Source organism: Mesorhizobium album (assembly GCF_033977205.1).
GTDB classification, from domain to species: Bacteria; Pseudomonadota; Alphaproteobacteria; order Rhizobiales; family Rhizobiaceae; genus Mesorhizobium; species Mesorhizobium album.
Genome location: NZ_JAVIIW010000018.1, coordinates 1 through 57671, shown reverse-complemented (window position 1 = coordinate 57671; position 57671 = coordinate 1). Strand labels below are relative to the sequence as shown.

Below are 57671 nucleotides of genomic sequence, written 5' to 3'. Positions count from 1 at the left end.
CCGGCAGGCCCCAGGCCGACGGGTGGGTAATGGGCAGCGAAAAGTCGCCGCGTTGGCGTAGACGCGCGAAGAGGTCCATGATCCGAACGGGGGCGCCTGATGACCTTAGATGCCGGTCGATATTGGCGTAGCACCGATCCAGCGCAAGTTCGGCACGGCGCACGTAGCCAACCACCGGCGCCTCGGCCGAGTGCCGCGACCGGGCTGCACCTAAGTCATGACACAGGTTCGGCGCGCCGCATTCCTCGCAGATGTTTCCGCCCGCGGAGCCGCCGCAATCGGGGCAGAGGCCGCTTACATCCGGTTCGTAAAGGTAGTCGCCCGAAACAGCATCGAAGAGCGCAGGGCTCTCGCGCAGATCTACCGCCGTGCTGCTCAGAAGACCACGGAAACACGCGGCTTGAAACTCTGCATAAGCGTCATCGCCGAACGTGGATAGGAAGCTGTGGACTTCACAGTCGAGAAGTGCAAGCGTGGCTCTGATCTCGGCGGCGTAGTGGCGCGCCACCTTTGCGGGCGTCGCTTGATCGGCATCGGCACGCCTCGCGACGTAGCTCTGGTAATCATCGCTCCCAGTCAAGTGGTAGGCTTCGGCCCCTTTCATGCGCAGGAAACGTGTGTACACGTCGGCGCCAAAATAAGGGCCTGAAAGATGCCCCAGATGCAGATCGCCATTGGGCGTCGGCGGCGTCGAGAAAATGAAGATCGGTCCGCGCGGAGTCGGGGTCTGTGTACCGGCATCAAGGGCGGCCTTGCCGTCACGCCAGTAGACATCGACGAAGTTTAGATCTTCGTGCCCATCGTTGCTCAGCACATGCGCTTCAAAAGGGTCGAACAGAACGACGTCGCCGGCCTTGACCGAGATTTCCCCAAGGTCGGTCCTGACCTTGCCCGCTCCAGACAGGACCACGAAGGCCTCGATTTCGTCGTGCCGATGGGGCTGGGATGTCACGCCCGGTCCGACCTTTCCGAATGAAAACCCCGTGCCAGCGCTCCCCGTTCCAATCGTGGCCATGTCGATGCCGAACGCCCACGACAGCTCCGTTCGAGAAAACGTGGATTTGCGCATGATGAACCTCAGCTGTTGGAGCAGTGGTATCTTCGGCCGTCTGCACAACAGCCTCTGCTGCCAAGTTACGGAGAGACGCGGTAGGCAAACCCGTTGGCGTCCCGCCTGAACAATCCGGCTCTTCAGGCAAGCGACGACGGGCGCACCAGTAATGCTGTAGGTGGCGTCACAGAGGGCCGCGCGGCGAGCACCTCCACAATCGAGGTGCCGAGGCGTTGCAACGGGAAGCCTGGCTATGCTCCAGTACCCGGCAAATCGGAACCCCATACCCTCCTTGCATTATTTGAGCGGTCGATCAGTTTCGTGTGCACGCCTCGCCTCGTTCCGAGAGCTTAATCGCGATAGAAAATGCCGTTTGGGGGCTTGAGGTTGTCGAGATCGGCAACTTTGCCCTCTGGCGCGTTAAGGGCGCGCTTAAGAACGTTATATTCAGCGCGGCTCGGTCCACCGGTTGAAGCCCGCTGGAACACCAAATAGAGCGTCCGCCGCGAACGATTGCTTTTGTTGGGCCTCGAGTAATGCGGTGCGTAATCGTCGAAAATGAAGACGTCGCCAGCCTTCCATGATATGGGTTCCCAGTAGAATGTTTCGGCGACCGCCGGATCGATTACCCCTCCGGCATCCATGGGAAAGACCCCCTTCTTGTGATTGCCGGGGCTGAAGAAAAGCCCGCCATTGTCTGGGTCAGAGTCGTCGATCCCTATGGCAACGACCGCATGGACCATCCGGTCGGACAGCTTGTGTGGAATGTGATAGATGTCCTGGTGCGGACGGTAGCCTCCGCTGTCGGGATAGTGGAAAATCAGCAGTTCCTTGAGCCTGCGAGACTCTTCGTCAAGCAGTTCCTCAACGCAGGACGTGATGCGCTGATCTTCCAGGAGCAAGTTCCGCAAGGGGTCATGGAAGTCGAGAAAATTCTCGGCTTTTGAGGTTATCTTTCGATTATCCGTCGTCTTCTCGAACCACAGCATCCATTTGTTATCGCTGACGTCCCAGCGTGAAACATTGTCGACAAAACTGGAGATACGCTCAACAGCCAAGGGATCGAAGAACCGTTCGAGCCTGACGTATCCGTCCTTGTGCCACTTGTCTTTTTGTGTGTCAGTCAACATGCGGAAAGCCTCCTTTTGAAAGACTGGTTTGGTCGAGCACCCCAGTAAGGCACTCGCGCCCTGGTCAGCTTGTGTCGCTGAGGGCCCTCCATGGCTTGCAGGCGGTGACGCTGTTTTGCGGTGCGTTGCGCTGGTGGTGTGCAAGGCTTTGCTGTCCCTCCTTAACGAAGAAAGCACTTGGCCTCGAAGGAGCTGTTGGTCCGGCAGGATCTGCACATTATTCAGCGCCGAGCATCCAATAGGCGGCGCTGCTCCTGCAGCCAACCCTTTGCCGCCGCCACACGCAACGTATGCGGTGCGCCGGACAAACTTTGCGACAAGTTCCCGTTCGCGTGCCCGATCAGCGGGGTCATCACAGACAAGAGCTGTACGACTGTTTCGAAACAGGTACTGTCGAAGCCTGGCGCAAGACTGCCCATGTGAGGCTGAGCCGCGTCCGAGAGTTCCGGAAACCCGGGACTGGCGCATCGGTTCACCCGGCCGCGCCACGAGACGCATCGCATAAGGCGGCACCCCGCCGATCTAACCTTGGCCGCCAAACCCACAGCGCTTTTGCGAGTGAGCGATCTGGTATGAAATTGACCATTGCAGGGATCATGCGATCGGCGGATGGATCGAAAGACTGGTCCCTCACGATCATTTCGGAGCTGACCGCGGCCTTCACCGCGACCGCCCCGGGCATCATTCCTTGCATACGACCGGCAACGAACAACAGTCGACATCATATCCCACGGCTCCTTTCTTCGCCTACAGTGTCGGACCAGCTCTCGAGGACGGTATGGCTGATGAATCCAGGATGCTGTGGGTTCGCGCATGGGGCGCGCCGTAGAAGGCTGCCGCGAATGCGGCGCGCACGCCACGCGAGCAGGCTAAGGTTCGGATCGGCCAGCGCACGGTGCCCGGGACTCGCGTTCTGTACGAAGATGCGTCGGTCGCGGGGTCCGTCCCAGCACACCGAAAAATCCTCGTCGATGACCAATTCATTGTCGGTCTGTTCCAGCCGGTCAACGATCGGTTCCAACAAGTCTGGCACGGCGCTCTCGTAACCGGTGGCCAGGAGGACGATATCGGCCGTGACTTCTTCGACATCGCCCGCTCGCTGCAGGGTCAACCTATGGCCCGCGCCGGCGTTGATGCAGTGCGAAACATTGCAACCCGGTCGCAGTGCGATTTGATACAGGTCTGGCTCAGGAAACTCGTGGCGATACAGCGCCTGATAGAGCGCGCGCAAAGTGCTTTCCGAAATGCCGTCCGAGGCAAGCACGAAACGCCGCAGGAAGAGCTTGCGCTTCGACTCGCTCTTTGCCGCGAAACGATCCGAAAAGCAGGGCATGAACAACTCGTTTGTGAATGGGCTGTTATCGATGGGGAGGTAGTTTTCGCGCTGCGAGACCCAGGTGATCGAGGCAGGCCGCTGTTCTCTTGGCACACTGAGAAGGTGCAGCAGCACCTCTGCTCCCGACTGGCCCCCACCAACGACGCAAACATGTTTTTGCCGCAGCTCGGGATGGATGTGCAGTAAATCGGATGAATGGAAAAGGTTGGGTCCGGTCCAGCCCTGAAATTGAGACGGAATCCGGGCTTGCTTGCCGATGCCGACCACCAGGTCTCTAGCAGTCAGAACTGCATCGTCCGTCCGCACGCGAAACTCGCCGTCATAGCGTATTTCGCGGACGGTCTCACCGCCGCGGACAAGTGGGTTCCTGCGGAACGCCCAGTTCAGGTATTGCTCGAACTCAGCCCGGAGCACAGCATCGAACTGTGCATTGAGGAAGTGGTACAGACGTCCGTTCTCGTGCAGGTAGTTTATGAAAGTGTAGGCTGATCGCGGATCCACCAGCGTGACCAGATCCTTGAAGTGGCTGACCTGGAGTTCTGAGGAATCGAATGCGCTGCCTGGATGCCAGCGGAAGTCAACTTGCCGATCCAAGAACAGTGCCCCGTGCCCGATTTGCTCGTGTATCTGACACGCAAGGCTCAAATTGGATGGCGCTGCACCGACCCCAACGCAAGAGAGCTCCATTGTCTTGCTCCTACAGGTGTTTCCCGATCTAGCGGCATGTTCGAAACCGCAATGAAAAGGCCTGGCGTCTCCGAGGACATCGGTCTCGAGATCAGCGACAATTAGCGTGCGCGCGGCGTCATCTGGTCGCCTCTTCATGGCGGCTATGGCAATCTTCGATGAGCGTAATCATGGGACGATATTCGGCAGGTTTGTTCGGAAGGTCCGCTGCATCGAACGTGCCAAAAGGAAAGTGTCATCAAAGCAACGGCAGCAGGTTTGTCATCATGTCGGGTGTCCGACATTCAGGGGGGAAAGCTTGCACCTGCCGCCGATTTGCACGTCATCGTCGTTGCCGCGCTGTGAATACGGGCTCACCAGGACACTGTTCAATGGCGAGGGGGCGACTAGCGGCGAAACCTTCGTCACGCGCAAGGTGACTGCGATCGCGGGCAGGACTGCTTCTACCCCGGTAACCTCAATGCAAAGCGCGACTGGGGCTCGGGCATCTCTACGTCGAGGGCATGTGGGGCATTCTACAGCATCACGACCTAACGATTTTGTGCTCGCGAATGGCGCGACACAGTCGGTCGCAGCTTTGTCGAGCTGCCTTCACGCGAATGCAGAAAGGAGATCGTCTGGAACAGCGAAGGCGTTGACGATGTGGGCCACGCAGCGAACTCTCTAGGTAGCAGCGGCTGGCGCTGGATTTCCCACATGGCATTGAGCCGCGCGATGATCCACCTCGCACCCGGGCGATGGAGACTCGGAAAACACATCGCATTCACCGACGCCCTAGCCAGCGCTCTTCTTGCCTTCATGATCTCATCGGCAAACCCGCTCTCGGCCGGCGGGGGGAATGCGCCGGCATTCCCCCCAGCAACCGCCCAGATCGCGGGACAACCGGTCCCGAAATTTTGGGCGCTGCCCGCCAGCGTCGCCAAGTGTTTGCGGTTCGTGGCGATTTCAATAGGCGGCTGCGCCGGCCGCTCCAGATGCACTAGCTCCGCACTCGGCAGCCGTCGCGGCGACTCCAGCCGGGCCGCTGCTGACGAGGCCCCTACGGGTCAGCCGTTTCGAAAGGTGTAACCGTAGCCGTTGATCGCCGGCGCACCGCCGAGATGCGTGAAAAGAACCCTCGATCCCTTGGCAAAAAAACCTTTCTGGACCAGGTCGATCATTCCTTGCATCGATTTGCCTTCGTAAACGGGATCGATGATCATACCTTCGAGGCGCGCGCACAGACGGATGGCATCCTTAGTTTCCGGGGACGGTATGCCATAACGTGGGTAAGCGTACTCCTCGAACAACACCACATCATCCTCGACCAGTTCCATTCCGAGATCGACGAGCTCCGCTGTATGTTGGGCAATATCCAGCACTTGCGCCTTGGTTTGCGAGGGAGTGGCAGAGGCATCGATACCGATGACGTTGCGATGTCGACCGTCATTGGCAAATCCGACGATCATGCCGGCATGCGTCGAGCCCGTGACCGTGCAAACGACGATGAAGTCAAATGCAAACCCAAGCTGTTTCTCCTGAGCGCGCAACTCCTCTGCGAACCCCACGTAGCCGAGACCACCATACGGGTGAACGGACGCGCCAGCTGGTATCGCATAGGGTCTGCCGCCCCTTGCCTTGACCTCGTAAAGCGCCTTTTCCCAACTGTGGCGGATGCCTATGTCAAAGCCCTCGTCAACCAGATGCACTTCTGCGCCCATGATGCGGCTTAAGAGAATGTTGCCGACCCGATCGTAGACGGCATCCTCATGTGGAACCCAGCTCTCCTGAACTAGGAGGCATTTCATGCCGATCCTGGCGGCGACCGCGGCGACCATTCGCGTGTGGTTGGACTGCACGCCGCCGATGGAGACAAGCGTATCGGCGTCTGAGGCGATGACGTCGGGGATGATATATTCGAGCTTGCGCAGCTTGTTTCCGCCAAACGCGAGTCCGGAGTTGCAGTCCTCGCGTTTGGCGTAGATTTCCACCTTTCCACCTAGATGCTTGCTGAGCCGGTCGAGCTTCTCGATGTGCGTCGGTCCAAAGGTAAGCGGATAGCGTTCGAACTTTTCCAGCATGTTCTCTCCGGCGATGCGTGAATGAACCGAGACTTGCCATGCACATCAGCTCAAGGGGCGTGTTTGGTCTGAGGTCAGCTGCATTGTCCGACGTCTTAAAAGAGCTTCGTCACTATTCCAGCGCCTCATTCGCCGTCCCGACACGCAACGGCCACGCCGGCCTCCCTACCCTGCCTGTAGCACCGAAAACTGCGTCGCCGGGATGGAACGACGGAATGCGGTCGCCGTCGACCGCACCAGGCATAGCATTCCTTGAAAGATCCACCGATGTTCACGGTTGATCCGAAGTGGCGTGAATCTGACTTTGATCTCGTCATCGCGCCTCAGTGGCGCAGCGATATGCCGCCCATCGGAAAGACCGGAGCCGCATCGGCAGATTTATTCCTCACCACCTCGTCATGGTCTGGCAGCTGATATTCCAACTGCGTCGCAACTCCGAAATGTTCGGCCCTTTGGCCAGATCTGCTAGCGCAGCCAGCCCGCCAGATCTGAAAGAGCACGCTTGCGAAATAGGCTATTTGGAGGAGCAGCGAACAAGCCAGCGTTGTGAGGACTACTGTGCGGATGGAATGAGAAGCAAAGTAGACAGCCAAAGCGTTGCTGCACAGGACCACCCAAAAAATTCGATAAAAGATTCTGAAGGGCAACGCCGTTCTCCTGGTTTTCTCGCCACATCATGCAGCGACCTTGTCGGCCGCAACATGGGTCTGGCAGTTCTTCGGGCAGACGCGGGCGCAGGCTCCGCAGCCGACGCAGCGGCCTGCATGGTCGACGACCATGATCATACGATTGAGCTCGCCATCGAAGTCGTCGTCTTCGTCGTTGCAGGGGCCGAGGATTTCGCCTGCGTCATCGACGCCGTAAAGGTGCATGACCTCGCGCGAGCAAACCTTAAAGCAGCGTCCGCAGCCTATGCAGGTCGTGCCGTCGATAGCGGTGAGATATTGCGGCATCCATTTGGAGCCGTCGCGGGTGACGAACGCGCTCGTCATCGCGCATTCTCCGATGCAGCGAGATCTCTCTTGGCAGCGTCCCACTCGGCAAAAACGGCGAACGTTCTCTCGGCAATCACCTTGATCTCGGTCCAGTTGACCGGGAGGTCTTCGGCAAGGTCGTGCAATTCCATCTTCGCGGTTCCAGCACGCGACTGCAGCTTGCGGACCTTCTTCTGCAGCTCTTCACGGTTTGACATTAATCCTTCCTCGAATACGGCTTCCATCACGCCAGCGCGACGTCGGGACTGACTTCGGTGTCTGCGGTTGCATCGTCCACCAGTTTCGTACCGGCCTCCGCCAGTTGTCGGAACGTCTCGAAGCCGAACCAGTGGATGTCCGGACAGAACGACCCAACGCCTGGCACCGAAAAGCCCGCGCCCAGAGGCCTCACGGGTTTGGCCTCCACAATTGGCGATGTCGCCGGGTGGAAACGCTCAGCGATCGCAAGCCCGACGGCGCTGTAGAACATGTCGAGCCTCCACAGCGCGTGGGGATCGGGATAGCCCATGCCAGGGATCGTGCGGCCCTTCTTTCTGGTGACGATGAAGCCGGCGAGCAGCGCTGCGTCCGATTTGCCTTCCCATAAGCAGTAGGACTCCTCAGCACGGATCAGCCGCACGAGGCAATTGACGAACGGGGTGGCAAGGGCCGCCTCGTCCTCGTTAATAGCAGCGCAGATCGCGGCTTCGGCCAATTTCATATTCTCCCCAGTTCAGGCCTCTTCGTCGAATTTCCTTTTTCGGCAGCGCCTAGCTCGGGCACACGTGCGCGGCCGATGCCCGGCTCGGAGCGGGCAATTCCAAGCAATTGACGTCCCGGTGAGCGTTCTTGGACGCGTCTTCGACCGCGAGGCCTTCCACCATGGCGAGAATTCGCGTCCAACATCACTTGCGCCGCTGCGCGGCCGCGGGTCATCGCAAAATTCGCGGTTTGAAACTGCCGCAAACGATCCACCCGGTGCTGCATAGGGCCTACTTGCTGCGGCCACGCCAGGCAAATGGACGAATTGGCCAGTAAACATTCAGATTGACGCCTCTTTTTATGTATTTTTTCGGCCGCTCGCGCTTTGGTGTCGGGGGGAAAATGTTTTGCGAACCCGCGAAGAGAGCGCTGCAACGGCCCTGCCAGCCTTGTAGCTGGCTAGGGTCTGCAGCAAATCCGGTAGAAGGTGCTGTTTCTGTGCGTCCGGAATAAGCTCCGGACCTTCAAGCGACTTCAGTGCCAACCTGAGCAACTCGATCGCGCGATCCTTGTTGCCGCTGTCGTAATAGTATCTAGCGACCGCCGGATAAGACCGGAACTTAGGGCCGTCGGCTTGCGGGGGATTGAGTGCCAAGATGTGTTCGGACAGCTTTTTGCCCATCGCGAAACGCTCAGCAGATGGAAAGTGCGAATGATCGTGCGCCGGACTGAAGAGCTGGCCTAGCGCTGCAAGCATCCAGTTCTCGGAGTTTCTGTCGATTGCGTCGCGAACCAATTGGCGCATGACGGGCATGCCTTTTTGCATGTCGTGCATTCTGTGAAGTAACAGATGCACATGAGCCAGGCGAAAACTGATATTGTCCGGCATCAAGGCGATGCCCTCTTCGATCGCCGAGAGCGCCGTCGTCCAATCCTCTATTTTTATCGCCGCCCAGAATCTGTCATTGATTGGCTTCTTCAAGCCCTGTTCGCGCGCTAGTGCGCCGCTTCTGGCGATCCGCGCCGTATCGGCGGTTTTCGCTTCATCGCTGGCGCGCCAGCTGCCGTTCAGCACCTTCGGCAAAACCTCGTCGAGTTGCCTCGGATGACCGATAAAGGCGATGTGGCCGTCCCGGTCGACCACGAACGAGGTCGGAATTCCGACCGAAAAGCTGGGCTCCCTCCAAAGCTTGTTCATTTCGCCTGTAGGGTCGAACGCGATCCGATAGTTCAGATCCGGGCACTTTTCGGCCAACCACGCGCCCAACTTGGCTCGGACCTCAACGGGCGAGGAAGCGTCTTCATCGGCCGCGACTCCGACGACCTCAAGTCCGACGTCCTTGTATTTCTCCTGCAGTTGCACCAGTTGGAGTGCCGCGGCCGCACATGGTCCGCACCAAGTCGCCCAAAACTCGACGACGTACACTTTGCCGGGCTGGAAACTCGCAAACGGCTCGCCACGCAGCCAGGTCTCGACCTTGATCGGAGGAGCCTGTGACTCCATCTGCAATGCCATGTTGCTCTCCAAGGCTATTGCCAAAGGTTGCGCGAGTTTACGCGCGAGCTTGTTTCCCACTAAGGGAGGGGCACACGGGTTCAAGGAAAGCGAGCATCACCCGTCTCGCGCGTCTGCGCGCAGTGAGCGTTTACTCAGTCTTGCCGGCATCCAGTGTTGCCGAATCTCCACTTGCAAAGGCTGTGCCAGTGCGCTCGGCGTGCAGTAAGGGGTGGTTCCGCTTGAAAACCCACCATGCGACGAAGATGGCCGGTTGTATTGAACCCGACATGTTTGCCGCCGTTGGCAGGTTTCGGACATGCATCACGCGCTGCGCCCCAAATCCTGGCACGGACCACTCAACATGTATGCCGACCATGGGATGAGCAGACGGACATCGTGACTGCGTCAGCTATCGCCAGGCTCGTCATCATCGTCCGCTTTGCGCCCATCGGGTTGAGCTGTGTGCCGTTGCGGTCCCTCAGGCGGTAGCGGAACTCGGCATTTGCGATTGCGAGGGGCCGCTCCATGCGCGTGTCGCTGTGCCCCCCGCCCGCCTTGCGATTGAATTTCCCGGCTGGGGAAATGGCGTCCTCCACGTCGACGCCGGTCCAGCTGCGGCCCGCCACTACCCCCATCGCCAATGCCGCCATTGTCATTACTATGACGATCGTGGCGGACTGGCCAGGAGTGCTGGTGCCGGCCGGTGAACTCTGCGGGATTCCTGCTTTGTGTCACCTTGTGTGTTTCCGGCGCCCGGGCGCTACAGCGCCCGCGCGGGTGCGAATGCGAGCATTGTCGGATTTGATCAGCCCAGGACCATTCGGCCGCCCACGCGGATCCGGCCGGACCGACTGAATACACTGAAGATGCGGCGGTCCTCGCCGCTCTACCATCTCAGCCAATGACATTATGATTGATGCCATCGCTTGCCGCCCAATCAGGCAAGGGCCCGACTGTCCAGACTCGAAGTCGAGGGTCTTGGCCGCGGCACTATGATTGCGTTGTTCAGCCCCAAGCCAGTAGTGAGGGCGATCCGTGATTTCGCCCATACGGATGCCGATACGGGTCCGAACGGCGTGCCGCATCGAAAGGATTCTCTTTTTCCACCTGACGCCGACCTGCGAACCCTTGAGTTGACTGCATTGAGAAGCCCAGTACGTCGGCGTAAGTTACGCTCACGGATCTTCTCGGGCGAGCAGAAGCCATCCTAAGGGCACACTGGAGACGTGCGGGATGCCTCGGGCCGAGGCGCTTGTAAATTGTCTCGAGGCGCTCCGCGAAAACCTGCGCGTTTGCCGCGACCTTGGCCGACTTGGCATGAGGATAGGCGACCAGGGAAGCAGAGCTTCGAACAGCATATGGGCGTCTTCGGAACCGTCACCGCGCCAAAAACAGCGGCAATGGCGGCTTTGCTTCTATCCATCTCCTCACGCCACCGAAGAGCCGCTCGCGCAGCCGCCGGCTTCCATAAGCGCCCATGACAATCATGTTGGCAGACGTGTCGATTGCGTGCTGCGCGAGCACCGTTGCCGCCGGCTTGCCGGCGCTCGGCAGACGGTCGACCGATACCCGAGCACCATGCCGGGTGAGATAGGCAGCGACGTCGGCTCCCGGCTCGGTGCCGTTTCCGGTGCAGGTCACCTCCGGATCGACCAAGGTGAGCCGAACTTCCTCGGCTCCGGACAGCAAATCCAGCGCTTCCCGAACCGCACGGGACGCCTCGACGCGCGAATCCCAGCCGACCAGCACGCGCCGTGGCGACAGAGTCGCCTCGGCACCCTTCGGTACGACGAGCACCGGCTTTCCGGTATCGAACAAGCTGCCGTTGATAACAAGAGGTCCGAGATCGATGTCGTTGAGAAGTGCGGGGCCGACGATGGTCAGGTCACTGCAGAGCGCCCGCTGTCGCACCGCGTCGCCGACGCTGGCCTGGTCGCAGTATTCGGTATCGACGTCATAGCAAATCCACAGGGCTCCCAGCAGTTTTTGAATATCCCTGGACGTCTTTTCCAGAATGGCCATGTCGTGTGAAAATTTCTCGATTTGCCTATACCGCTTTTCCAGTCTGGCAATGGCCGCTGCACGTCGTTTTGGCCACTCGGGGATGGAACCGCATAGCGGCGGAGACGCCATAATAAGTACCGAAAGGTTCGCACCGCCCTCAGCACACAAGCCGGCAGCTATTGTGACGTCCTTATCGGAGTGATGAGCTCCCGTCACACTGAGTACGCTTTTGAAGGCCATGGACTGCTTCTTTTCGAGTATGTTGTACCTGCAGGCGTTTCGAAGCCGCTAGACTTGCCCTCGCGAGGGAGATGGGAAATGGCAAACCGGCTTGCCATTCAGCCATCCGGCTTCTCCAGCGAGTAACCGGCCGATCTGACGGTACGAATGACGCTGTCGGGCGAGGCCGCCTTCAGCGCCTTTCTGATCCGACTGATATGGACGTCGACGGTGCGTGCACCGATATGGATATTGTCGGGCCAGGCCGCGTCGATCAGCTCGTCTCGGCTAAAGACCTTGCCGGGAGCTTCAAGCAAATGGCGCAGCAGGTTGAACTCGAGCGGTCCGAGATGGATGTCATGGCCATTACCGCGAACTCGGTAGGCATCGAGCTTCATCTCGAGGCCGCCGCAGCAGAGCCAGCTGCCGTTTTCGGCCCCGTTTGAACCCGGCTTCGGCAGCGCCAGCTTCGTGCGCAGACAGTCAAGCAGCGTGGCCGGCGCAATCGGCCGCACAAAACTCTCGTCGATGCCTGCCTTCAAGAGATCGAGGTGCTGGTTCTCGGCGCCGGGGGCAATCAGGGCAATAACGGGAAGGCCACCCGTCCGGGGCTCGCTCTTGAATGTTGCGCAGATTGTGGAGCCCGTTGCGCTTGCTGGCCCACAATCCAGTACCACCGCCTGGAGCTCTCGTTCATCGGCCGCTGCAATTGCTTCCTTCACGCCGCCGGCCGGCTCACTCGTGAAGCCGTCCACCCCGAGAATGTGACTGAGGAACAGATAGAACTCCGCATCTTGCGAACAGATCAGGACCAATGGCTTCATCGGCGCTACCCCAAGAAGCAAATCGGCCTCGACCGCCCCGGTTGGGTGGGCGGGCCATGGCATGTCTTCAACGCCTGGCATGATCCCCTTGCTCGAAAATCGCGTTCATCACGCCCGCGCCACATCGGGATAGGCTTCAATGGCCGCGATCGCGTCACCGGCCAGTTTCGTACCCGCCGCCGCAAGTTTCCAGAACGTCTCGAAGCCGAACCGGTGGACGTCGCGCAGGGTCTTCGACAGAACGACCAGCCGCCCGGCCGTGAAGAGCACGCGCCCGAAGCCCTCATGGCTCATCTCCATCATCGGCGATGCCATCAGGCCGGAACGCTCTTCGATCGCGAGCCCGACGGCGGTGTAAAACATGTCGAGCCTCCACAGGACGTCAGGATCGGGATCGCCGATAATCGGGATCGCACGGCGCTGTTCCTTTGTGATGATGAAGTCGCCCAGGAGCTCGACGTCCGATTTGCCTTCCCATGTTCCGTAGGAATCTTGAGCACGGATCAGCCGCACGAGGCATTTGACGAACGGGGTGGCAAGGGCCGCCTCGTCCTCGGCGACATCAGGGCTGACCACGGCGTCAAACATTTCGCCTATTCCTCATTTGAAGTCCTCGTCTTCGAAGCACGGCTTCTTTTCGGCAACGCCTGCCTCCGCCAGCACCTTGCGCAGCCAGGGCGGAGGAGCCTTCCTGAGCATCGTTTGCGTGCGCAACAGCACCTCTTGGAGGGTTTGGGGCTGCGGCACTTTGATCGGATGGATTTTCGCCGAAATAACCTTGGCTGCCGAAGGTCCGCCGATAGCCAGACAAAACAGGAGATGACAGCCCTTCAGCGCCTCCACCTTCGGAGTGATGCGATCATCGCCCTCGCTGCGATGCTTCCCGCTCTCGTCGGAAACGTCGTCGAAGGCCACGGCTTCCACAAGCTGCCACTCCTCGCGCGTCACGTCGTAGACAGCAAAGCGCTTGGCCGATCCGAAATGGGCATTGAGGTTCTTCATGTCTTGCGTAGCGATCGCCACGCGCAAAGCGCCGGCTTGCCGTAGCGGCATCGATGCGTGAACCTCGTCAGAGACGAGCGAGAGGCGACGAACTGAGCTCATCTGGCATTTCTCGGTGGCGGAATGGATCAAGCGCCTCAGGCGTCGGCGTATGTCGATTGGCCTGGAAGATGTTGGCAACCTCGAAGATCAGGTCGCGGGTCCCCTGATAGAGGACTGTGAGCTTGTGTTGGCTGCCGAGCCGGTCAAAGATTGGGAAGCCGACGCGCATGAGCGGGATGCCAAGCTGCGCCGCCTGGCGGCCGTGGGAATGGGTGACGAGGAGATCAGCGCCAGCGCCAAGAGCCTCCAAATCGCCAAGATCGCCGATCTGAACCGAGTCCGCCGGTACTTTCTCCAGAATTTTCGACATATTGGTCGTGGTGACCGCCGCCGCGATTTCGGAGCCCATGCCGACGAAGAAAGTCGCGAGTTGGTAGAGTTGGTCTGGTTCGGCAGCGATCGCAATTTTCTTGCCTCCGAAATGGAAATGTCCGTCGAGCAACGCGTCCTGCAACTGCGCCCGACGCCGGCGCACCCCGGCCGGCACTGGCGCGCCCGAAATCGCTGACAGCAGCGAGACGAACCGGTCTGCGGCCTTCAATCCAGCCAGTGACTGGAACATCGTGTATGGCACGCCGGTCAACCTGTGCAGCAGCTCGGCCGGGCGGCGCATATGCTCACCGATGACAATGCATTGCACGGCCGTGCCAAGCTCGCTGATGTCCTCGACGCTGGTACCGCCATAGGTGGTCGTGACCCAGCGGTCTGGCACTGTACCGTCGAGCGAGCCGGAGACGTCCGGCACAATCACCGGCTCGAGCCCAAAGCTTTCGACCATGTCACGCAAATGCTCGATATCGGCCACAGTGAGGTTCCAGCCGGGCAGGATCGCGATCTTCTTCGATTGCCGCGCCTGCTCGCCGGGCCGCGTGATCCTTCCGATCATCGCCGTGACCGCCTTGGCCCAACCCTCTTCGATCGCCCCCTCGAAATCCGGCGTGTTGGCCAGCACGACCTCCGTACCTGCGAGTTCGTCCGCGCGCTTCTGCCTGATATTGGCGAGATCCCCTAAAAAATCCTCGCCTCGGGTTTCCGTTAGCGCGGTCGTGCAGACCCCGATCAACTTTGGCTTTGTGCGAGTCTTGAGATTGAGGATCGCCTCTTCCAGATGATCCGCCCCGCCAAGGATCGTCGCCACTTCGTCCATCGCGGTAGTCTGCAGGGGGATGGCTTCCTTGAAATGCCGCACGAAAAGCACGAGCGCGAAGCTGGTGCACCCCTGGCTACCGTGGAACAACGGCATCGCACCACCGATCCCAAGAAAGGCCAAGGCTGCACCCAGCGGCTGCGACGACTTCAGTGGATTGACGGCCGTGGCTTTTGTCTGGGGAAGGATGCGGACCATCGGCTTTCCTCAACACTCGCCGAAATCGTCGGCCGTCGTGCCGGCGAATTTCTTGAAACCCTGGACGGTCGCGGTCTCACCCTTCGTGCTCGGCGGTTCGTCCCCTGCGGGGAGCTGGCACTCCCACGGTGGTGGCTCCCGCACCTGGCGCCAGATCGGGTTGTGGATGGCGAGGTCGATTTGGCGCACGAGTTCCACCATGCCGTCATAACCGGCATAGGGCTGGTGACGCTCCTGGTTGATATCGAGCCAGGGTACCTTGGCCTTCAGTGCGATAAACTGCGTGCGCCCCCCCGACAGCATGATGTCGGCCTCGTGTTTTGAGAGCATTGCGTAAAGCTCGCGCGGTGCCATGGTCTCAAACATGTGGTTCTCGTCCTTGAGTATCTTCTTGATGCGCTCCTTGTCTTCGACCGTTGATTTCTTGACCGAGGTGCCGACGATCTCGATGCCGATCTCCATGAGTGCGTGGACGACCGACCAGGACTTCACACCGCCAGTGTTGAGAAGCACGCGCTTGCCTTCGAGCCTCGGCCGGTAGGCCGCGAGCTTCTTCCAGGCAATCGCCTCCTCTTCAGCAATCAATGCCTCGGTGCGGCCGAGGATCTCCGGATCCGCACCCTTCTTCACGAGCAGTCTGGAGATCTGCCGGAGCGCTTCAGAGGTGTCGGTGATGCCGTAGAAGGAGCCTTCGAAAAACGGGATGTCCCAGCGCTGCTCCATCTTGCGGGCGAGATTGATGAGTGCGGTCGAGCACACGATCATGGTTGCCCGGGCGCGGTGCGATGATGCAACGTCGAGGTAGCGCGCGTCGCCCGGAATTGAGGCGCGCACCCGGATGCCGAGCCGATCAAAAAGCGGCTTCACTAGCCAAAATTCGCCCGAGAGGTTGAATTCGCCAAGGATATTGATGTCGTAAGGGCCGGCATCGTCGGGCTCCGCCGTGCCGATGACATGGTCGAGCAACGCCTCGCCGGCAAGCTTGTTGCCGAGATTCTTGGACCCGACGAAGCCCGGCGCATTGACCGGCACCACCGGCAGGTCGAACTTTTCGGCCGCGCGTTTGCACACGGCCTCGATGTCGTCGCCGATCAGCGCCGTCACACAGGTCGAATACACGAAGATCGCGGGCGGCGCGTAAGCTTCCTTGATCTCGCGGATCGCTTTGAAAAGCTTCCGCTCGCCCTGCCCCATCATGACGTCGAGTTCGGTGAGATCGGTCGTGAAGCTTGTGCGCCACAGCGTTGGCCCGGACGAAGCCGCGCCCCGGTTGTCCCAGGAATTGCCCTCGCAGGCGAGCGGTGCATGGACCAGATGCGCGACATCGGTGATCGGCTGCAGCACGATTTTTGCGCCGTCGAAGGCACAGCCGCCGGCTGCCGCCCCGGGGGTGAGCGGCTTGGAGCAGCCCTTTTTGCGCGCCTTGGCGTCCTTGCCGCGGTTGTTTTCGCAGGCAGGCTCGTTGAAGACATCTTGGATTTTGGCATTGAGCGAGGACATTGCGCCGGTCTCCAAAGTCAATCGAGAAGACGGACCGGCCCTAAAAGCCGGCCACCGCTCTTAGCGGGTGAGGTCATAAGAATAGTCCGTCACCCCCGTCTCGCTTGTCTCGCGATCGAGTTTGTCGAAGATCTTGTCGAGGATTGTCGTCAGTACGCGCAACCCACCTTGGTAGCCCATGAGCGCAAAGCGATGGTGGTGGTGCCGGTCGAAGATCGGAAACATCAGCCGGATCAGCGGCGTGCCGGTGTCGCGCTCCAGATACTTGCCATAGGAATTGCCGATCAACAGGTCCACGGGCTCGGTGAAGAGCAGCGATCGCATCGCCCACAGGTCCTTGCCCGCCCAGACTTGAGCCTCCTTGCCGAAGGGCGAGGATGCAAGCAGCTCCTTCATCTGGTCTTCCCACGCCTTCGTGCCGTTGGTGGCGAGGCAGTGAGTCGGCTCGCCGCCTGTCTCCATGATGAAGCGGGCCATGGCGTGGACAAAGTCCGGGTCGCCGTAGAGTGCGTATTTCTTGCCGTGCAACCAGGATTGGCTGTCCGCCATGGCGTCAACAAGTCGGCCACGCTCCAGTCGGATTGCCTCGGGGATTTCCTTGCCGGAGATCGCAGAGACCTCCACCAGGAATTCGTCGGTCGCCTGCACGCCAAGCGGGTAATGGAACGAGGCTGTGGCCTGGCCGACCTCCTCGCAATATTCCAGCGTCTTTCGGGTGTTGTAATGCTGTAGCGAGAGTGTCGCCTCGGCGTTGAGTGCGTTCCTCACGTCTTGGATTTTCGTGCCGCCGTCATACATGCGGTATTCGCCGTCCGATGGTGTGTCGAACTGGTCAGAGGCATCTTGGATGAACGTGTAGGACACGCCCATCAGATCGAGCAGGCGTTTGAGTTCCCGGTTGTTGCCAACGCAAAAGCCGTCGAAGCCCGGAATGATGTTGATCGTTCCTGGGGCTTCCGTTCGCTCCTGGCCTTTCCAGAAGTGCTCCAAAATGCCCTTGACCGTACCATCATAGCCGTCGATGTGGCTGCCGACGAAGGCCGGCGTGTGCGCGAAGGGCACGTCGAAGTCGCGCGGGACCGAGCCTTCTTCCTTGGCGTTCTCGATGAAGCTGTGCAGGTCGTCGCCAATGACCTCGGCCATACAAGTCGTCGATACGGCGATCATCTTCGGGTCATAAAGTTGATACGTGTTGGCGAGCCCGTCGACCATGTTCTTCAGGCCGCCGAACACTGCCGCGTCCTCGGTCATCGAGGAAGAAACCGCCGACGCAGGCTCCTTGAAGTGGCGCGACAGGTGCGAGCGGTAATAGGCCACGCAACCCTGACTACCGTGCACGAAGGGCATGGTTCGCTCGAAGCCCGTGGCCGCGAACACCGCGCCGAGCGGCTGGCAGGCCTTGGCGGGGTTGATGACAAGCGCTTCGCGAGCGAAGTTTCTTTCCCGGTATTCCCAGGTCTCGGTGAACTCGCGTTGATCGGTAACGACCTGATCCTGGTGCGGACATTCGAAATTCAGCTTCTTCTCGGCCAGCATTTGCCTGTATTCCGGCTCGCGGAAGAGGGGCGCATGGTCGAGAATTTTTTCGGCCGACTGCGGCATGGTGGTCACCTCTTTTTGTATCTGACCGCGCCATACGGCGCGACAGCAACATCAAACGTTTCTGGTCCGCGATCACGGGGTCGCGGGGTTTATCGTCTCCTTGGGGAGACAAGCTAGGGGTCCGGCATTTATTCGGCAGCCATCGCCCGCCCGCGGCTCGGACGTCTTTTCCAAGGCGCCTCGAATAGGCCCCAGACCGGGTTGTTGATGGCAAGATCCACATCACGGGCGAAAACGGCAAAGCCGTCATAGCCATGATAGGGCCCCGAATAATCCCAGGAGTGCATCTGACGGAACGGTATGCCCATCTTTTGCACGGGGTATTTTTCCTTGATCCCCGAGCCTACGAGATTAGGGCGAACCCCCTCGATGAACTTCTCCAACTCATAACCGGTCACGTCGTCATAGATCAGCGTGCCGTTCTTCACGTAGTGAGCAGTGCGTTGATAATCGTCGTTGTGGCCGAACTCGTAACCTGTGCCGACGATCACCATGCCGAGGTCCTCGTAGGCTGTGATGACGTGGCGGGGGCGCAGGCCGCCGACATAGAGCATCACCGTATTGCCTTCGAGGCGCGGTCGGTATTTGGCGATTACCTCTTCGACCAAGGGGCGGTACTTGGCGATCACCTTTTCGGTCTTCTCCTCGATTTTCGGCCCAAAATGCTTGGCAATCTTGCGCAGGGAGGCTTCGATCTGGGAGGGACCGAAGAAATTGTACTCCATCCAAGCGATGCCGTACTTTTCCTCCATGTGTCGACAGATGTAGTTCATAGACCTGTAGCAATGGATGAGATTGAGCTTGGCCTTCGGCGCGCGCTCTATCTCGGCGAGCGTGGCGTCGCCCGACCAGTTGCCGATCACGCGCAGGCCGATCTCCTCGAGCAGGATTCGCGAAGCCCAGGCGTCGCCGCCGATATTGTAGTCGCCGACCACGTTGACGTCGTACGGGCCACCCTCGAACTCGACGTCCCTCTTCTCGAACACCCAGTCGCGGATCGCATCATTGGCGATGTGGTGGCCGAGCGATTGCGAGACGCCGCGGAAGCCCTCGCAGCGCACCGGCACGATCGTCTTTTCGATCTCCTTGGCCTTCTTGCGCGAAACCGCTTCGGTGTCGTCGCCTATGAGGCCGATCGGGCACTCGGACTGCACGGTGATGCCCTTGTTCAACGGAAAAAGTTCTTCAATCTCGTCGATGATCTGTTCCAGCTTTTTGTCGCCGCCGAAAACAATGTCTTTCTCCTGGAAATCGGAGGTGAACTGCATTGTCCCGAACGTGTCGATGCCGGTGGTGCCGACATAGTAGTTGCGGCGCTGCGACCAGGAGTATTGCCCGCAGCCGACGGGGCCGTGCGAGATATGGACCATGTCCTTGACCGGACCCCACACCACGCCTTTTGAGCCGGCATAGGCGCAGCCGCGAATGGTCATCACGCCGGGAATGGACTTGATATTCGATTTGACGTCACATTCGGAAAGGACCTCCCCTTCCTCGCCGGCCTCGTCCCCGCTCTTTGCGACGTTGAGGTGCTTTTTGCGGCGCTTCGCCGTCTTGTCGGGATATTGCGACAACACCTCCTCGATAAGCTTCGCATGGAGAGCACCGTCATTTTCGTATTCCAGGCTCATGGGACCCCTTTCAAGGTTCGTGTGACGCCTCACCGGCGAGGCGCCGTTACAAAGGCGCGCTTGGTCAAGGCCGCACCTCAAGTCGACAACGCTCGTTACAGTGCGGCCGCCTTCGCCGTTTCCTTGGCTTGGAGTTCGGCAAGCATCTGCTCGTCTGTCTTCATGATGCCGAAGTCGAGCAACATGTCCTCGAGCTCCTCCATGGTGATTGGGGTCGGGATGGTGCCCTGGCGCGAATTGGCATGGATCTTCTCGGCCAGCGCACGGTATTCCCCGGCCTGCTTTGAGTCCGGCGCATACTGGATCACCGACATCTTCCTGAGCTCGGCGTGCTGGACGATATTGTCGCGTGGCACGAAATGGATGAGCTTGGAATTGAGCTTGGAAGCCAGTGCTTCGGCGAGGTCGAGCTCGCGGTCGGTTTGGCGCTCGTTGCAGATCAGGCCGCCGAGCCGCACGCCGCCCGAATGGGCGTATTTCAAAATGCCCTTGGCGATGTTGTTGGCGGCATAGAGCGCCATCATCTCGCCGGACATGACGATGTAGATTTCCTGGGCCTTGTTCTCGCGGATCGGCATTGCAAAACCGCCGCACACCACGTCCCCGAGCACGTCGTAGGAAACATAGTCGACATCATCGTAGGCGCCGTTCTCCTCGAGGAAGTTGATCGAGGTGATGACGCCGCGGCCGGCGCAGCCTACACCCGGCTCGGGGCCGCCCGACTCCACGCACTTGATGCCTCTGTAGCCGATCTTGAGCACGTCTTCGAGTTCGAGGTCTTCCACCGAACCTTCCTTTGCAGCAAGGTGCAGCACGGTATCCTGCGCCTTCGAGTTCAGGATCAGGCGGGTGGAGTCGGCCTTGGGATCGCAGCCGACGATGAGTATCCTCTGCCCGAGATCGACAAGGGCGGCGAGCGTATTTTGGGAGGTGGTGGACTTGCCGATGCCGCCCTTGCCGTAAAAGGCGATCTGACGCAGACCTGACATGTAGCTTTCCTTCCTTCGTTCCATTCATCGCGGCTGCCCGCGACATGAATGCCGGTCGGCAGCTTTTTCGCCGCCTCGTAATGCAAGGTTCAAAACTCGTGCCAATTTTATTGACCGATCGAAGAAAGTTTTTTGTTCTTCCTTTTCAGTTATTTGACCTGAGCAAAATAAGGGAATGGCTAACCGAGCCCGTGTCGCGAACCTGACAAGACCAACGAAACCTGTCGGAGAGCGTAAATATGACAGCCATACCTCACGCCGGGACCGAAAGGCAGAAACGCTGTCGTCCACTCCTCGTGAGTGGCACGCCTCCCCGGCCAATTTGCGCCGCCACAACTTCAATCCTGGATGACGCACCTGTCTTCTGGCAATAGTCGAGAACGCCACGGTTGCTGTCGTCGATCTGGCGGAAGTGAACCTTTAGTCAAGGTGCGCCCAGATATCTCCGTTGAACGCACCCTGATGGCGCAAGTCGAGTGATTTTGGGTCATTCGCGGATTATCGCTAACTATCGCTAACCCGCTCCACGTCACTGATTTCAAGAGAAGATATGTGTAACCCTCGCCCGCGCGAGAGAGTGGTGTCTCGATGCGCGTCGCATGGTCGGGGAGGGAATCTCGCCTGCGCAGGAGAAGCAGCGACAGAAGCGCCGCTTGAAGGAAGCCAAGAGTTTCGGTGAGTTCGGGGAGCGTTGGTTCAGGAAGCGCGTATGGCTGACAGTACACGCGCCATGCGCCGGGCGATCTTCGACCGCGACATTGTGCCGACCTGGAGAAACCGGCTCCTCAAGGAGATCTCGCCGGACGATCTCCGGGAGCTCTGCAAGAAAGTGAAGGATCGAGGAGCACCGGCAACGGCTATCCACGTCCGCGACATCGTCAAGCAGATCTTCGCGTTCGTGATCCTGCATGGCGCGACGATCCGCTTGGGCCTGCGACTCATACTGCTGACCATGGTTCGAAAAAGCGAATTGCAGGATGCGGTCTGGGATGAAGTCGATTTGCCGTGTGGAGCATTCCCAAAGAGCGCATGAAGCGCTCCAAGCCTCATAGTGTTTATCTGTCGCGCCAATCCGTCGATATCAGATCGCACTCAGGACATGCGCCGGGTAGACGAGGGCATCCTCCATCGCCCCTCACGTGGGCTCTACGAACGCGCGGATGCCGACGTCGACATTTCTCATTCCCTGGCCGAGATCGCAACCCGAGTTCCGAAAGGCGTGATCTGCCTCGTATCGGCGCTCCAGTTTCATGAGATCACGCTGCAGCTTCCGCGCAGCGTCTGGATCGCAATCGGCTCCAAGGACCGCAAGCCGACGATCGACTATCCGCCGATCCGGGTTGCTCGCTTCGGCGAAAAGGCGCTCACCATTGGCGTCAAGACCTACACCATCGATTCGGTGCCTGTCCGGATCTTTGATCCGGCCAAGTCGATCGTGGACTGCTTCCGCTTCCGCAATGCCGTCGGCCTCGACGTTGCAATGGAAGCGCTCCGCATGGGCTGGCGGTCCAGAAAGGCCAGGCCCGACGACATTGCCCGATATGCGCAGGCGCTGCGCATCTGGAGTGTCGTTCGTGCTTATCTTGAAAGCACAGTTGCTGATGAAGGATAAGCCGGCGAATCTTCCAGCATCGATTCTTGCTCGGCTCCGCAACATCGCGCGGGACAAGCAGACGGACAATCAGCTCATCCTGAGAAGATACGCCATCGAGAGGCTGCTTTATCGGCTGAGCATCTCCCCGCATCGAGATCAGTTCATCCTGAAGGGCGCGATGCTCTTCACAGCGTGGCTCAACGATCCGTTTCGCCCTACGCAGGACCTCGATCTTCTTGGATTCGGCAATCCAGCCGTAACGGCGATCCGATCCGTTTTCGAAACAATTTGCCGGATCGAGGCCGAAAGAGACGGACTGGTGTACGATGCGATCCGTGAAGGCCAGCAATATGGCGGCGTCAGGGTGCAGACGACAGCGTTTCTCGGGAGGACCCGGATCCCGGTACAAGTCGACATCGGCTTTGGTGACACTGTTACGCCGACGGCGCAGGAACTGGAGTTTCCTTCGCTTCTGTCGGCCGAGGGTCCTCGACTGAGAGCCTATCCCAGGGAAACCTGTGGTTGCCGAAAAACTCCAGGCAATCGTCGTGCTTGGCCAGGCGAACAGTCGCACGAAGGATTTTTACGACCTGCTGGCGCTGTCGCGGCGGTTCGCGTTCGAAGGTGGGATCGCTGGTCCAGGCAATCCGAGCGACATTTGAACGCCGTGACACGCTACTGCCAACGGAGACTCCGCTTGGACTCAGTACCGCTTTTGCCGAGGACAGCGAGAAGGCAAGGCAATGGACGGCGTTCGTCGGAAGGGAACCGCTTCTCTTGCAGCCACCGAATCTCCCGGCCGCGATTGGCGAGTTCGTTTTTCCGCCGCTCCAGGCTGCAGCCTTAGGCGACGGTTTCGAGCGTCATTGGCCGGCCGGCGGCCCTTGGACATAAAGCTCGGACTTGCTTTGCTCCACGGGCGGATCACGGCTCTCGAAATCGTTACGGATCGATCGGCTGCCACGGCAGCGGATCAGCTTGGGGCGCGGAGGTGTCGACCTGTCGACATAGCACTTCGAAGTGCTTTTTTCGCTAGGCCGATGCTTTTATTTGCATTGCGGGATGACATTTGTGCGTTGCAATATCTGACGCGGAAGCTACTATGAGGGTGTCGGCCATCAACTCTCTCGATGCGATGCCGACCTGAATGCGGCACACCCCCTCTAGTGCCGTTTTCGAATCGGGCCCGTTGCCACCTCCTCCCGGCAGCGGGCCTTTTCTCTCCAAGGCTGCCTTACTAAACTCACTCAAGTCAACGATTTTGCGCCGTTGGCACATTAGTAATGTAAGACGCGACGATGAAATCGATCTCGCCTTCTGGGTAGATGAGTTTGAGGTAGTTTGCCGCCTCATCATATGCCTGATGATCCCAGATGCCTTCGCCACCCAATCGGGGCGAAAGGATCGACAAATACTGGGGGTCATCGATGAAAGCGTCGATGTCCTTGCTCAGGCGATGACCAGTGTGGACCATCAGAGCGGTACCGCCCCCGAGCAGGAGGAAGCCTACACGACCTTCTGCCAGTTCCGCTGGCCAAAGACGAATGGCGAGCCCGTCTGCCCGCATTGCGGCCTTCTCGGCTGCTACGCGCTCCGCAGGCGCGCTTTCAAGTGCTCTGGCTGCCGCCGCGAGTTCTTACCGACGTGCCGAAAAGAGCGCAGAGTTCATTGACATGAACGAACTTATTTCGGCCCTTTCCCATTCGGCTACGCGCGGACGAAGCTGCGCTTCGGGTTCAGCATAAGTATCGTCTCCGTTCCACTACTTCTCCCTTCTCGCGGCCCAGCCCTGCCCTTGGTAGAGCTTCCGACATTTTCGTCCACCTTCCGACACAAGAAGGTCAGTCGAGTCGTCACGTGGAAACGCCTTGTATGTTTCCCGAGCATTAGCTGCCTGAGATGTTACAAGTTTAGCCCGATGAGATCGCCGTCTTAGACGGAAGCCTTTCCTCCATGGCGACCCCGAAAGCAGGTCCCTCTACTCAAGGTAAAAGTCGCTTCCATCCCTGCTGCAAGTCAGATGGCACGGCATTTGCGACAGCTCATTAGAACCATCGAACCACAAACAAAGCGACGAGTGAATCATTGGTGACTCCGTACAAGCGCTTGAGGCGACGGTGACTATCGCGGACAAACATCGGGAGGTCGTCCCCTCCAGGCGTCAGTGCTCGCTAGCTTTTCTGCGCAGGTGTGGTCGGAGGCCGACATCCAACAGCGCGGCATGCGCCCAATTGCCGCTTGCCGGTCCTCATCAGCATGTGAATGTCGAAGCACTGCATCGAGGGGTCACTCCAACCGACGTCGGCGCGCTACTGGCAACCATCTACAATACGCAGAACCACTTTCGTGAAGCGAGACTCTTGCGCGACCTCAACGTTGCGGCGCCACACGGCTATTTCGAGATTGACACTGTCGATCACCACCACTTTCTCCTCGACGGCAAGCAGCCAGTCATCCACATCCCTTCCGGCGCCACTTGCCGCAAAAGGGTTGCTCTATCCCGCCCAAATCACTCATATTGGCCAGGCCATTCGGATGACGAAGAGGGTGGGCCCAAGGCCTTCCCGTACCACCGGATGGAAGAGCGATTTGGAAGCCGCGAAGGCCTTCATCTCATGTCCGGCATGCCTGCCGAGTCGACGTTGCGTCGGCCCAAACCGAGAAGCCATGCCAGGTTTCTTCTAAAAGGAGCAACTTGATGACCATCACGAAGAAGGTCCCCTTCGTTACTTTTCGCACGCGTGTTCGCGATGAGTCCGTCGAGGGGCCAAATCCATACCGGTGGCAAGACAAGACATCCGACGACTATTTCGATGGCAAGCGCGTCATCCTGTTCTCGCTGCCTGGCGCCTTCACCCCGACCTGCTCGACCTACCAACTGCCCAATTTCGAAAAGCTCTATGACGAGTTCAGGAAGGAAGGAATTGACGCAATCTACTGCATCTCCGTCAACGATGCCTTCGTCATGAATGCGTGGGGCAAGTCCTTGGGGCTGCAGAAGGTCGAGCTTATCCCGGACGGCTCAGGCGAGTTCACGCGCAAAATGGGTATGCTGGTTGCGAAGGACAATCTCGGCTTCGGAATGCGCTCCTGGCGCTACGCCGCCCTGATCAACGACGGTGCGGTGGAGCAATGGTTCGAGGAAGAAGGTTTCTCCGACAACTGCGAGACCGATCCCTATGCCGTCTCGTCCCCGCAGAACGTTCTTGAAACACTGCAGGCCGCCGCATGATTAAGTGAGCGTCTGGCAATCCCATTAACGCACGGCCAAGAGCCTCCTCGATCGGAGTTTCGCGTTCAACATGCTGTCCTCGGCAAGGCTGCTTCAACGCCAGAAGCAATCTATGGTGGCATCGCCTCAGCTCATTGAGTCGATTCGCCTGTTGCAACTGGCTCGCGCCGAACTGCATCAATTCGTGGAGCAGGAACTCGAGAAAAATCCGCTTTTGGAGCCAGCTTCAAACGACGGTGAGGCTCTTGGCGACGTGCCGATTTCGGCAGACCAGTCCACCGGCGCACGCGAAAAAGACACGGATAGGCCGACGAACGCGGCGGCGGCCGAGCGACCGGGGGAATGGAAATCGCTGCGCAATACGACGAATACCCCTGCGGATAGTCGCCCTGCCCTGGACGAGTTTGCCGCCTGCACCGAAACCTTGCACGACCGCGTCGCTGGTCAGATCGCGCTCACTGCATTCACACCACAGGAGCGGCTGATTGCCGGCGAGCTCGCAGCCCATCTGGAAGATACGGGCTATCTTCGGGTGGACCTTGTGGAACTGGCCGGCAAACTGAACGCCCGCGAGGCGGATGTGGAACGGGTTCTCGCAACCTTGCAGCAGTTTGATCCACCTGGAATTTTTGCTCGTACTCTCAGCGAATGTCTCGAGATCCAGTTGCGTCAGCGAGACCGGTTCGACCCGGCGATGGCCGCGTTGGTTTCGAACCTTGAGATGGTTGCCAGACGCGATTTTCAGGCGTTGAAGCAGCACTGCTGCGTCGATGAAGAAGACCTTCTCGAGATGTTGCATGAAATCCGTGCGCTCGATCCCAAGCCTGGCAACCGATTCCAATCCGGAGCGCCCGAATCCATCATACCCGACGTCTGGGTCACGCCCTCGCCCGGAGGTGGATGGCAGATCGAGCTTGATCCGGACGCATTGCCCAAGGTTTTGATCAACCAAACCTATTTCGCCGAAATCTCGCGACACGCCGTCCAGAATCCGAAAGATCAAGCGTTTCTGAACGAATGCCTGCAGAACGCGAATTGGTTAATCCGCAGCCTGGATCAGCGTGCCAAGACGATTCTTAAGGTTGCGACTGAAATCGTGCGCCAACAGGATGCCTTTTTCCAACATGGCGTGGCCCATCTGCGGCCTCTCAATCTCAGGACTGTCGCTGAGGCGATCAACGTGCATGAATCGACGGTGAGCCGGGTGACCTCGAACAAGTATATGCTTACCCCGCGCGGGGTGTTCGAACTGAAGTATTTTTTCACCGTCGCGATTGCCTCCTGCCAAGGCGGCGACGCGCACTCCGCCGAAGCTGTCCGCCATCGGATAAAAGCGATAATTGCTCAAGAATCGCCCGGTGACGTGCTTTCCGACGACGAGATCGCCGTCCGGCTGAAGGAAACCGGTATCAATGTTGCGCGCCGCACCGTCACAAAATATCGCGAGGCGATGAACATCCCCTCCTCCGTGGGACGGCGCCGGGAAAAGCGGCTATGGCTCATTGGCGATCAAAGTTGAAGCAGGCGTCTGGCCCCTTCTCGGCGTCTATTAGCCGCCCTCGCAGGATTATGCGGTCACGGCGCCGGCCGAGGTGTCGTCGCGACGCTCGGCGGCAAGGTTGGATAGGTTACCTTCGGCTGGTCCCCGGTGAGCGCCTGTAGGAAAGCGGTGATCTTGTCGACTTCCTCAGGGCTCAGCTGCGTACCAAGCTGGGTCGTGCCCATCACCGCCACGGCTTGCTCTAGATCCCATGCATGGCCGCTGTGAAAATAGGGGGCGGTGAGTGCGACGTTCCTCAAGGTAGGGATCTTGAAGACATAGTCGTCATCCACCTTCCGTGTCACCTCGACGCGTCCCTTGTCGTCAGGCGGCAGGAAGTCCCAGCCGGGCTTTTCGACCACCCCAAAAGGAGCGTACATGCTCCCACCGAGGTTGATGCCGTTGTGGCAAGACGAGCATCCTTTGTCGGTGAAAAGCCTGAGCCCCTCCTTCTGTTCAGTGGTGAGTGCGTTTTCGTTACCTTCGAGATACCTGTCGAAGGGTGCGTTAGGCGTGATCAGCGTCGCCTCGAACACGGCGATGGCTCTCGCGATGTTGTCATATCTGAGGGGATCGACTTCATCAGGGAAGGCTTTGCCGAACGCCTCAACGTACCCAGGAATGCCCTTGAGCTCTTCGACGGCGTGCCCGGGAGTGGTCCCCATCTCCGTCGGATTGGAGATCGGGCCGCCGGCCTGCTCCGTCAGATCCGCTGCCCGTCCGTCCCAAAACTGAGCGATGTTGAACACAGCGTTGAATACAGTTGGCGCATTCCGGCCGCCGCGCTGCCAGTTATGGCCAATAGAGGTGGAACGGCCATCGCCGCCAGCACGGCCGATTTGATGGCAGGTGTTGCAGCTGATGTTGTGAGCTTGCGAGAGCCGCGGTTCGAAATAGAGCATCTTGCCCAACTCGAGCTTCTCTAAGGTCGCCGGATTGCCGTCCAGGTCTGCAGCACGCTCGGGAATGGGGCGAAACAGCGATCTCGCAACATCCAGCAGGTTGTCCTGCCCCATGGCTGTGGAGGCAAGCAGGCAGCCTGTGAGTGCAGCACATAGAAACGCCAATCCCGCCGCCAAGCGGAAGAAGGAGACAATAAATGTCTTCACGAAGCCCATCGACGTAAGTACCCACTATTGCTTTGATGAAGCTTTCTAGGGATTCAAGCGAACTACCGCAGCGCCCGGACCGCGTCTTCGCAACTAGAGTTGGAAGTCATTCCTGAATTGCATGAATGCCCAAGACGGGGACTCTCCGGGCGAAGCCCTCGCGCCCCTTAAGGCGAATCTGAGGCTGACCAAAGATTGAGTCTCTTCCGGTCGTATCATCCTTTTTCTCCATTTGGGTTTTGCGAGCGGACCCGTCGCGTTTCTTGCCCGCGGCGATCACATCGAATGGAAAACAACAAGGATCATGCCATTTCAGGCCAACCGAGATTTTTCTCAAACTTGCAGCGGTTACGCTCGAAGAGCCTGTCTCGGTCGAGCCACAGTTGTCGCCAATCCGACAAAATCGACAGCGGAAAAGTCGGGAGTTTGTGCGGCGACCGGCGCTCCTAATCACGGCGGGCGCGGGTGTCTATTCATCAGCCGCGTCGAACTCTAAGTCTGCCGCCTGGGGCTGCGGAGTTATCTGTACACTCGGTTACGACGTCGATGGCGGCGAGGACCGGAGCCGCTGCCGCAATACCGCCTCGGCTTCGTCTTGAAAGCCCTCCCCGGCAATTTTATCTGGACTTCGCCTGCGAAATCGAAGCGGTCTTCAAGGCCGCGCAGACCTTCCAAGGAACCCCTGCGAGAGAGTTCGCGTCTCAGCCGAGCCTAGCGATCTGGCCGCGCAGCTCAAGCAGCCAGGCAGGCAGCCGCTGTGACGCGATCGGCCGCGATTGCACAGGACCAGCCGGCGATCACTTAGCCGTAGCAGGACTTGCTACGAAAGGATTGCCGGCGTCCTTGTCGCCTCCGAGTTTGCTTCGGCTGTGCGCAGGGCTATGTCGGATTTGAAGGCCTTACAGGTTTGGCCGGTCAATTCCACCGTATGGCGCATCGACCTGGGGGAGGCATTGCGCCCACTACCTAGATTTGCGTGCCGCCGACTTCCTTTCGGGATTGCTGACAGCCTTGTGGCCGAGACCGCTCGACTTCGCCAGCGCCGACCGTTGGGCCGCATAGTTCGGCGCCACCATGGGGTAGTCGGACTTCAATCCCCATTTCTCGCGATATTCGTTGGGCGTCAGGCCGTAGTGGACGTTGAGATGACGCTTAAGCGATTTGAATTTCTTGCCGTCCTCTAGGCAGATGATGTGGTCGGGAAACACCGACCGCTTCGGATTAACCGCAGGCGCTTGGGCTGGCTTCTCTGGCTCGACCGCCTGCCCAAGATTCGACAATGACGAATTCACGCTTGCGATAAGCTCTGGCAGTGACGCGGGGGGAACGGCGTTTTTGCTGACATAGGCAGATACAATATCTGCCGTAAGTTCAATCAACAGGCCTCGGCTATTTGCGGTGTCCTCGTGCATTCAATTACTCCTATTGGGTGACAACACGGGGAACTCTTTTACCGGCTTTGTCGGGGAAGGCCAGCATGATCTGCTTATGTCGGCGTTAGTCCACCACTTCTGGCTATCGCAGCAGAAGATTCATTGAAGGCTTGAATGATCCGATAAAACTGCATTTGCAGCAGCCGACCAGTTTGGCAATTCCTGCTGGGCCGAGGCCGTCGGCAAGCAGTACCATGATAATCCCTGTCAAGCCGCTGTTGCCACCTTATAGGTGCTGTTATGTTGTTCGATTTCCGTCGCGCCCGCGTTCCGTGATAAACCGCAACCTCAATTTGAACGACCATGGCAACGACGGTGAGCACGAAGTGAACCATATCGGCCCTCGTTAAAAGATGAGGATCGAGCACCGCGACAAACGCGCCATTCTGATGTGCTTATGCGCAGTGAATGGCTCACCATCGCGCGTTCAACAAAAAGGGCTGGGCCGTCGTCAAGCAACTACACGAATGCTTTGCACCTCCAGACCTTTCTTGCCCTGCGCGCACTCGATAAAGACCTTTTGTCCCTCCACGAGCTCGCTCACTCCACAGCGGGCCAACGTTGAGGCGTGGACGAATACGTCCTTTCCGCCGGCTTCAGGAGCAATGAAGCCAAAGCCTTTCTCGGCGTTATACCATTTGACGGTGCCGGCGCTTTCCGGCGCGGATGTCGAAGTGTTGGCCGTCTCCCGTGCAATCTCCAGAACTTGCGCGACCTGATGGCCTTTTCGCGTCTCCTCCAAGGTGACCTTGAGCCGCGCTCCCTCTGGGACACTGCTCCTTCCAACCGCTTCCAATGCCCGAACATGCAGGTAGGCGTCCCTTCCGTCCGAGACTCTGACGAAGCCAAAACCTTTGCTTGCGTTGAACCACTTGACCTCTGCGTCTACCGGCTTTGCCGTCGCAGGTGACGTTTGATGAAAGAAGCTTGGGACGAGGTCCTCTTCTGGAAAAGGAAACGGGCCGTCGTCATCTCGACGCCGACGGGGCTTGCGGTAATCCTTGTATCTGCTCATGTCATCTCAGGGGAAGGAAATGGTGCTGGCCACCAAAAAGGTTGGCACGGATGGGCGGTCGCTTGGGGCTTCGGTCGCAAGTGTCAGCTCTTCAAAAGCGCCATCCATCTTTGATCAGCGACAAGCTAGAATTGTCAGCCGGACAGCAGGGCGCGGTTCAATCAACCAGACTCCGCAGAGGGCTCTCACTTGCTTTGGGCCTCGCTTTCTAACCACTGGATATCCTTCTTTGCAATATCGTCGCGAATGCGTCGCCACGGCGCTTCTATTCCGGGACCGATCCGCCATGGTTGAGACGCGTTCCGCTCGACTATTGGGAGTTGCCGCTCTTCGCCCGACCGCATCATTGCTACAGTCCTCCGTCACCCGGTCAACCCCCGTTGCCGGCCGGGCGCGTCATTGACCGCTCACCAGATCAGGGCGGTGCACATCCCCTCCTCCCGTGTGACGCCGGGAAAATCGCCTACGGCTCGATGGCGATCAAGATTGGCCGCCTCATACTGGTGACGAAGACGGATCTTAGTCCAACGCGATCCCGTTCTTGATCCTTGCGAGGCTGCATTTGCCTTCCTCCGAGCCGGTTGCGGCCAAAACGACGAGTCCATCACCGAATGACTATGGGCGTTTCTTCGCGTCTCCAAAGGACTTGTTGAAACTCGGTCAGTCACGGCGTTTTTCTCCGTGTGACGGCAACGAGACCCGCGGCGTGATCCCTATGCGACGAGCCGAGACCTCAGGCGAACCCTTCAAGAGCCTGGGCCGCAAAGCCGGCATTCCGAAGGAGACTCCCGACCGCTGGCAAAACAACTCGAAGCCGTCAGCACGAAACACGACGACCGCTGGAACGAATGGCAGAGAATCGTGGTGACAGCGGTGGGAAATTCCTCGTCCTCGACTCGTCGGGAATTCTTTGCCGTTGCGCGCGCCAAACGGCGCGCGACCCGCGAAATCACCTTAAACACCTGCCAGCGGGGACTTCCAGGCAGCGATTGAATGCCCCCTTCAATTCGCTAACGAGCTGCTCGACAAAAGCTCCCCAAGCAAAGTTATCGATCTCGCCCTGATCGAGCGTAGGCATTTTTCGGGATGCCCGCGCCCCCTAGCTCGTCTATGGACTTCGGTATCGAGAAACATACGTCTCGTGAGGAGGGCCAACCGGCCGCGGAGCATGTGTTCTCGACATCAACGCATGCCTAAGAAACGATGGTAATGCCTGCGCGCATGCCGAAAGCTCGGATCTCGAGCAACAGGTCCGCGTCGGCGCCGACCTCGATGCTGTCGTGAACCTCGAAATCTCCCTCGCTGACACGATCCTCGAATAGTATTACGCATCGGTCCGGGTCGCACTGTCGAGATGTCCAAAGCAGGCCGTCAACGTCCGCTCTGGCGCTGTGAATCGCTTGAGCCCAAAGAACAGTCTGACGGTAGGTCGATTTCGGCGTCTCGATGAGATCGCCGCGGCTTATGCCCCACACCTTGAGATCCGGCGCGAACAGGCCGGCCAGGAGCAGATCGCGCTTCGGTGCAATGCGGCTTACGCTGCGCGATTCGATGACGTCGAGGCGGACTGTCTTGAAGACGGCAGTAGGCTCGATGTCGTGAAAGATCGACTCGAAAGCCGCTGCCTCCCGCGATGTCGCCGCGTAGAGCGTCGGTACGCATGCGCCTGCGGCGTCTGGAAAAGGAGCGAATCGCGTCGGCTGACCCATGCATGGGTTGAACTGCGCCGGCCGGAAGCTGGAGCCGTGCGTGCGATGGAGGACAATGCCTTTCGTGACCTTTTGGGTGTTAATGCTCGGAAAGGAAGAAGGCGGCGGGCGTACGCTTGAAACGCTCACCCAACCACCTCTTGGCCCTCTCGTTCAGCGGCTGCGATGATTGACTGCGGACTGTCGAGCATATCGGCGGGTGCCTTGTCGGCCAGCCAGCCATTCGTCGACATGAACCAGAAGGCACGTTGCCACGCAGACAGCCGGGGAGGGAGTGCCCCGAGCGCCTTCTTGATCGTCGGGTGCGGCCGTCCCTCGCGGAACTGGAAAGCCGGGAAATACTCTTTGCCTCGGTGCTGGACCGAGAAGATGTTGCCAGCCTTTTTCCAGCGCGCTGCGGTCGCATAGGGGTTCTTGGTCTTCAGCCCCGCCTGCGCTCCGATCTCGGCGCTCGTGAGCTGAGGAACCTCCGAGACGAATCGATCACGGAGCTCGAGGTTGTCCGAGGCCAATGCTCCGCGCGCGTCGGCGAGCTCATCGGGCAGGAGGACCTCCGCGAGCTTGCTGATCGCCGACTCGAGGCGTGTTTCGTCAAGCGTGGCACTCACGCGGACGACTATTTCAAGGAAGGAGCGCACCGCGCTTCGGCGTCCTTGGTCTAGGTCGGGCTTGAGTTGAAGGACGACGGAGTGCCCCAGGGCGATGTCGGCGGCCGCGGCAGCGAGATCCACGAATCCTGTCGAGGTCGCAGTTGCTGGCGCCGCCAACGCGGGCGCTGTTTCTTGAAGCGCGCGACGGATCGCCCCGACAAGAAGCTCGCGATCGTCGGAGACGGTGCGGCTAGGGCGCTCCTGCGCCCTAGCGCCGCCCGACGTGCGCCGTCCGCCGATCGGCGCATGCGGTCGATCGACCATGAGGAAAGATGAGAAGAGAGCGTCGGACAAGACATCACGTGAGATTGCATATGAGCACACTCATATCACGTATGTCACGCGACGTCCAATGCAAGAGTGTGCCGCGACTGCTTCTTGTCAAACGCATGGGAGAGATTACCGAGGGGATTTCGGGGCCTACCCTGGTGGCACTCGCTATCCTACGGCCCCGTCGCATCCCGACATACAGATCGCAATCTGGACGACGTGCGGAGTGATCGGAACACGGCTTGCTGCGCGCCTCCGTTGTGCGGTATCCAGCTCTTTATCCTTGCAATCTTAAAACGCGCCTTTTAATTTGCATGATGATAGGCCGTCGTGTGCTACCTCAAGTTCGTCAGGCGCTTGCCCGTCAAGCTGCTGTGGCCCTCATCGGCCCACGCCAGGTCGGCAAGACAACGCTCGCCTTGCAGATTGGTGAAGACCTGGATGCACTCTATCTCGATCTGGAGTCCCGCGAGGACAGGAACAAGTTGTCGGATCCAGCACTGTTCCTGCGCGCCTACGAGGACCGTCTGGTCATCCTGGACGAGATCCATCGAATGCCAGAGTTGTTCCAGGAGCTTCGAGGGTTGATCGACGCCGGACGCCGGCGCGGACGCCGCACCGGTCGTTTCCTGCTTCTGGGATCAGCCTCGATGGATCTGCTGCGTCAAACGGGCGAAAGCCTGGCCGGCCGCATCGAATATGTCGAGATGACACCGCTGGACGCGCTCGAGATCGCTTCTGAAAAGCTGTCGGTTGAAAGTCTCTGGCTGCGTGGCGGGTTCCCGGACAGTTTTCTTGCACATTCGGAAGCCAACAGCTTCGCGTATCGACGCAATTTCATCCGCACTTATCTCGAGCGCGACGTGCCGCAATTCGGCCCGCGGATTCCGGCGCAAACCCTCGAACGGCTGTGGACCATGCTTGCCCACAATCAGGCGGGCCTGCTGAATGCGTCACGCCTGGCGGCCAACCTTTCGGTCAGCGCGCCGACCATTTCGTCCTATGTTGATCTGCTTGTGGACCTGCTGTTGATCCGTCGGCTGCCGCCGTTGCACGCCAATACGGGCAAACGCCTCGTCAAAACACCGAAAGTGTACGTCCGCGACAGCGGGCTCGTACATGCCCTGCTTGGCATAGAGACGGCCGACAGCCTCGCCGGCCACCCGGTCGTCGGCGCGAGTTGGGAAGGCTTCGTTCTGGAGAATCTTGTATCGGTGGCGCCCGAAGGGACCCTCGCAAGCTTCTTCCGCACCGCGGCCGGAGCCGAGATCGATCTTGTCCTCCAGCTTCCAGCCAATCGCGGCGTCTGGGCAATCGAAATAAAACGCAGCCTGTCTCCTTCGCTGGGAAAGGGTCTGCATATGGCCTTGGAAGATGTTCAGCCCGACCGCACTTTCGTCGTGTACGCCGGAACCGAGTCCTATCCGATGGCCCCGAAAATAGAAGCTGTCGGGCTCACACAACTGGCATCGCTGCTAGGCGAACAGTCATAGTCGTATATCAGCAAGGCCTCAGACGAACCGGCTGAAAGGTCGAACAGGCCGGCCGAGCGGCCATTCTGGGTCAAGGACCTGATCGACCGCACGCTCTCCGTTCCGAGCTCATTGCCAATGGCGGCATCGGCGATCCAGCCCGGGACATCATCACCAGCCCTTTTTCTTCATGCTGTCGCGCAGCGCGTCGCTGATATCCAGCGAGCTGCCCCACGGCACCCGCCGCGCTCCTGCGCTGCTGAGGATTCCTCCGCACCTTTTCCGGCAGCAGCCTTCTCCAGCGCCCCGACTCTGGCGTTGAGCAACGCGGTGACCATGGGCCACACAGAGAATTTCTGCGCCCGCGCTTTTTCCGTGAGATCCCGCAGATAGCCGCCACAACTGCGGATGCGTTCGGCCCGTTGCAGGATCGCAGCCAGGGTAATCGACGCATTCTGTGAACCCATGACCTCCGCCGCCTCCGGCCAGGCGCCTGGGCTGACCCCAATAGTCGGCCGCGCCCTGTCCGCAACGGCTGCAAGTCCCGCCAAGTCCGGATTTGCGCCCCCTTCGTGTAATTTGCGATGGGCAGGCGCCCAGCACCAACGGCACGTCCCGTTGTGGCAGGCTGCGCACGTTGTCGTCATGCTCGGCGTCGCGGCCGGCTCCTTGTGGAGACAGGCCGTCCTTAGGTCTGTGATTCTATGGGGTGCTAATGTCTCTAAGAGACTAGATGTGACCCGATAGTGCTAGGAACAGGTCATGCGCCCGTTCGTTTGGTTAGTCAAATATGATCGCCCCTGCTTCCGAAACAAGAAGATCTCGACCCGAGTCGAATCGACCATCGCTCACCGCGATCATGCGATGAAGGTCCCCTCCTCCCGTGTAACGTCGCCGGGAAAAGTGCCTACGGCTCGATGGCGATCAAGGTTGGCTGCCTCATAACACTGACGAAAGCGGCTCTTAATCCAATGCAAATCCATTTTTGATTCGTGCAAGGCGATTTTCGCCTTCCTCCGGACCGAAGCAGCCTGCGAAATCATTGCATTCCCGGCAACTGGGCGCGGTGCATAGCGAAAACCCTTCGGCCTCACAGAGCTTGCGGTAAAAGTACTTCTTCCATTTCATGTTTTGGGTGTTGCCGGCCGCCAGCGTCGGAAAATGCATGGCAAGCAGGCGGCTGAGCTCGGTGCGATTGAAAAGGCCAAGGTCCTGCCAGAGATGGTCATTGCGCATGGCGCGCCGGGCGATGATCTTGGCAAACCGGGCGCTTGCCGGGTCGCCCGGCAGGGCATGGGCCAGGAGCAGCTCGCGCAAAAGTTCTTCCTCCGGGTCCGGCTCGGGCTCGCCCATCTCTTCCAGGGCGAAGGCCTTGAAGGGGAAAGTGGGGAAGCTGCTGGCCAGGACATCGCGCAGCTCGGCGCGCGAAAGACCGGTTGCCTCCGTCGCCGTCGCCTCGCCGGCCTCGACTTCCTCGAGTGCACACGAAAGCACGCAGGCAAGCACATGCTGATCAAACTCCAGCTTGAACCGCGGCGATTGGCCGGCGCAGAGGCAGCCACATTGGTGGGCGAGCATGGGTGCCATTCTCTTGGTTTTGTCCCATCAACCGCCCTGATGAGCGAGCGACTTGTTCACCGCCGGGATGATCTTGTCTCCCCAGAGCTCGATCTGGCGCAGCATCGTCTTTTGGTCGAAATCCCCCAACTGGGTCTGAATTGCGATCTGGTTGGGTTTTAAGATATCGATCTCTTCCAACAGGCGATCGACCACTCGATTCACGCTGCCGATCGGCAGGTTCCGGCGCATCGTCGCGAATGACAAATCTTGCTGCGTTGGCGTTTCTTTCAGCAGATAGCCGTCCAGGCTCTGCTGGCGACGCTGATGCAGTGCTTCAGACAGCCGGCGCTGGAAGCGGGCGTTGTCGAGATAGCTATTGATCTCTGCCTCGTCGTCGCTGGCATAGCAGCAACGTAGCAAAGATATCTTGGCGTCCGTGACATTCTTGCCTTCGGCAGCCGCGGCCTTCTCGATGGCTTCGCGCAGGACGCGCAAAGTTTCTAATCCGTTATGGAATGCCGTCACAAAAAGATTGTGTCCCTCACGATAGGCCCGGCCCAGGCGGGCCGTCCCGGCGGCGATCCAGATCGGCGGGGTCGGCTTCTGGACGGTGCGCACCGAAATCGCCGTGGGGGGTATGTTCCCATACTGACCGTCGTGCTCGAAGATGTTCTGGTTGAGGCCCTTTTGAAGGATGTCCAAGTATTCCGAAAAGACCGCCGGCGCCTCATCGATATTGACGCCGAAGCGCTCGAACTCGAATTGCTGGTATCCCGAGCCGACGCCAAGCTCGAGGCGGCCATTCGCAACAATGTCGGCGAAGCCGATCTCGGAAAGCAGGCGCTGCGGTTGATAGAGCGGCAGCACGCACACGGCAGTGCCAAGGCGAATGGTACTCGTCACGCCGGCGCAGTGCGCCACCATCATCAAGGGCGAGGGAATGAGGCTATAATTGTTGAAGTGGTGCTCCGCGAACCACGCGGTATCGAAGCCGGCCTGCTCCGAAACGACGGCCTGTTCGATGGAGTTGCGGATAACGCTCTCGCACGATTGGTGATATCCGCGCTGGGCGGCCAGGATAAAGGTTGCGAATTCCATGGTGTTTCCCTGTTTACAGAACGGAGCTAGCCGACAGGGAGATGCGCAGGGTGCGCACAAGGCGCCTTGGCCGCGGTCTCGATCTCGCCCTTGGCGGCGGCGTGGTCAGGCCGCAAGCCGTTCGGCGGTTGAAGGCGCACCGAGCGGTTGCAACGGCTTCGACAGCGATGAGGACGGACGTTTCGTCTCGCCGAGGATAACATCTTCGGTCACGGTAGTGCGGGCGCGGCGCCCGACCGGACCATGAACCCTTGGACGAACTCGGCTTCGCTGAGCAGCGGCCTGTGGCGAATAGTCGACGATCAACACGCGGCCTCCGCAAAATACTCGTTATCGAGTTCACTGGCGTTTCCCGCATCACCGAAAGAGGTCCAGCCGCCGTCCACGTACAGGATGGAGCCGTTGACGTACGAGGCGGCGGATGAAGCCAGGAAGAACGCTGCGTCAGCCACGTCTTTCGGCTGTCCCAGCCTGCCCATAGGGATGCGTCGTGCGATCGTTTTCATATCGATGCGGCCGACCTTCGCCAACTGAGCAACGCCAGGCGTGCAAATGAAGCCAGGAGCGACGGTGGCCGTCCGTATGCCGACCGGCCCGAGTTCGGCCGCCAGGCATCGGGTCAGAATGTCCAGCCCCGCCTGGGAGGCACCGTAGGCATGGCGCGGCGCGAACGGCAGAAAGCTGTTGATCGATCCGATGTTGAGGATCACGCCGCCAGCGCGCATCGCCTTGATCGCTTCGCGAGCGCAGGTGAAGGCCCCGGTAAGATTGACATCCAGGACGTGTTGGATGTGTTCCGGTATTTGTTCGATTCCCAACGACAAAGTGTCGGCACCAGCAGCACCGTTGACGAGCACATCGATGCGCCCGAAGCTCGCCCGCATCTCTTCGAATAGCGCAACCACCTCGCTCTCGACGGCCACATCCACGCATCTGGCCGGGTTCTTGCCGCGGAGCCACGCAGCGAGTTCTGCCGCTGCAGCGCCATCTCTATCAGCAATCACAACGGTATCGCCGTTTGCTGCAAAGCGGCGAACCACGGCCGCGCCGATGCCGTTCGCGCCGCCGGTGACGAGCACGATACGCGCGTCGGTGCGTTCGGCCGGACAGCACAGTTCGGCTTGGGGTATCCCATCCACCTGCGGGTGTGCATCCCCCGGCTGGTTGAATGACATCCAGCCTCCGTCGACCGCCAGCACTGAACCGGTGATGTAGCGCGCCTGCGAGCTGGTCAGAAAACGCACGGCGAGAGCGATCTCGTCCGGATGCGCCAAACGCCCCAGCGGCACGCGGCGGCGCACGGCCGCTAGGTCCACTTTGCCCGCGCGTTCCAGTTCTGCCACCATCGGCGTGCGCACGTAGCCGGGCGCTACCGCCGTCACGCGAATGCCGCGAGAAGCCCACTCACATGCAAGCGACTTCGTCAACGAGATCAGGCCCGCCTTCGAGGCCGCGTAGGCGTTGCGTTTGGGATTGCCTACGACGCCCGCCATCGAAGCGACGTTGACGATCGCACCGCCCCGCCTCATGCGCCTCGCCGCTTCGCGGGCCATGACGAACGGTCCAATCAAGTTTACTGCCAGGGCGAGGCGGAAGGCGTCGACACCAGTGTCGACGCTCGCAGCCATGGTGGGTCCCATCGCGGCGTTGTTGATGAGGACGCTGATCTGGGCGAACTGTGCTTCGACCCGACCGTAAAGCGCGAGCACATCCTCCTCCCGCGAGACGTCGCACTCAAGGCCAAGATGCGGGTGGCCGAGACCACGGGCCAGTTCAACGACGCCACTGCCAGGAAGGTCTACCGCAACGACAGTGTCTCCATCCCTGGCAAGAACTTCGACCAGCGCACGGCCGATCCCACCCGCGGCGCCCGTAATGATGACGATGCGTCCTGTCTGCATGTTGAGGACTTCCTTCGGCGATTTCATCCAATCAATTTTGAGCGGCAAAAGATGCGTCGCGCTAAAGCAGCGCGTCCTGGCGATGGCCAGTTGCGGACCCGGAAAGACGACGCAGCGATCCGGCAGCGATCCAACTTCCGATTTGGTAGCCGAGGCTGCTGAGGGACCGGCCAAGGACAAGGAGCTTGCCGTGATGATCGGCGCTGCCAAGGACCCGTACATTTGGGCACAACCAGTGTCGTCGGCGGGCTCGTGGGACAGAGCCGATCGCTCACGCCGTCGCGGGCAGAAAGGCAATCCAATTTGGCGCACCTTCACCGGGCTGTCTTTCGCCGGGATCGCTGTAGCATCGCAAAGTTGTCATGGCCTTGATTCTCCTCGGCCGATGCGGCTGTGTCGTTCGAAGCCTCCGAAGAGTCATGGCGAGAAGGAATGCGACGCTTTCCGAGCTTGTAGACCGGATCGTCCGGATGCGGTGCTCCGATCGGCCGGCGCGGGCCGAACCGTTCTGCCTCAACGATCGCTGGTGGGATCTGCTCCTCTATCCAATCGTAGACAACTGTCCGTTCGGCAATCCGCCACTCCCCTTCCCTCTTGTGAAACAGATCGCAGTAACGGCCGCACAGGAGCGTCTGGCGTACGTCTCCGTCTTTGTCCGGTGCGCGTTGCAGCGCGGTGAAATAGCTCTCGACCGCAGCCTCTGCCGAGCTGATGAACTCGATCAGGATGTTGGTGATCTGGTGGATGTTACGGGGTCCGGTCTTGAAGACACCGAGTGCAAACTCGATGAACCCCTCTGCAGGGCCGCAATAGGCGCCGTGATTGTCATGCGCATCGGGCCAGTATGCGCTGCGTAGCGCCGCTTCATCGGCGCGGTCGATCCCGCGGCAGTACCGATAGAGGCAGTCCCGGATCGCCTCACGGTCGATTAGTTGGGCAATTTTCGTCTGTTCCATCGGCTCTGCCACAAATTCTGTGATCGGAAGAGGTGTTTTGCGAACCGCACCTTGGCGTTTGTGCATCAGGGGGGCCTCTCGATGCCGCAGGTGCCCCTGCGCAGTTGGACGAGGACGGTGGTGGAACAGAAGGCGCGTGCCTCAGTTCCCGTATGGGCCACTTGGTCGATCCCTTTCATGCCCGCCGGACTCTCGGTGAATGACGTCCGGTTCAACTCGTGCTGCAGGGTTCACGGTCGAGTTTAAGTGCACGTTCGGGACAGGATCGCGCGCCTCGCGATGCAGTCAGTTCCTCCCCTTCCGCAACTTCGATGTTACCGGCCAGGATGTAACCGGCGTCATCGAGCTTGAAGATGTGTGGCGCATGCGCCGCGCATCGCGCGTGACCCTGGCATTTGGCATTTTGGACGATGATGCGCATGGCGCTGCCTCCATTGTCTTTGCACCTCGGCTCGGGGGCGGGGCTTGGTCAGGACCAGTCTAGAATCAGATTTTCGATCCCGAACACATGGCCGCCACAGGTGATGGGTGCCGTACCCTTCTTGATCCGGAAGGCGGGGATGCGCGCCAACCACTCCTCCAGGCCAATGACGATCTCGCGCCGGGCAAGGTGTGAGCCAACGCAACGGTGGGGACCATAGCCAAAGGTGGCATGGCGGTTGTCCTCTCGCGCCAGATCGACCGTGTTGGGGCATTCGAATTCCGCCGGGTCGCGGTTGGCGATCATCGTGGCGCAGGAAACATAATCTCCCTTGCGGATCGGCGCGCCTTCGAAGTCGATATCTTTCGTTGCCACGCGGATCAACTGAACGGTCGGATAGGCGCGCAGCAATTCTTCGGCCGCGGCAACGATACGGCCTGGTTCGCCGCGCAGCAATTCCTGATCCTTGAGGTTGCGTGCGAGATAGGCCAGGTCAAAGCCTATGGCTGCTGCAACGGTGTCGAGCCCGGCAACAAAGACAAGCACGCCGACGCCGCGTACTTCCTGTTTCGTCAGGCGGCGGCCCTCGACCTGTGCCTGCACGACGAAAGTCATGAAATCATCAACCAGGTCCTTGCGGCGGACGGCTGCAAGTTCATCAATGAACGATACGATCGTCCGGGCCGCGGCCGGCCGTTTCACATCGTCGCCGTGGAGCAGATCTCTCCCCCATCCAACAAATGTGTCGATTCGGTCATCCGGTAGCCCTAGGAGATGAAGGAAGGTGTTTACCGTGAACGGAAATGCGAAATCCTTCATAACGTCGCAGCTTGTGCCCGATCCGGCGATCCCGTCGATGAGCCTGATTGCCCGCTCGCGGACAGCCGGCTCCAATGCCGCCACCCGCTTTGGCGAAAACAGGGGATTGAGCAATGAGCGAAAGGCGCCATGGGCAGGGGGATCAAGTTCAAGTGGGATCATCGGCCAGCTTTCGCCCAACGCGGAGGCAAAGATGCTGCGATGGCTGGAAAAAGTTTCGCTGTCCTGCAGCACCCGGCGCTGGTCGCTGGCGCGGGTGATCACCCAGGTACCCCTGCCGTCGCGCGTGTTGAGGGGTGAATAAAAGATAGGCGGGCCGGAGTGGACGCAAGCGACTGCTGCGTGGGGATCCCCGTTGGGAGTCGGTGACATGCCGGGCGAAGTAAACAGGCTGAAGTCCCTCACCATTTCGGGCGGGACATGATCTGGAACCGAATTTGTCGCCATTGGCCTCTTCTCCTGAACGCCAGGCGTTCATGCGCTCGATTGAGATTGCCGGCCGATCTCAAGGTCGATTGGCCAGCACCTGGTAAGTCCCAGCTCTAGGGTGTTGTGATTGTGTTGCGCGATGCAGCCAAACTGCGCACCAGCGCAAGAGATCGGTCGCGCATTCAAGCAGCAGATGCTTCTGCTTCGTGCTGCGGTTCTAAAGCGTAACCCACTGGTTATTCCCATTGAAGTTGTGAGACTGGTCAATCATCGCTGAGCTCCGTGACGCACTGCTGCTGGCGCCCCGAAATCTTCTAAGCAAGTTGCGTGCCGGATCGGCCGTATCGATGGTGCTGAACCGATCTATGCTCAGCCACCACCGGGACCGCCGCTCATTGGATGACCACATGTCCTCCCGGTAAAACGTCCGACAACCGACACCTGCGGTCAGCTTTGTCGCGTCCGCGACACGGGGACTGTTCGGCTTGGCTCCTGCCAAACAGACCAATTTAACAGTATGCAGAGGACACTCCTTCTGAGGCTCTTCTGCCAACTTGGCATAATGTTGAGACTCTTTGGTCGCCGATGCGCCAAGCATTGCGGTCGTCGCCGAGTACCGCAGCCATTCGGGTTCCTCCGCAATCGACAGGAAGCTAGAGGCCTTGATTGAGTGGCTGTCTCGGTCGCGGTGATTATCGCCGTCGGCGTCGACAACGACCATTGCCATGAGGTGCTTGGCATGAGCGTCGGCACTCCCGTGGCCAAGCCGACCTGGACGGAGCTCCTGCGCAAACTGACGCGCCGCGGCCTCAGAGACGTCAAGCTTGTCGTCTCCAACGCCCATGACGGCATCAAGGCGGCGGTCTCGAAGGTGTTCCAGCTACTTGGTAGCGCTGCCGAGCAGGTACATTTCATGAGGAACTTACCGGCGCATCGGCAAGAGCGGCCGTCGCGTGGTCTCGGCCTTCATCGCCACCGGTTTTGCCAGGAGACCGATCGTTGCCGAACAGATCCGGCCAAGGACCCTCAAGCTCGCCATCATCATGGAACGACACTGAACATGACGTGCTCGCCTAGATGAGCTTCGTCAAAGAGCACCGCACCGAGCTACGTTAGATACCGGTCGCGCGGCTCAACGGCGAGATCAAACGCGCACCGAGGTCGTCGGCGTCTTCCCCAATGAAGCAATCATGCGCCTCGTGGCGCCGCTGCAGGTCGAGCAGAACCGTGAATGGACCGTGCAAAGGGCTCGCTACATGAACCTGCCACCTCAGCCAGTTCCGCACATCAGTCTGCGGGCAGTGGCACGCTGATCTTCCGGCCTTTGCCAGGGGAAGCGCGACAGCCGCGCCGTCATCCACACCACAGAGGCGATCCGTGCGAACCTCTGAAAGGGGCGGTTTATCTACGCCGTAGCGCATCTCGTCCTATCCGATCCAGCGGTTCCCGCCGATCAGACGAAGGTAAAGTCCCACGCGCTCAACCCAAGCCCAGCCAGATCCGCGACGCTGTGGACATTACCGAGATGAGCAAAATCGTCGGCATGGTTATCGGAGGTGACATAGGCCAGATTCCCTGACTGGGTTAACGGATTATAGTAAGCGATAATGTCGCCGATATGCTCATTGGAGATCGCATCCGCAGCCTGGGAGCCGTTGCTGAACGAGTTGGTGAGCACGACGACATGCTCGCCGTTCGCGCCCGCGGCGTCGCCGCTGTAGAAGGTGTCAACTGGATGGCCAGACCGTGAGCTGGCGTGGTTGACGAAGTTGGCGCCAAAGCCGTCGCTACCGAGGCCAACCGCATCGAAGGCCAAAGTGTCATCCGCCGGGTTGAAATCCAAGATCGAGGTATTATCCGGGTCCGGCCCGAAACGCGGGTCATATCCAGGGATCGGGTTGTGGAATTGGAACACGAACGTGTCGTTGCCTGTCCCCCCGGTCAGATAATCCCTGCCGTCACCAACAAAGAGGGTGTCGTTACCCGGACCCCCATAGAGCTTGTCATTATCCTCAGCAGTGATGCGCGGTCCGTCTCGCCCGCTGTCGCCGTAGAGGTAGTCATTGCCCTCCTCGCCAAAGACATGATCATTACCTGTGCCACCGAAGACTCGGTCATTGCCGGGCCCCGCCGAAATGGAATCGTTACCGGCAAGAGCGTCAATCCAGTCATTACCGTCGGGATCTGTGATCACATTCTCATCGTTGGTGCCGAAGAGGGCGTTGTCGCGCGGACTACCATGGATAGCCATCAGAGACACTCCTTATCCTGCGTCCCCACGCCACCTGAACCTTTTCATATCTCTCTTCAGATTATTGGCAAAATTGATTGTTCCGATTCAACATATTTACGCGATGGATGTGTGTCATCCTCGGGTGCGCCATGAGCGCCTCCGGGTCGTGCGCGCAATGACGGGAGGCGCGGATGCCGGAAGAACACGCGCGGCCTGCGGGCGTCCTGCTCTCCCGGTCGCGAGTGGATGTCTAACGCTTTGATATCGGAGAAACGTGATTGGAAAATTGCTTTCCAGGAATACGGTCATTGAGTAGGACCATATTGAAGCCGGAGCCTCCCGCGGTGGAAGCAGGGGCAGAATGATCGTTGGTCCTTGCTTGCCGTTTGTTTGACGCAAGGTGGTTGAATGCCTGAGCAAAGCAATCCGGCGCGGCACTCCTGAGCGCGCGGCAAGCGGCCGGGGCATTTCGATTCGCGGCAGAGGTCACCTCCATCTGCCCACGGGTGCTGTCGCCAGATTAAGAGTTGTTCCGCCTGCGGATCAGATCACAAGCAAGCAATGCCCAACGAAGGATCTTAGTACTTTGAGGACGGCTACTTGAAGGAAGCATGGGCCTCGTTTTGGAGCACGGCCGCAAAGTTGGACTGACTGACCGACAAAACAACCTTCGCCGACAGCTGACGCATGTGGCCGACATCGGTCAACCTTCAGCGGAATTCGGGTAGTAGCTCGTCGAATTTCGAGCGGTGAGATGTCTTTCCTCGCCAAGCGCGCAGGCGATTGCGACGATCGAGCGATCCGTGACAGCACGGGAAGCAATAGCTAGGCGCTCACTCGCTCCGCAGGCAAAGCGATGGCCAGCAGAATGCCGAGCCCCGGCGACGGGTGCCGAGCGAAACCGGAAAACAACATGCAATTGGTCTCGCCTCATGCAGCGGTCGGACCGGGAATGCGTGGCAGGGTCTCGGCCAGAAACCGCCAGTCCTCGCGCTCGCCCTCGCCTTCGCGGCGCTTGCCAAAGAACTGGATGATCATTTTGCCATCGGCGCCGTAGGCTTCAAGCGAGGTGACGTGACCGTCCTTGGTCGGCTTGCGAACGGCCCAGACCTCTATGATGTGGTGGGTCCCGAGATGCAGGTGGAAGGTCTTGTCGAGCACATTGATCCACGGCCCGATTGTTTTGACCCACTTGATCGGACCGGAATGGATTTGGATGCAGCCACGATTGCCTACAAAGCACATGATCGGCATTTCGTCTTCGGCCGCCTGTTGAAACATGGCGCCAATGGCGTCCTTTTCGAGCGCCCAAGCGTAAACCTCGCCGACCATACGCACCGCCTCGCGGCGGCTGAGCTTCAGTCTCTTCAACATGTCGAAGAACTGATGCACGTCCGTCAGCTGGCTCCAGCACTCGCGTAGATCCTCCACCGTGGCGGCTTGTCCAGGAACCTCTGCGTCGTCGTTGGCTCCGCTCGCCTTGAATACTACGATCGGCTCCTGGTTCGAGGATTCCAGCTCAGCCACCAGCTTCTGATAAGCATCGAGATTTGAGGCGGGCCCGAGTTGCACCTTGTGCATCGCCTTGCCGGCGGCATCAAAGAATTGCAGGCTATGGCTAATGTCCTTGCCATCGCGCTTCTCGACAGCAAAGCCATGCGCCCAAACTTTCGGGAAGATGCGCAAGTCGATCTCGTCGCCAAGTACCAGAGCATGCTTGTTGCCGGTGACCACCTTGTCGTAGACGCCGATCTTTTCGTGCACAGCACTTTCATTGCGGGTATGCGCCACCACCTCGCCGACCGCTTCGAGGCCGGTCAGCAGATCATTGACGCGCGGCTCGACGCGAATCGCGCCCAGACCGCAATGCGCGGCGACCAGTTCCGCTTCCGAAATGCCCAGTCGGGCGGCGAGATCGTGCTCACGGATCTTTGGATTGTCTTGCTGCGCCCGCCGGATTTCGTGGGGCGATGGTCTCTCGCGCTGGTCCATGTGTTAACGACCTTCATCTGCTTGTTGAGGATCAGCTGCCCTGCCGGGTGGTCGGTCGACTGAGCGCAGCGTGGTGCTCGATGCCGACCTCCTGCTCGTCCAGGAACAGGGTGCTGCTGGCGAAAGTGCGTGATCGCCATCGAACCGGGCGTGTCGTCTGAGTGGCGAGGAGCCGTTTCCACCCGCGCACAGCGGTTCTGACCCAGCCCTGACATGTTGCCCAGCCCTGACATGTGGCTTGCTCCATTCCATCGATCGCGAGGGCACTCACAGCATGATTTTTGTCTCGGCGGTTTTTGCCGCATCGCCAATAGGCGTTTCAAAAGTCGTGCCAATTCGCCTGAACAAGCGCAAAAAAATGTTCCGCACACTCATCAATGATTTATGTGAGAGTTCAGCGGGAACGGAGGCCGGACACTTTGTGTCACGTACTCGACAAACCCGACAGTGCGTGTCGGTTGCCCGACGTCTTTTCAGCAATGGCCAACAAGATTGATAGCGCCTCTAGAGGGATCGCGCCGTGTTGAAACGGTTTTTTCCTCTTTTGGCACGGTCCCTGCAGCGTGATCCGCAAAGACGTCACGGATTGAGGAGAAATCTTGCCATGATCACGCTCACCGACAATGCTGTTGCCGCTGTCAAGACCGCTCTTTCCCGCGCCAGCGAGCAAGCGGAGGGCTTTCGCATTATGGTCCAGACCGGCGGCTGCGCCGGGTTCAAATACATAATGGGCCTGGAAAGCGTCTCGCGCCAGGGCGATGTGATTACGGAGACAGATGGGATCAAGCTGTTTGTGGACGCAGACTCCCAACCCCATGTCGCCGGCATGACCGTCGACTTCGTCACCGGGCTCGACTCTTCCGGCTTTGTCTTCGACAACCCCAACGCGCGGGACAAGTGCGGCTGCGGCAAGTCCTTCAGTTAACTGAGGACTGTTCGCATGAGGCCTGTCTACCTCGACAACAACGCAACGACACGGGTCGATCCTGACGTTGTGCGAGCGATGTTGCCGTACTTCACGGATCAATTCGGCAACCCTTCGTCAACGCACGCTTTTGGCGCATCAGTTGGTGCGGCGATAAAAAAGGCGCGGCGGCAGTTGCAGGCGCTGATCGGCGCGCAGTTCGACGATGAGATCACCTTCACCTCGGGTGGAACAGAAAGCGACAATGCAGCGATCCTTTCGGCGCTCGAGCTCACGATCGACCGAACCGAGATCGTGACGTCCGCGGTCGAGCATCCCGCCGTATTAACGCTGTGCGCGCATCTTGAGCAGCTTCGCCGCGTCAAGGTCCACACGATCCCCGTGGATCGTCGTGGCCGGCTTGACCTCGACGCCTACAAGGCAGCCCTCTCGCCCCGTGTGGCAATCGTCTCGGTAATGTGGGCGAACAACGAGACCGGTACGATCTTTCCCGTGGCCAAGCTCGCCGAGTTGGCCAAGGAAATTGGCGCCCTTTTTCATACCGATGCAGTGCAGGCGGTTGGCAAGCTTCCGATGGACCTGAAATCGACCGCTATCGACATGCTGTCGCTCTCCGGCCACAAGCTTCATGGCCCCAAAGGGATCGGTGCACTTTGGATAAAGCGTGGCGTGCACTTCCGCTCGATGATCAAGGGAGGGCACCAACAGCACGGCCGGCGTGCCGGTACCGAGAACACGCCCGGCATAGTCGGGCTCGGCACGGCGGCCGAACTCGCCTTGAAATTCATGGACGACGCGACCACACGGGTAAAGTCGCTGCGCGACCGCCTGGAGGATGGGATCCTGCAGCGCATCCCAAACACCTGTGTCACTGGCGATCCGATGGAGCGGTTGCCAAACACCGCAAACATCTCCTTTGAACATACCGAAAGTGATGGAATCCCACATCTGCTGAGCCGCGTAGGCATCGCCTGTTCCTCCGGCTCCGCCTGCACCTCCGGCTCAATGGAACCCAGCCATGTCCTGAGCGCGATGAAGATGCCACACGGGGCAGTCCGCTTCTCGTTTGCGCGCGACAACAACGAAGAAGACGTCGATCGGGTGCTTGAGGTCATGCCGGCAATCGTTGAGAAGCTGCGTGACTCTCCCGGTTCTGGGCCGCGTGGGCGAAGTCCCGAAGACGTTCGATCCGGTCTATACCTGAGCGGAAGCAGAACAGGCTGCCGTTCATGAGCCGTGATGTCTTCCTCAACGACACGACCTTGCGCGACGGCGAGCAGGCGCCCGGTGTCGCCTTTACGACGGCGGAGAAGCTGGAGCTCGCCGAGTCTCTTGTCGCCGCCGGCGTCCCAGAGATCGAGATCGGCACGCCGATCATGGGCGCCGACGAGATCGAAACAATTCGCGCCGCGGTCGCGCGGCGTCTCCCGGTTCGGCTCATGGCCTGGTGCCGGATGAAGGCGCGGGATCTCGACGCAGCGATCGAGAGCGGCGTCGGCGCCGTCAATCTGTCGCTGCCTGCATCCGACATCCAACTTGCCGCCAAGCTCGGCCTCGATCAGGCGGGAGCGCTCCAGGTCATCGAGGATATGGTCAGGCGCGCAGCCGCTGCCGGCTTCTTCGTCGCTGTGGGCTGCGAGGATGCCTCGCGGGCTGATGGGGATTATCTTGCCCGCGTCATCGAAACGGCTGCGCGCGCCGGCGCAAGCCGCGTCAGGCTGGCCGACACGGTCGGCATTCTCGACCCCTTTTCGACTTTCGAACTTGTCGCCCAGCTCATGGCGAAGTCTGAAATCGACCTCGAATTTCACGCGCACAACGATCTCGGCCTTGCGGCCGCCAACACGCTGGCCGCGATCCGTGCAGGCGCGCGCCATGCGTCCGTCACCGTCCTCGGGCTCGGCGAGCGTGCGGGTAATGCCGCGCTGGAAGAAGTGGCGGCCGCGATGGCCGTCATCGACGGCGCGGATACCGGCATCGAGCTGACCGCATTGCCCGACCTCGCCGCCCAGGTGGCTTGCGCCGCCCGCCGGCAGACGGCGACTATTAAGCCGGTCGTCGGCGCCGATGTTTTCACCCACGAATCCGGCACTCACGTCGCAGGGCTGCTGAAGGACTCGCGCGCCTACCAGGGGCTTGACCCGGCACTCGTGGGCCGCTGCCGGCGTATCGTCATCGGTAAGCATTCCGGCGCCACCTCGATTGCCCGTGTGCTGAGCGAAAGCGGTCGCGATCTCGACCCGGATTTGGCAGCCGCAATCGTGGCTCGCGTCCGCCGCAAGGCGGCCGAGACCAAATCGATCGTGACAGCAACTCAACTGGTCGAGCTCTACGATGGAATGTGCAGCGAGGCACACCTCGCGGATGTCGCCGGTCCAGGCCGGCTGGGCAACGAACTCAGCGCCCGACCAGGGAGAATGCGATGAATTGTTCCGCTGACGGCCGCCCCATCGATGTTACCGACATCCTCGCGCGACTGAAGGGCCTGTCGGCAGCGGAGGAGTTCTTCGCGGTCCTTGGGGTCTCCTATGATCCCAAGGTGCTGAATGTCTCACGGCTTCATATCATGAAGCGCGTGGGCCAATACCTTGCCGAAGAAGATCTATCCGATCTGCCCGACCAGGTGGTCGCCGCGCGGGTGCGCGCAACGCTGCAACGCGCTTACGAGGACTTCACGACTTCCTCGCCGCTTAAGCACCGGATCTTCAAGGTGCTCAAAGACCACGATCCGAACAAGCCTGCCACGCCCGGCCGCACCTTCGTCCCGTTCGAGTCCGTACTGAAGCGGTTCGCAAAAGAATGAGCGCGACATGGTTGCGACGCGACAATGTCGGGAAGCCGACAAATCGTGTCATCACGAACGCGCCCCTGGAAGGAACCAACGGAGTCTCGAGGAATATGAGCACTCAAAACAGTTGGCACGAATGATGCTGCCAAAGATCTACTGCCAAGCCCGCATCCGGATAGAAGCCCAAAGAGACCGCCAATGCACATCGTAGTCTGCATCAAGCAGGTGCCGGACTCGGCACAGATACGGGTCCATCCCGTTACGAACACGATCATGCGTCAGGGTGTGCCTACCATCATCAATCCTTACGACCTATTCGCCCTCGAAGAGGCTCTTAGACTGCGCGACACTTACGGCGGCGAGGTCACCGTGCTCACTATGGGTCCGCCCATGGCGGAGGACGCGTTGCGCAAGACGCTCGGTTACGGCGCCGACCGCGCGGTGCTGTTGACCGATCGCTATTTTGCGGGCTCCGACACGCTGGCGACCTCCTTCGCTCTTTCCCAGGCAATCGCGAAGGTTGGCGAGACGTTCGGCACGCCAGACATCGTCTTCACCGGCAAGCAGACGATCGATGGCGACACCGCCCAGGTCGGGCCCGGCATCGCCAAGCGCCTCGATCTCATGCAACTCACCTATGTCGCGAAGATCCCCTCCGTTGACCTCGCTGCGCGCGAGATCAAGGTCGAGCGCCGCTGTGAAGGCGGCACGCAGATGCTGAAGAGCAGGCTCCCTTGTCTCATCACCATGCTGGAAGGCACAAATGAGATCCGTCGGGGCTCGCTCGAGGACGCCCTGTACGCCGCGCGTAGCCAGGTCCTGAAGTGGAGTGCGGCCGACGCCGGCATTGATGACCTCACCAGATGCGGCCTACGCGGCTCGCCGACGGTCGTCAAGCGCGTTTTCGCCCCTACAGCACGGGCGGAAAAGGCGGCACTTATCGACACCCCCGAGAGGAATTTGCGTGATCTCGCTGACGAACTTATCGCCGCAATCTTAACCCGCGGGCCAGCGCTGGAACAGGAACTCGCCTTCAACGGCGGCCAATGACGGCAAGGAGAGACAATGTCGAGCGCGAATCGAGAAGCCCCTCGCCCTGCCTCCGGCCGTGCCGGCACAAAGAAGGAGCTGCCCGACCATTTCAAGGACTATCGCCACGTCTGGGTGTTTATCGAGCTCGAGCGCGGCCAGGTCCACCCGGTATCGTTCGAACTGCTCGGTGAAGGCCGCAAGCTCGCTGACAAGCTTGGCGTCGAGCTCGCGGGAATCGTGCTCGGACCGCCAGGAGAGACCACCCAGTCTGCGGTAGCCGAGGCCTTCGCTTATGGCGCCGATCTTGTCTACAACGTCGAGGCGCCGCTGCTTGCCGACTATCGCAATGAGCCTTTCACCAAGGCGATGACGGATCTGGTCGATGCCCATAAACCCGAGATCCTGCTTCTCGGGGCGACCACACTCGGCAGGGATCTTGCTGGTTCGGTCGCAACCACCTTGAAGACAGGGCTCACGGCCGACTGCACCGAACTCGACGTCGATACGGACGGTTCGCTCGCTGCGACCCGTCCAACTTTCGGCGGTTCCTTGTTGTGCACGATCTACACGCTCAATTACCGGCCGCAGATGGCGACAGTGCGACCAAGGGTCATGCCCATGCCGCGGCGGATGGATAAGCCGGTCGGGCGTGTCATCCGGCACCAGCTATCGGTAGCCGAGGATGACATCGTCACCAAAGTCCTCGGCTTCCTGCCGGATAGCCAGTCTGGAAAGGCCAATCTTGCCTATGCCGACGTTGTGGTTGCGGGAGGCCTCGGTCTAGGCGCGGCGGAGAACCTGCAGCTTGTGAAGGATCTCGCACGAGCAATCGGCGCCGAGCATGGCTGTTCGCGCCCGTTGGTCCAAAAGGGCTGGCTGTCGGCTGATCGGCAGATCGGCCAAACAGGCAAGACCATCCGGCCGAAGCTTTACATAGCGGCTGGAATTTCCGGCGCCATCCAGCACCGGGTTGGCGTCGAAGGAGCGGATCTCATCGTGGCTATCAACACCGACCCGAAGGCGCCGATTTTCGATTTCGCCCACCTCGGGATCGTCACCGATGCGATCCGCTTCCTGCCCGCACTGACGGAGGCCTTCACCCGGCGGCTGTCGCCCCACAGTCGCGATAAGCTTGCGAGCTAGGGAGATGGACATGATCGAGGAAAAATTCGACGCCATTGTTGTTGGGGCCGGCATGTCCGGAAACGCTGCTGCTTACACCATGGCAAGCCACGGCCTGAAGGTGCTGCAGTTGGAGCGAGGTGAATATCCGGGCTCCAAGAACGTTCAGGGTGCAATCATGTACGCCAACATGCTGGAGAAGATCATCCCGGATTTCCGGGATGATGCGCCTCTCGAGCGCCATTTGGTTGAACAGCGGCTTTGGGTCATGGACGACACTTCCCACACCGGGATTCACTATCGGTCGGACGACTTCAACGAGGCGAAGCCCAACCGCTATACGATCATCCGCGCCCAGTTCGACAAATGGTTTTCGCGTAAGGTGCGCGAGGCCGGCGCGACGGTTCTGTGCGAGACGACCGTGACGGAACTCGTCCGCGATGCCAAGGACAAGGTGGTCGGCGTCCGCACCGACCGGGTCGGCGGAGAGATTTTCGCGGACGTTGTCGTTCTCGCAGAAGGTGTCTCCGGACTACTTGGCACCCGCGCCGGGCTTCGCGAGATGCCGAGGCCAAAATCCGTGGCGCTCGCCGTCAAGGAAATGCATTTCCTGCCTGAAGAGGTCATAGAGCAGCGGTTCGGCCTCAAGGCCGGTGAAGGCTGCGTGATCGAGGCAGTGGGTACAATCTCCCGCAGCATGGCCGGGCTCGGCTTCCTTTACACCAACAAGGAATCGATCTCACTGGGCATCGGCTGCCTCGTTTCGGATTTCGCTTCGATGATGGAGAGCCCATACATCATACTCGATGCGTTAAAAAACCATCCTTCGATCCGGCCGCTGATCGCCGGCTCGGAGGTGAAAGAATATGCCGCGCATCTCATTCCCGAGGGTGGCTACAATGCGATTCCGCAGCTGTTTGGCAACGGCTGGGTGGTGGTCGGCGATGCTGCGCAGTTGAATAACGCCGTCCACCGGGAGGGTTCGAACCTCGCCATGACCTCCGGTCGGATCGCGGCTGAGGCAATCATGCAGGTCAAGAGCCGCAAGAGGCCGATGACCAAACAGAACCTTGCGCTCTACAAGACCTTGTTAGACAAGTCTTTCGTAATCAAAGACCTGAAGAAATACAAGGACATGCCGGCCCTGCTCCACACCAATTCCCAAAACTTCTTCACGACCTACCCGCAGTTGATGTCTCAGGCGGCTCAGAACTTTATGCGGGTCGACGGCACCCCGAAAATCGACAAGGAAAAGGCGACCACAGCTGCCTTCATCAAGGCGCGTTCGCGCTGGGGGCTGGTGAGCGACGTGGTCCGCCTGGCATTCGCCTGGCGCTAGGAGGACGAGATGACAATCGCAGTGCCACGCATTGAAGAGAAGCTTTACCAGAACCGGTATCTGGTCGATTCGGGGCGCCCACATATAAAAGTGCGACCGCACCAAAAGCCAAGCGCCAACCTGCTCGCGTTGACCCGCGTCTGCCCGGCCCAATGTTATGAATTGAACGACAAGGGCCAAGTGGAGATCACCGCCGACGGCTGCATGGAGTGCGGCACCTGTCGGGTACTGTGCGAGGCCAGTGGTGAGATCGAGTGGAATTATCCGCGCGGCGGCTTCGGTGTCCTCTTCAAGTTCGGATGACCCGCGCACGCGCGCGCCGTTGCCAGAGCCGATACCTGGAATTGTCGCGATTGCAACATGACAATTTGCAATTGAACAGGGGCTCGTGAATACTAGGATGTAGCGAGTCGAAAGAAAGGCGCTTTGGGAGGGGCACCTTACAACCCCTGAGGTGTTTCCATGGGTCAAGTAATGCGGGATCGGGTGCACGAGGTAGGGCTTGGCGACGCACGGCCACCTATCAAAGCGATGCACGGGGCAAACATCCCGCTCAGGGGCCTCTACGAGATATCCGAGATCCTGACTGCCCCCACGCGGCTGCAGATCACGCTTGGCAATGTCGTGAACATTCTCTCCTCGTTTGTGCAAATGCGTCATGGAGAAATGGTCATCAAGGAGGCGGCCGGGGAGCTGGAGATTGCCGCAACTGCCGGCAACAAACACGCTCCTCAATCAGATTGGCGCCGCTTCACACCGCAGGCCGTGGTAGACCGTATCTGCGCTACGGGGAGGCCACTCGTCATACACGATGTCAGCAAGTCCGAACTATTTCAGGCTGATCTCCAAACGGCTTCGGGCGGCGCAACCATGCCAGTTACCTTTATCGGAGTGCCAATAGAGGCTGAGGATGAAATCCTCGGTACACTGTCGATCGACCGTATCCGGGACGGCGCCGCCAGCGTACATTGCGACGAAGACGTGAGCTTGCTGACAATGGTCGCCAATCTTGTCGGCCGGACTATCCGCCTCCATCGCATCCTGAGCACAGATCGTCAGCGGCTCTTTGAGGAGGAAGGGAGAGCGGAGAACTCGCGCGACGAGAAGGAGGCCCGCCCTGCCCGCCATTCGCCTGTCAAAATCGACGGGATCATCGGGGAAAGTCCCGCACTCAAGCAGGTGCTTGAAACCGCCGCGGTCGTGGCAAGGACCAACTCCACCGTGCTTTTGCGGGGTGAAAGCGGCACCGGCAAGGAATTTTTTGCGCAGGCCATCCATAAGCTTTCGCCTCGCAGCAAGAAGGCTTTCGTCAAACTGAACTGCGCCGCACTGCCTGAAAGCGTTCTGGAATCGGAGTTGTTCGGGCATGAAAAGGGCGCCTTCACCGGGGCTGTCGCGCAGCGCGCCGGCCGTTTCGAATTAGCCAATGGCGGAACCCTGTTGCTTGACGAAATCGGCGAGATTTCGCCTGCCTTCCAGGCAAAGCTCTTGCGCGTCTTGCAGGAAGGCGAGTTGGAGCGCGTCGGCGGCACCAGGACGCTAACGGTCGACGTCCGGCTCATATGCGCCACCAACAAGGACCTCGAGACGGCTGTCGTGAACGGAGAGTTCAGGGCCGATCTTTACTACCGCATCAATGTGGTGCCAATCATGCTGCCACCGCTCAGAGAGCGACCTGGCGATATTCCACGCCTTGCGAAGGCCTTCCTCGATCGATTCAATAGCGAGAACCATCGCGAGCTCGCCTTCGCGCCGTCGGCGCTTGACCTGATCTCGCAATGCTACTTCCCTGGCAACGTCCGTGAGCTGGAAAACTGCGTGCGAAGGACGGCCACTCTTGCGCATTCAAGCACTATCGCCACTTCAGATTTTGCCTGCCAGAATAGCCAGTGCCTGTCTTCCCTCCTCTGGAAAGGAGCCGACCGTGCAAATGACGGCAATGCCAGCGATGAGTTCGGCCGCAACAGGATGCCGGTTGAATCGCCGCTGGGAGCCAGGCGCACCGGCGCCTCCGAGGGCGCGGCGGTGCCCGTCAACGCCCGCGGTCCGAGCCATCCTGCCTCGGGTGCAACAGGCATGCGTGTGACCGATGGCGACCGGCTGATCGACGCGATGCAGAAGGCCGGCTGGGTTCAGGCCAAGGCTGGTCGTATCCTCGGCCTCACGCCGCGGCAAGTCGGCTATGCCCTGCGTCGGCATGGTATCGAGGTAAAGAAGTTCTAAACGCCCTGCGAGGTCAAACGTCCTCGCGCCATGTGCGAGTGGTGCCTTTGAGACGCCACTCGACGCAGCGCATGTAGAATCGAGGCACTACGTCATCGGCTTCTCCTTCCCGGTGGCGCCGAAGGGCCAGGCGCGCATCCACACGCAGATGTCGGCGGATCCAAGGAACAAAAGAATGTCCAACATGATGAAGGCGCTGGTGAAGGCCAAGGCCGAGCCAGGCATCTGGATGGAAGAGGTGCCGGTGCCGGAGATCGGCCCCAACGACCTGCTGATCAAGGTCAAGAAGACCGCGATCTGTGGCACCGACGTGCACATCTACAATTGGGACCAGTGGGCGCAGAAGACCGTGCCGGTGCCGATGGTGACCGGCCATGAATTCGTCGGCACCGTCGCCGATTTCGGCGCCGCGGTCACCGAATACAAGGTCCGCCAGCGCGTCTCGGGCGAAGGCCATATCGTCTGCGGCCATTGCCGCAACTGCCGCGCAGGGCGAGGCCATCTCTGCCGCAACACGCTCGGCGTCGGCGTCAACCGTCCAGGTGCCTTCGGCGAATACATGGTGATCCCGCAGCACAATGTCGTGCCGATTCCCGACGACGTGCCGGACGAGATCGCGGCCATCTTCGATCCACTCGGCAACGCCGTGCACACGGCCTTGTCGTTCGATCTGGTCGGCGAGGATGTGCTGGTCACCGGCGCCGGGCCGATCGGCATCATGGGCGCGCTGGTCGCGCAATGCGTCGGCGCGCGCAAGGTCGTCATCACCGACATCAACCCGGTTCGTCTCGATCTGGCGCGCAAGCTCGGCGTTCAGCACGTGATCGACGCCTCGAAGGAGAAGCTTCGCGACGTCATGCCCTCGATCGGCATGACCGAAGGCTTTGATGTCGGCCTGGAGATGTCGGGCGCGGCGCCAGCCTTCCGCGACATGATCGACACCATGAACAATGGCGGCAAGATCGCCATCCTCGGCATCGCGCCCACCGGCTTCGAGATCGACTGGAACAAGGTCATCTTCAAGATGCTGCATCTGAAGGGCATCTATGGCCGCGAGATGTTCGAGACCTGGTACAAGATGATCGCTCTGGTGCAGGGGCCGCTCGATGTTTCCGGGCTGATCACGCATCGCATCGGGATCGACGATTTTCAGGTCGGGTTCGATGCGATGCGGAGCGGCAGTTCGGGCAAGGTGGTGATGGATTGGTAGAGGTTATGCCTTCGTCAAGCCTTGGCGCTGCCAGCGCCACACACGTAACTGGCGGATAGTGACGCTCGTCGAGCATTCGAGGAAGGGTCCAACCCCGCCGTTCTGATGAACTCGTACTCCGCACAGGAGATCAAATGGACGCAGAGGATCCCAACGTCATCATTGTCAATGGTCAGTGCCTCGGCAATACGGTTGTCCGGCGCTATGATAGGGGTAAGAAACGGGAAAACTCGGAAATCCGATCCTGAGACCGGCGAACCAAAGCATTTCAATGCGGTAACCAAAACCCAACCATTTGAGATTGTTGATGATGTTCTGGTCACGAACTTACCAGATTAGTTCCGCTCGCCGCTCGACGTTCTCTCCTGCTGTTGACGGAGTGGCCATGCGCCGATCGCAAAGCACGAAGCACTGGCCGGCGGGATCGATGGTAAGCGCGAATTTCCCCGCGCGTTGCCGCTGCCCTTTCAACGACGGTCGCTTTCAAACGGACGCGTCCGGGCGGATCGGGCTGCAGCGGCTTTGGCGAAGTTGAAGGGCATCGTCGATGTCGGTATCGACAGCGCGTTGAGGCAGTTCGGTGAGAACGTGGCGCAACCATGCGAGCGGCTCGACGAATCTTCCGCACTCAGCCTCTCCAGCAATTCCCTTTCAAACGTCTTCGCCAGCGGCACAGCGGGCCCCTAAATCAAATCTGGAACTGAAACTCATTACATTGGAAGCTTGACCTCTTCGTGGGAAGTTTAGCGATGGCGCACAGCGGCTCCGGGATCAGGCTGGGATTCCAGAACACACCTCGGTCGGTATATCGCTTTTTGACCAGCAGAGGCCGACATCAGCCCCGCAGTCGGTTTTGCAGTGCCTGCCGATCAACGGCAAGATAGTCGAGGTGCAGCCTGGCTGGCTGCCGCCTTTGCCCCAGTCGTCCGACCAGCGCCCTGGT

General features: G+C 59.8%; 50 protein-coding genes and 2 pseudogenes (1 of these 52 running past the window's edge). 19 read left to right on the top strand and 33 right to left on the bottom strand.

Annotation, left to right across the window (positions count from 1 at the left end):
• The 18 genes from RFN28_RS16600 to nifH form a co-directional block, all read right to left on the bottom strand.
• Window positions 1–1069, bottom strand: the 5' portion of a protein-coding gene (locus RFN28_RS16600) for a class I tRNA ligase family protein (RefSeq protein WP_320288384.1). 929 nt of this gene lie to the left of the window's left edge; the window shows 1069 of its 1998 coding nt (coding positions 1–1069); it begins with the start codon at window positions 1067–1069; its stop codon lies off the left edge, out of view.
• Between the two features lie 332 nt (window positions 1070–1401).
• Window positions 1402–2181, bottom strand: coding sequence for a phytanoyl-CoA dioxygenase family protein (locus RFN28_RS16595; RefSeq protein WP_320288383.1), 780 nt, complete (start codon window positions 2179–2181; stop codon window positions 1402–1404).
• Between the two features lie 721 nt (window positions 2182–2902).
• A complete protein-coding gene (locus tag RFN28_RS16590) occupies window positions 2903–4204 on the bottom strand; it encodes a lysine N(6)-hydroxylase/L-ornithine N(5)-oxygenase family protein (protein ID WP_320288382.1) in 1302 nt (433 codons plus the stop codon).
• A 1046-nt stretch (window positions 4205–5250) separates the two neighbouring features.
• The gene (locus RFN28_RS16585; protein ID WP_320288381.1) at window positions 5251–6264 is read right to left on the bottom strand and encodes a 1-aminocyclopropane-1-carboxylate deaminase; all 1014 of its coding nucleotides are present in this window, start codon (window positions 6262–6264) and stop codon (window positions 5251–5253) included.
• 323 nt (window positions 6265–6587) lie between these two features.
• On the bottom strand, window positions 6588–6911 hold the full coding sequence (locus RFN28_RS16580) for an exopolysaccharide production repressor protein (RefSeq protein ID WP_320288380.1): 324 nt from the start codon (window positions 6909–6911) through the stop codon (window positions 6588–6590).
• A 27-nt stretch (window positions 6912–6938) separates the two neighbouring features.
• Entirely contained in the window at window positions 6939–7256 is a 318-nt protein-coding gene (gene fdxB / locus RFN28_RS16575; RefSeq protein WP_320215349.1) for a ferredoxin III, nif-specific, read from the bottom strand.
• The gene (locus tag RFN28_RS16570; protein WP_320236493.1) at window positions 7253–7456 is read right to left on the bottom strand and encodes a CCE_0567 family metalloprotein; all 204 of its coding nucleotides are present in this window, start codon (window positions 7454–7456) and stop codon (window positions 7253–7255) included. The genes fdxB and RFN28_RS16570 overlap by 4 nt, the downstream gene beginning before the upstream one ends.
• Before the next feature lie 26 nt (window positions 7457–7482).
• On the bottom strand, window positions 7483–7959 hold the full coding sequence (locus tag RFN28_RS16565; RefSeq protein ID WP_320288379.1) for a DUF269 domain-containing protein: 477 nt from the start codon (window positions 7957–7959) through the stop codon (window positions 7483–7485).
• Between the two features lie 339 nt (window positions 7960–8298).
• Complete coding sequence (locus RFN28_RS16560; RefSeq protein WP_320288378.1) at window positions 8299–9456, bottom strand: TlpA disulfide reductase family protein; 1158 nt, start codon at window positions 9454–9456, stop codon at window positions 8299–8301.
• Between the two features lie 1359 nt (window positions 9457–10815).
• Window positions 10816–11460, bottom strand: a complete 645-nt coding sequence (locus RFN28_RS16555) for a universal stress protein (protein ID WP_407046163.1) — start codon at window positions 11458–11460, stop codon at window positions 10816–10818.
• 320 nt (window positions 11461–11780) lie between these two features.
• A complete protein-coding gene (locus RFN28_RS16550) occupies window positions 11781–12566 on the bottom strand; it encodes a winged helix-turn-helix transcriptional regulator (RefSeq protein ID WP_320229538.1) in 786 nt (261 codons plus the stop codon).
• A gap of 27 nt (window positions 12567–12593) precedes the next feature.
• Window positions 12594–13073, bottom strand: coding sequence for a NifX-associated nitrogen fixation protein (locus RFN28_RS16545; RefSeq protein WP_320229537.1), 480 nt, complete (start codon window positions 13071–13073; stop codon window positions 12594–12596).
• A gap of 12 nt (window positions 13074–13085) precedes the next feature.
• Window positions 13086–13589: a nitrogen fixation protein NifX gene (gene nifX, locus RFN28_RS16540; protein WP_320288376.1), complete on the bottom strand. Its 504-nt coding sequence runs from the start codon at window positions 13587–13589 to the stop codon at window positions 13086–13088.
• Window positions 13555–14934 carry a nitrogenase iron-molybdenum cofactor biosynthesis protein NifN gene (gene nifN, locus RFN28_RS16535; protein ID WP_320288375.1) on the bottom strand — a complete coding sequence of 460 codons (1380 nt, stop codon included), beginning with the start codon at window positions 14932–14934 and terminating at the stop codon, window positions 13555–13557. Before nifN ends, nifX begins: the two co-directional genes overlap by 35 nt.
• Before the next feature lie 9 nt (window positions 14935–14943).
• Window positions 14944–16434, bottom strand: a complete 1491-nt coding sequence (nifE, locus tag RFN28_RS16530) for a nitrogenase iron-molybdenum cofactor biosynthesis protein NifE (protein WP_320288374.1) — start codon at window positions 16432–16434, stop codon at window positions 14944–14946.
• Between the two features lie 60 nt (window positions 16435–16494).
• Window positions 16495–18036, bottom strand: a complete 1542-nt coding sequence (gene nifK, locus RFN28_RS16525; RefSeq protein WP_320288373.1) for a nitrogenase molybdenum-iron protein subunit beta — start codon at window positions 18034–18036, stop codon at window positions 16495–16497.
• A gap of 128 nt (window positions 18037–18164) precedes the next feature.
• Window positions 18165–19667, bottom strand: a complete 1503-nt coding sequence (gene nifD, locus RFN28_RS16520) for a nitrogenase molybdenum-iron protein alpha chain (protein WP_320288372.1) — start codon at window positions 19665–19667, stop codon at window positions 18165–18167.
• Window positions 19668–19762: 95 nt separating this feature from the next.
• Window positions 19763–20656 (bottom strand): nitrogenase iron protein, encoded by an 894-nt coding sequence (nifH, locus tag RFN28_RS16515; protein WP_320215360.1) that lies wholly within the window; start codon window positions 20654–20656, stop codon window positions 19763–19765.
• A gap of 554 nt (window positions 20657–21210) precedes the next feature.
• Here nifH and RFN28_RS16510 point away from each other — a divergent pair.
• From RFN28_RS16510 to RFN28_RS34865, 3 genes and pseudogenes are all read left to right on the top strand, one after another.
• Window positions 21211–21765, top strand: a pseudogene (locus RFN28_RS16510) (tyrosine-type recombinase/integrase); the annotation flags it as partial.
• On the top strand, window positions 21756–22268 hold the full coding sequence (locus RFN28_RS16505; protein WP_320288371.1) for a type IV toxin-antitoxin system AbiEi family antitoxin domain-containing protein: 513 nt from the start codon (window positions 21756–21758) through the stop codon (window positions 22266–22268). The pseudogene RFN28_RS16510 and the gene RFN28_RS16505, both read left to right, overlap by 10 nt.
• The gene (locus RFN28_RS34865; protein ID WP_320288370.1) at window positions 22231–23097 is read left to right on the top strand and encodes a nucleotidyl transferase AbiEii/AbiGii toxin family protein; all 867 of its coding nucleotides are present in this window, start codon (window positions 22231–22233) and stop codon (window positions 23095–23097) included. Before RFN28_RS16505 ends, RFN28_RS34865 begins: the two co-directional genes overlap by 38 nt.
• 405 nt (window positions 23098–23502) lie before the next feature.
• Here the strand turns inward: RFN28_RS34865 and RFN28_RS16495 are convergent, their stop codons facing one another.
• A complete protein-coding gene (locus RFN28_RS16495; protein ID WP_430678205.1) occupies window positions 23503–23748 on the bottom strand; it encodes a nucleotidyl transferase AbiEii/AbiGii toxin family protein in 246 nt (81 codons plus the stop codon).
• Between RFN28_RS16495 and RFN28_RS16490 the strand changes: the two genes are divergently transcribed.
• From RFN28_RS16490 to rpoN, 4 genes are all read left to right on the top strand, one after another.
• Window positions 23707–23922, top strand: a complete 216-nt coding sequence (locus RFN28_RS16490) for a transposase (RefSeq protein WP_320223318.1) — start codon at window positions 23707–23709, stop codon at window positions 23920–23922. The two genes, RFN28_RS16495 and RFN28_RS16490, sit on opposite strands and share 42 nt — an antisense overlap.
• 445 nt (window positions 23923–24367) lie before the next feature.
• Complete coding sequence (locus RFN28_RS34860) at window positions 24368–24949, top strand: transcriptional repressor (protein ID WP_430678183.1); 582 nt, start codon at window positions 24368–24370, stop codon at window positions 24947–24949.
• Window positions 24949–25482, top strand: a complete 534-nt coding sequence (locus tag RFN28_RS16480; protein WP_320215367.1) for a peroxiredoxin — start codon at window positions 24949–24951, stop codon at window positions 25480–25482. The genes RFN28_RS34860 and RFN28_RS16480 overlap by 1 nt, the downstream gene beginning before the upstream one ends.
• A 70-nt stretch (window positions 25483–25552) precedes the next feature.
• On the top strand, window positions 25553–27001 hold the full coding sequence (gene rpoN, locus RFN28_RS16475; protein ID WP_320288368.1) for an RNA polymerase factor sigma-54: 1449 nt from the start codon (window positions 25553–25555) through the stop codon (window positions 26999–27001).
• Between the two features lie 56 nt (window positions 27002–27057).
• On the opposite strand, the gene RFN28_RS16470 is transcribed toward rpoN, so the two are convergent.
• The 5 genes from RFN28_RS16470 to RFN28_RS16450 form a co-directional block, all read right to left on the bottom strand.
• Entirely contained in the window at window positions 27058–28140 is a 1083-nt protein-coding gene (locus tag RFN28_RS16470; protein WP_320288367.1) for a cytochrome-c peroxidase, read from the bottom strand.
• A 953-nt stretch (window positions 28141–29093) separates the two neighbouring features.
• Window positions 29094–29543, bottom strand: a complete 450-nt coding sequence (locus tag RFN28_RS16465; protein WP_320215370.1) for a Ros/MucR family transcriptional regulator — start codon at window positions 29541–29543, stop codon at window positions 29094–29096.
• Between the two features lie 472 nt (window positions 29544–30015).
• A complete protein-coding gene (locus RFN28_RS16460; RefSeq protein WP_320288366.1) occupies window positions 30016–30579 on the bottom strand; it encodes a cold-shock protein in 564 nt (187 codons plus the stop codon).
• Between the two features lie 1193 nt (window positions 30580–31772).
• On the bottom strand, window positions 31773–32417 hold the full coding sequence (locus RFN28_RS16455; RefSeq protein ID WP_320288365.1) for an RES family NAD+ phosphorylase: 645 nt from the start codon (window positions 32415–32417) through the stop codon (window positions 31773–31775).
• Window positions 32414–33232 (bottom strand): hypothetical protein, encoded by an 819-nt coding sequence (locus RFN28_RS16450; RefSeq protein WP_320253330.1) that lies wholly within the window; start codon window positions 33230–33232, stop codon window positions 32414–32416. The genes RFN28_RS16455 and RFN28_RS16450 overlap by 4 nt, the downstream gene beginning before the upstream one ends.
• A gap of 218 nt (window positions 33233–33450) precedes the next feature.
• On the opposite strand from RFN28_RS16450, the gene RFN28_RS16445 reads away from it, so the two are divergent.
• On the top strand, window positions 33451–34701 hold the full coding sequence (locus RFN28_RS16445) for an ATP-binding protein (protein ID WP_320288364.1): 1251 nt from the start codon (window positions 33451–33453) through the stop codon (window positions 34699–34701).
• A gap of 167 nt (window positions 34702–34868) precedes the next feature.
• Here RFN28_RS16445 and repC read toward each other — a convergent pair whose 3' ends face one another.
• The 7 genes from repC to RFN28_RS16410 form a co-directional block, all read right to left on the bottom strand.
• Window positions 34869–35327 (bottom strand): replication initiation protein RepC, encoded by a 459-nt coding sequence (repC, locus tag RFN28_RS16440; protein WP_320288363.1) that lies wholly within the window; start codon window positions 35325–35327, stop codon window positions 34869–34871.
• Window positions 35328–35643: 316 nt separating this feature from the next.
• Window positions 35644–36258: a nitrogen fixation protein NifQ gene (locus RFN28_RS16435; protein ID WP_320288362.1), complete on the bottom strand. Its 615-nt coding sequence runs from the start codon at window positions 36256–36258 to the stop codon at window positions 35644–35646.
• A 27-nt stretch (window positions 36259–36285) separates the two neighbouring features.
• Window positions 36286–37338, bottom strand: coding sequence for an LLM class flavin-dependent oxidoreductase (locus RFN28_RS16430; RefSeq protein ID WP_320288361.1), 1053 nt, complete (start codon window positions 37336–37338; stop codon window positions 36286–36288).
• Window positions 37339–37640: 302 nt separating this feature from the next.
• On the bottom strand, window positions 37641–39239 hold the full coding sequence (locus RFN28_RS16425) for an SDR family oxidoreductase (protein ID WP_320288428.1): 1599 nt from the start codon (window positions 39237–39239) through the stop codon (window positions 37641–37643).
• Between the two features lie 314 nt (window positions 39240–39553).
• Window positions 39554–40195, bottom strand: a complete 642-nt coding sequence (locus RFN28_RS16420) for a nuclear transport factor 2 family protein (protein ID WP_320288360.1) — start codon at window positions 40193–40195, stop codon at window positions 39554–39556.
• A gap of 211 nt (window positions 40196–40406) precedes the next feature.
• Window positions 40407–40616, bottom strand: coding sequence for a ferredoxin (locus RFN28_RS16415; RefSeq protein WP_320215380.1), 210 nt, complete (start codon window positions 40614–40616; stop codon window positions 40407–40409).
• A 48-nt stretch (window positions 40617–40664) separates the two neighbouring features.
• Complete coding sequence (locus RFN28_RS16410) at window positions 40665–41882, bottom strand: cytochrome P450 (protein WP_320288359.1); 1218 nt, start codon at window positions 41880–41882, stop codon at window positions 40665–40667.
• Between the two features lie 658 nt (window positions 41883–42540).
• Between RFN28_RS16410 and RFN28_RS16405 the strand changes: the two are divergent.
• Window positions 42541–43177 (top strand): annotated as a pseudogene (locus RFN28_RS16405) (transposase); the annotation flags it as partial.
• A 140-nt stretch (window positions 43178–43317) separates the two neighbouring features.
• Here RFN28_RS16405 and RFN28_RS16400 read toward each other — a convergent pair.
• Together RFN28_RS16400 and RFN28_RS16395 are read right to left on the bottom strand one after the other, a co-directional pair.
• A complete protein-coding gene (locus RFN28_RS16400) occupies window positions 43318–44115 on the bottom strand; it encodes a calcium-binding protein (RefSeq protein WP_320215382.1) in 798 nt (265 codons plus the stop codon).
• Window positions 44116–45027: 912 nt separating this feature from the next.
• On the bottom strand, window positions 45028–46089 hold the full coding sequence (locus RFN28_RS16395) for a hemin-degrading factor (protein ID WP_320215383.1): 1062 nt from the start codon (window positions 46087–46089) through the stop codon (window positions 45028–45030).
• A 604-nt stretch (window positions 46090–46693) separates the two neighbouring features.
• Here RFN28_RS16395 and RFN28_RS16390 point away from each other — a divergent pair.
• From RFN28_RS16390 to tdh, 10 genes are all read left to right on the top strand, one after another.
• Window positions 46694–47014 carry a HesB/IscA family protein gene (locus tag RFN28_RS16390; RefSeq protein WP_041003345.1) on the top strand — a complete coding sequence of 107 codons (321 nt, stop codon included), beginning with the start codon at window positions 46694–46696 and terminating at the stop codon, window positions 47012–47014.
• Window positions 47015–47029: 15 nt separating this feature from the next.
• A complete protein-coding gene (nifS, locus tag RFN28_RS16385) occupies window positions 47030–48247 on the top strand; it encodes a cysteine desulfurase NifS (protein ID WP_320288358.1) in 1218 nt (405 codons plus the stop codon).
• Window positions 48244–49440, top strand: a complete 1197-nt coding sequence (nifV, locus tag RFN28_RS16380) for a homocitrate synthase (protein WP_320288357.1) — start codon at window positions 48244–48246, stop codon at window positions 49438–49440. Before nifS ends, nifV begins: the two co-directional genes overlap by 4 nt.
• On the top strand, window positions 49437–49817 hold the full coding sequence (nifW, locus tag RFN28_RS16375) for a nitrogenase stabilizing/protective protein NifW (protein WP_320215386.1): 381 nt from the start codon (window positions 49437–49439) through the stop codon (window positions 49815–49817). Before nifV ends, nifW begins: the two co-directional genes overlap by 4 nt.
• A 183-nt stretch (window positions 49818–50000) precedes the next feature.
• On the top strand, window positions 50001–50852 hold the full coding sequence (locus RFN28_RS16370) for an electron transfer flavoprotein subunit beta/FixA family protein (RefSeq protein WP_320215387.1): 852 nt from the start codon (window positions 50001–50003) through the stop codon (window positions 50850–50852).
• Window positions 50853–50867: 15 nt separating this feature from the next.
• Complete coding sequence (locus tag RFN28_RS16365) at window positions 50868–51977, top strand: electron transfer flavoprotein subunit alpha/FixB family protein (RefSeq protein ID WP_320215388.1); 1110 nt, start codon at window positions 50868–50870, stop codon at window positions 51975–51977.
• A gap of 10 nt (window positions 51978–51987) precedes the next feature.
• Window positions 51988–53295, top strand: coding sequence for an FAD-dependent oxidoreductase (locus RFN28_RS16360; RefSeq protein WP_320279001.1), 1308 nt, complete (start codon window positions 51988–51990; stop codon window positions 53293–53295).
• A gap of 9 nt (window positions 53296–53304) precedes the next feature.
• Complete coding sequence (locus RFN28_RS16355; RefSeq protein WP_320223341.1) at window positions 53305–53598, top strand: ferredoxin family protein; 294 nt, start codon at window positions 53305–53307, stop codon at window positions 53596–53598.
• Window positions 53599–53757: 159 nt separating this feature from the next.
• Window positions 53758–55518 carry a nif-specific transcriptional activator NifA gene (gene nifA / locus RFN28_RS16350; RefSeq protein ID WP_320288356.1) on the top strand — a complete coding sequence of 587 codons (1761 nt, stop codon included), beginning with the start codon at window positions 53758–53760 and terminating at the stop codon, window positions 55516–55518.
• 175 nt (window positions 55519–55693) lie between these two features.
• The gene (gene tdh, locus RFN28_RS16345) at window positions 55694–56728 is read left to right on the top strand and encodes an L-threonine 3-dehydrogenase (protein ID WP_320275408.1); all 1035 of its coding nucleotides are present in this window, start codon (window positions 55694–55696) and stop codon (window positions 56726–56728) included.
• Window positions 56729–57671 lie beyond the last annotated feature (943 nt).

What these genes read in the sequence shown, in the direction of transcription:
- RFN28_RS16595 (WP_320288383.1), bottom strand. Translation starts at nt 2,181, where the DNA reads ATGTTGACTGACACACAAAAAGACAAGTGGCACAAGGACGGATACGTC.
- RFN28_RS16590 (WP_320288382.1), bottom strand. Translation starts at nt 4,204, where the DNA reads ATGGAGCTCTCTTGCGTTGGGGTCGGTGCAGCGCCATCCAATTTGAGC.
- RFN28_RS16585 (WP_320288381.1), bottom strand. Translation starts at nt 6,264, where the DNA reads ATGCTGGAAAAGTTCGAACGCTATCCGCTTACCTTTGGACCGACGCAC.
- fdxB (WP_320215349.1), bottom strand. Translation starts at nt 7,256, where the DNA reads ATGACGAGCGCGTTCGTCACCCGCGACGGCTCCAAATGGATGCCGCAA.
- RFN28_RS16570 (WP_320236493.1), bottom strand. Translation starts at nt 7,456, where the DNA reads ATGTCAAACCGTGAAGAGCTGCAGAAGAAGGTCCGCAAGCTGCAGTCG.
- RFN28_RS16565 (WP_320288379.1), bottom strand. Translation starts at nt 7,959, where the DNA reads ATGAAATTGGCCGAAGCCGCGATCTGCGCTGCTATTAACGAGGACGAG.
- RFN28_RS16560 (WP_320288378.1), bottom strand. Translation starts at nt 9,456, where the DNA reads ATGGCATTGCAGATGGAGTCACAGGCTCCTCCGATCAAGGTCGAGACC.
- RFN28_RS16555 (WP_407046163.1), bottom strand. Translation starts at nt 11,460, where the DNA reads ATGGCCATTCTGGAAAAGACGTCCAGGGATATTCAAAAACTGCTGGGA.
- RFN28_RS16550 (WP_320229538.1), bottom strand. Translation starts at nt 12,566, where the DNA reads ATGCCAGGCGTTGAAGACATGCCATGGCCCGCCCACCCAACCGGGGCG.
- RFN28_RS16545 (WP_320229537.1), bottom strand. Translation starts at nt 13,073, where the DNA reads ATGTTTGACGCCGTGGTCAGCCCTGATGTCGCCGAGGACGAGGCGGCC.
- nifX (WP_320288376.1), bottom strand. Translation starts at nt 13,589, where the DNA reads ATGAGCTCAGTTCGTCGCCTCTCGCTCGTCTCTGACGAGGTTCACGCA.
- nifN (WP_320288375.1), bottom strand. Translation starts at nt 14,934, where the DNA reads ATGGTCCGCATCCTTCCCCAGACAAAAGCCACGGCCGTCAATCCACTG.
- nifE (WP_320288374.1), bottom strand. Translation starts at nt 16,434, where the DNA reads ATGTCCTCGCTCAATGCCAAAATCCAAGATGTCTTCAACGAGCCTGCC.
- nifK (WP_320288373.1), bottom strand. Translation starts at nt 18,036, where the DNA reads ATGCCGCAGTCGGCCGAAAAAATTCTCGACCATGCGCCCCTCTTCCGC.
- nifD (WP_320288372.1), bottom strand. Translation starts at nt 19,667, where the DNA reads ATGAGCCTGGAATACGAAAATGACGGTGCTCTCCATGCGAAGCTTATC.
- nifH (WP_320215360.1), bottom strand. Translation starts at nt 20,656, where the DNA reads ATGTCAGGTCTGCGTCAGATCGCCTTTTACGGCAAGGGCGGCATCGGC.
- RFN28_RS16505 (WP_320288371.1), top strand. Translation starts at nt 21,756, where the DNA reads ATGCGCCGGGTAGACGAGGGCATCCTCCATCGCCCCTCACGTGGGCTC.
- RFN28_RS16490 (WP_320223318.1), top strand. Translation starts at nt 23,707, where the DNA reads ATGACCAGTGTGGACCATCAGAGCGGTACCGCCCCCGAGCAGGAGGAA.
- RFN28_RS16480 (WP_320215367.1), top strand. Translation starts at nt 24,949, where the DNA reads ATGACCATCACGAAGAAGGTCCCCTTCGTTACTTTTCGCACGCGTGTT.
- rpoN (WP_320288368.1), top strand. Translation starts at nt 25,553, where the DNA reads ATGCTGTCCTCGGCAAGGCTGCTTCAACGCCAGAAGCAATCTATGGTG.
- RFN28_RS16470 (WP_320288367.1), bottom strand. Translation starts at nt 28,140, where the DNA reads ATGGGCTTCGTGAAGACATTTATTGTCTCCTTCTTCCGCTTGGCGGCG.
- RFN28_RS16465 (WP_320215370.1), bottom strand. Translation starts at nt 29,543, where the DNA reads ATGCACGAGGACACCGCAAATAGCCGAGGCCTGTTGATTGAACTTACG.
- RFN28_RS16460 (WP_320288366.1), bottom strand. Translation starts at nt 30,579, where the DNA reads ATGAGCAGATACAAGGATTACCGCAAGCCCCGTCGGCGTCGAGATGAC.
- repC (WP_320288363.1), bottom strand. Translation starts at nt 35,327, where the DNA reads ATGACGACAACGTGCGCAGCCTGCCACAACGGGACGTGCCGTTGGTGC.
- RFN28_RS16435 (WP_320288362.1), bottom strand. Translation starts at nt 36,258, where the DNA reads ATGCTCGCCCACCAATGTGGCTGCCTCTGCGCCGGCCAATCGCCGCGG.
- RFN28_RS16430 (WP_320288361.1), bottom strand. Translation starts at nt 37,338, where the DNA reads ATGGAATTCGCAACCTTTATCCTGGCCGCCCAGCGCGGATATCACCAA.
- RFN28_RS16425 (WP_320288428.1), bottom strand. Translation starts at nt 39,239, where the DNA reads ATGCAGACAGGACGCATCGTCATCATTACGGGCGCCGCGGGTGGGATC.
- RFN28_RS16420 (WP_320288360.1), bottom strand. Translation starts at nt 40,195, where the DNA reads ATGGAACAGACGAAAATTGCCCAACTAATCGACCGTGAGGCGATCCGG.
- RFN28_RS16415 (WP_320215380.1), bottom strand. Translation starts at nt 40,616, where the DNA reads ATGCGCATCATCGTCCAAAATGCCAAATGCCAGGGTCACGCGCGATGC.
- RFN28_RS16410 (WP_320288359.1), bottom strand. Translation starts at nt 41,882, where the DNA reads ATGGCGACAAATTCGGTTCCAGATCATGTCCCGCCCGAAATGGTGAGG.
- RFN28_RS16400 (WP_320215382.1), bottom strand. Translation starts at nt 44,115, where the DNA reads ATGGCTATCCATGGTAGTCCGCGCGACAACGCCCTCTTCGGCACCAAC.
- RFN28_RS16395 (WP_320215383.1), bottom strand. Translation starts at nt 46,089, where the DNA reads ATGGACCAGCGCGAGAGACCATCGCCCCACGAAATCCGGCGGGCGCAG.
- RFN28_RS16390 (WP_041003345.1), top strand. Translation starts at nt 46,694, where the DNA reads ATGATCACGCTCACCGACAATGCTGTTGCCGCTGTCAAGACCGCTCTT.
- nifS (WP_320288358.1), top strand. Translation starts at nt 47,030, where the DNA reads ATGAGGCCTGTCTACCTCGACAACAACGCAACGACACGGGTCGATCCT.
- nifV (WP_320288357.1), top strand. Translation starts at nt 48,244, where the DNA reads ATGAGCCGTGATGTCTTCCTCAACGACACGACCTTGCGCGACGGCGAG.
- nifW (WP_320215386.1), top strand. Translation starts at nt 49,437, where the DNA reads ATGAATTGTTCCGCTGACGGCCGCCCCATCGATGTTACCGACATCCTC.
- RFN28_RS16370 (WP_320215387.1), top strand. Translation starts at nt 50,001, where the DNA reads ATGCACATCGTAGTCTGCATCAAGCAGGTGCCGGACTCGGCACAGATA.
- RFN28_RS16365 (WP_320215388.1), top strand. Translation starts at nt 50,868, where the DNA reads ATGTCGAGCGCGAATCGAGAAGCCCCTCGCCCTGCCTCCGGCCGTGCC.
- RFN28_RS16360 (WP_320279001.1), top strand. Translation starts at nt 51,988, where the DNA reads ATGATCGAGGAAAAATTCGACGCCATTGTTGTTGGGGCCGGCATGTCC.
- RFN28_RS16355 (WP_320223341.1), top strand. Translation starts at nt 53,305, where the DNA reads ATGACAATCGCAGTGCCACGCATTGAAGAGAAGCTTTACCAGAACCGG.
- nifA (WP_320288356.1), top strand. Translation starts at nt 53,758, where the DNA reads ATGGGTCAAGTAATGCGGGATCGGGTGCACGAGGTAGGGCTTGGCGAC.
- tdh (WP_320275408.1), top strand. Translation starts at nt 55,694, where the DNA reads ATGTCCAACATGATGAAGGCGCTGGTGAAGGCCAAGGCCGAGCCAGGC.